Annotated in this window: 50 protein-coding genes and 1 pseudogene; 22 read left to right on the top strand and 29 right to left on the bottom strand. The window is 71.5% G+C overall.

The window, feature by feature from the left end; genetic code table 11:
* Nucleotides 1-172: 172 nt before the first annotated feature.
* A complete protein-coding gene (locus ACFP2V_RS25660; RefSeq protein ID WP_381217100.1) occupies nt 173-1,621 on the bottom strand; it encodes an NAD(P)H-quinone dehydrogenase in 1,449 nt (482 codons plus the stop codon).
* A gap of 97 nt (nt 1,622-1,718) precedes the next feature.
* On the opposite strand from ACFP2V_RS25660, the gene ACFP2V_RS25655 reads away from it, so the two are divergent.
* From ACFP2V_RS25655 to ACFP2V_RS25645, 3 genes are all read left to right on the top strand, one after another.
* Nucleotides 1,719-2,249, top strand: coding sequence for a gamma-glutamylcyclotransferase family protein (locus tag ACFP2V_RS25655; RefSeq protein WP_381217098.1), 531 nt, complete (start codon nt 1,719-1,721; stop codon nt 2,247-2,249).
* Between the two features lie 414 nt (nt 2,250-2,663).
* Nucleotides 2,664-3,488, top strand: a complete 825-nt coding sequence (locus ACFP2V_RS25650; protein ID WP_381217095.1) for a purine-nucleoside phosphorylase — start codon at nt 2,664-2,666, stop codon at nt 3,486-3,488.
* A gap of 290 nt (nt 3,489-3,778) precedes the next feature.
* Nucleotides 3,779-5,431, top strand: coding sequence for a phospho-sugar mutase (locus tag ACFP2V_RS25645; RefSeq protein ID WP_381217092.1), 1,653 nt, complete (start codon nt 3,779-3,781; stop codon nt 5,429-5,431).
* 132 nt (nt 5,432-5,563) lie between these two features.
* Here the strand turns inward: ACFP2V_RS25645 and ACFP2V_RS25640 are convergent, their stop codons facing one another.
* Nucleotides 5,564-6,385: a PH domain-containing protein gene (locus ACFP2V_RS25640; protein ID WP_381217089.1), complete on the bottom strand. Its 822-nt coding sequence runs from the start codon at nt 6,383-6,385 to the stop codon at nt 5,564-5,566.
* Between the two features lie 298 nt (nt 6,386-6,683).
* On the opposite strand from ACFP2V_RS25640, the gene deoC reads away from it, so the two are divergent.
* From deoC to ACFP2V_RS25625, 3 genes are read left to right on the top strand one after another with little or no spacing between them, the layout of a single operon-like run.
* On the top strand, nt 6,684-7,682 hold the full coding sequence (deoC, locus tag ACFP2V_RS25635) for a deoxyribose-phosphate aldolase (protein ID WP_381217086.1): 999 nt from the start codon (nt 6,684-6,686) through the stop codon (nt 7,680-7,682).
* Between the two features lie 5 nt (nt 7,683-7,687).
* Nucleotides 7,688-9,238, top strand: a complete 1,551-nt coding sequence (locus ACFP2V_RS25630; protein ID WP_381217083.1) for an aldehyde dehydrogenase family protein — start codon at nt 7,688-7,690, stop codon at nt 9,236-9,238.
* Nucleotides 9,231-10,202, top strand: a complete 972-nt coding sequence (locus ACFP2V_RS25625; protein WP_381217080.1) for an aldehyde dehydrogenase family protein — start codon at nt 9,231-9,233, stop codon at nt 10,200-10,202. The genes ACFP2V_RS25630 and ACFP2V_RS25625 overlap by 8 nt, the downstream gene beginning before the upstream one ends.
* 135 nt (nt 10,203-10,337) lie before the next feature.
* On the opposite strand, the gene ACFP2V_RS25620 is transcribed toward ACFP2V_RS25625, so the two are convergent.
* Nucleotides 10,338-10,730 (bottom strand): hypothetical protein, encoded by a 393-nt coding sequence (locus ACFP2V_RS25620; protein ID WP_381217077.1) that lies wholly within the window; start codon nt 10,728-10,730, stop codon nt 10,338-10,340.
* 142 nt (nt 10,731-10,872) lie between these two features.
* On the opposite strand from ACFP2V_RS25620, the gene ACFP2V_RS25615 reads away from it, so the two are divergent.
* Nucleotides 10,873-11,550 carry a uridine kinase gene (locus tag ACFP2V_RS25615; protein WP_381217074.1) on the top strand — a complete coding sequence of 226 codons (678 nt, stop codon included), beginning with the start codon at nt 10,873-10,875 and terminating at the stop codon, nt 11,548-11,550.
* A 287-nt stretch (nt 11,551-11,837) separates the two neighbouring features.
* Here ACFP2V_RS25615 and ACFP2V_RS25610 read toward each other — a convergent pair whose 3' ends face one another.
* Nucleotides 11,838-12,590 carry a SigE family RNA polymerase sigma factor gene (locus ACFP2V_RS25610; protein WP_381217071.1) on the bottom strand — a complete coding sequence of 251 codons (753 nt, stop codon included), beginning with the start codon at nt 12,588-12,590 and terminating at the stop codon, nt 11,838-11,840.
* A gap of 275 nt (nt 12,591-12,865) precedes the next feature.
* On the opposite strand from ACFP2V_RS25610, the gene afsQ1 reads away from it, so the two are divergent.
* The 5 genes from afsQ1 (at nt 12,866) to ACFP2V_RS25585 (ending at nt 17,290) form a co-directional block, all read left to right on the top strand.
* Nucleotides 12,866-13,543, top strand: a complete 678-nt coding sequence (afsQ1, locus tag ACFP2V_RS25605) for a two-component system response regulator AfsQ1 (protein WP_381217121.1) — start codon at nt 12,866-12,868, stop codon at nt 13,541-13,543.
* A gap of 298 nt (nt 13,544-13,841) precedes the next feature.
* Nucleotides 13,842-15,602, top strand: a complete 1,761-nt coding sequence (locus ACFP2V_RS25600; RefSeq protein ID WP_381217118.1) for an ATP-binding protein — start codon at nt 13,842-13,844, stop codon at nt 15,600-15,602.
* A gap of 56 nt (nt 15,603-15,658) precedes the next feature.
* Nucleotides 15,659-16,273 carry a hypothetical protein gene (locus ACFP2V_RS25595; RefSeq protein ID WP_381217115.1) on the top strand — a complete coding sequence of 205 codons (615 nt, stop codon included), beginning with the start codon at nt 15,659-15,661 and terminating at the stop codon, nt 16,271-16,273.
* A 130-nt stretch (nt 16,274-16,403) separates the two neighbouring features.
* Complete coding sequence (locus ACFP2V_RS25590) at nt 16,404-16,985, top strand: VanZ family protein (protein WP_381217069.1); 582 nt, start codon at nt 16,404-16,406, stop codon at nt 16,983-16,985.
* Nucleotides 16,986-17,086: 101 nt separating this feature from the next.
* Complete coding sequence (locus ACFP2V_RS25585; protein WP_381217066.1) at nt 17,087-17,290, top strand: PspC domain-containing protein; 204 nt, start codon at nt 17,087-17,089, stop codon at nt 17,288-17,290.
* A 110-nt stretch (nt 17,291-17,400) separates the two neighbouring features.
* Here the strand turns inward: ACFP2V_RS25585 and ACFP2V_RS25580 are convergent, their stop codons facing one another.
* Both ACFP2V_RS25580 and ACFP2V_RS25575 read right to left on the bottom strand, forming a co-directional pair.
* Entirely contained in the window at nt 17,401-17,679 is a 279-nt protein-coding gene (locus ACFP2V_RS25580; RefSeq protein ID WP_381217063.1) for an ATP-binding protein, read from the bottom strand.
* Between the two features lie 139 nt (nt 17,680-17,818).
* On the bottom strand, nt 17,819-18,976 hold the full coding sequence (locus tag ACFP2V_RS25575; protein WP_381217060.1) for an adenosine deaminase: 1,158 nt from the start codon (nt 18,974-18,976) through the stop codon (nt 17,819-17,821).
* Between the two features lie 113 nt (nt 18,977-19,089).
* On the opposite strand from ACFP2V_RS25575, the gene ACFP2V_RS25570 reads away from it, so the two are divergent.
* Nucleotides 19,090-19,851 (top strand): prolyl oligopeptidase family serine peptidase, encoded by a 762-nt coding sequence (locus tag ACFP2V_RS25570; RefSeq protein ID WP_381217058.1) that lies wholly within the window; start codon nt 19,090-19,092, stop codon nt 19,849-19,851.
* Nucleotides 19,852-19,874: 23 nt separating this feature from the next.
* Here the strand turns inward: ACFP2V_RS25570 and ACFP2V_RS25565 are convergent.
* Both ACFP2V_RS25565 and ACFP2V_RS25560 read right to left on the bottom strand, forming a co-directional pair.
* A pseudogene (locus tag ACFP2V_RS25565) lies at nt 19,875-20,072 on the bottom strand (hypothetical protein); the annotation flags it as partial.
* A gap of 73 nt (nt 20,073-20,145) precedes the next feature.
* Nucleotides 20,146-21,099, bottom strand: coding sequence for a LysR family transcriptional regulator (locus ACFP2V_RS25560; RefSeq protein ID WP_381217055.1), 954 nt, complete (start codon nt 21,097-21,099; stop codon nt 20,146-20,148).
* 64 nt (nt 21,100-21,163) lie between these two features.
* Between ACFP2V_RS25560 and ACFP2V_RS25555 the strand changes: the two genes are divergently transcribed.
* Together ACFP2V_RS25555 and ACFP2V_RS25550 are read left to right on the top strand one after the other, a co-directional pair.
* On the top strand, nt 21,164-22,513 hold the full coding sequence (locus ACFP2V_RS25555) for an MFS transporter (RefSeq protein ID WP_381217052.1): 1,350 nt from the start codon (nt 21,164-21,166) through the stop codon (nt 22,511-22,513).
* Nucleotides 22,514-22,692: 179 nt separating this feature from the next.
* Nucleotides 22,693-23,709 carry a sigma-70 family RNA polymerase sigma factor gene (locus tag ACFP2V_RS25550; RefSeq protein ID WP_381217049.1) on the top strand — a complete coding sequence of 339 codons (1,017 nt, stop codon included), beginning with the start codon at nt 22,693-22,695 and terminating at the stop codon, nt 23,707-23,709.
* Here the strand turns inward: ACFP2V_RS25550 and ACFP2V_RS25545 are convergent.
* Nucleotides 23,593-23,982, bottom strand: coding sequence for an STAS domain-containing protein (locus ACFP2V_RS25545; protein ID WP_381217046.1), 390 nt, complete (start codon nt 23,980-23,982; stop codon nt 23,593-23,595). The two genes, ACFP2V_RS25550 and ACFP2V_RS25545, sit on opposite strands and share 117 nt — an antisense overlap.
* A gap of 209 nt (nt 23,983-24,191) precedes the next feature.
* Between ACFP2V_RS25545 and ACFP2V_RS25540 the strand changes: the two genes are divergently transcribed.
* On the top strand, nt 24,192-25,112 hold the full coding sequence (locus ACFP2V_RS25540) for an AEC family transporter (RefSeq protein ID WP_381217042.1): 921 nt from the start codon (nt 24,192-24,194) through the stop codon (nt 25,110-25,112).
* Between the two features lies 1 nt (nt 25,113).
* On the opposite strand, the gene ACFP2V_RS25535 is transcribed toward ACFP2V_RS25540, so the two are convergent.
* The 10 genes from ACFP2V_RS25535 to ACFP2V_RS25490 all read right to left on the bottom strand — a co-directional run bounded on the left by ACFP2V_RS25535 (nt 25,114) and on the right by ACFP2V_RS25490 (nt 36,735).
* The gene (locus ACFP2V_RS25535; protein WP_381217039.1) at nt 25,114-25,707 is read right to left on the bottom strand and encodes a Uma2 family endonuclease; all 594 of its coding nucleotides are present in this window, start codon (nt 25,705-25,707) and stop codon (nt 25,114-25,116) included.
* Nucleotides 25,708-25,829: 122 nt separating this feature from the next.
* Nucleotides 25,830-27,107 (bottom strand): thymidine phosphorylase, encoded by a 1,278-nt coding sequence (locus ACFP2V_RS25530; protein WP_381217112.1) that lies wholly within the window; start codon nt 27,105-27,107, stop codon nt 25,830-25,832.
* A 99-nt stretch (nt 27,108-27,206) separates the two neighbouring features.
* A complete protein-coding gene (locus tag ACFP2V_RS25525; RefSeq protein ID WP_381217036.1) occupies nt 27,207-27,662 on the bottom strand; it encodes a cytidine deaminase in 456 nt (151 codons plus the stop codon).
* The gene (locus tag ACFP2V_RS25520) at nt 27,659-28,933 is read right to left on the bottom strand and encodes an ABC transporter permease (RefSeq protein ID WP_381217033.1); all 1,275 of its coding nucleotides are present in this window, start codon (nt 28,931-28,933) and stop codon (nt 27,659-27,661) included. The genes ACFP2V_RS25525 and ACFP2V_RS25520 overlap by 4 nt, the downstream gene beginning before the upstream one ends.
* Nucleotides 28,930-30,054 (bottom strand): ABC transporter permease, encoded by a 1,125-nt coding sequence (locus ACFP2V_RS25515; protein WP_381217030.1) that lies wholly within the window; start codon nt 30,052-30,054, stop codon nt 28,930-28,932. Before ACFP2V_RS25515 ends, ACFP2V_RS25520 begins: the two co-directional genes overlap by 4 nt.
* Complete coding sequence (locus ACFP2V_RS25510) at nt 30,054-31,664, bottom strand: ABC transporter ATP-binding protein (RefSeq protein WP_381217027.1); 1,611 nt, start codon at nt 31,662-31,664, stop codon at nt 30,054-30,056. Before ACFP2V_RS25510 ends, ACFP2V_RS25515 begins: the two co-directional genes overlap by 1 nt.
* Nucleotides 31,665-31,873: 209 nt before the next feature.
* Nucleotides 31,874-32,920: a BMP family lipoprotein gene (locus ACFP2V_RS25505; protein ID WP_381217024.1), complete on the bottom strand. Its 1,047-nt coding sequence runs from the start codon at nt 32,918-32,920 to the stop codon at nt 31,874-31,876.
* Nucleotides 32,921-33,250: 330 nt separating this feature from the next.
* On the bottom strand, nt 33,251-33,931 hold the full coding sequence (locus ACFP2V_RS25500) for a class I SAM-dependent methyltransferase (protein WP_381217021.1): 681 nt from the start codon (nt 33,929-33,931) through the stop codon (nt 33,251-33,253).
* Nucleotides 33,932-34,093: 162 nt separating this feature from the next.
* Nucleotides 34,094-35,149: a BMP family lipoprotein gene (locus ACFP2V_RS25495; protein WP_381217018.1), complete on the bottom strand. Its 1,056-nt coding sequence runs from the start codon at nt 35,147-35,149 to the stop codon at nt 34,094-34,096.
* 326 nt (nt 35,150-35,475) lie between these two features.
* Nucleotides 35,476-36,735: a M20 family metallopeptidase gene (locus ACFP2V_RS25490; RefSeq protein WP_381217109.1), complete on the bottom strand. Its 1,260-nt coding sequence runs from the start codon at nt 36,733-36,735 to the stop codon at nt 35,476-35,478.
* A gap of 346 nt (nt 36,736-37,081) precedes the next feature.
* Between ACFP2V_RS25490 and ACFP2V_RS25485 the strand changes: the two genes are divergently transcribed.
* Nucleotides 37,082-37,774: a class I SAM-dependent DNA methyltransferase gene (locus ACFP2V_RS25485; RefSeq protein WP_381217015.1), complete on the top strand. Its 693-nt coding sequence runs from the start codon at nt 37,082-37,084 to the stop codon at nt 37,772-37,774.
* Between the two features lie 139 nt (nt 37,775-37,913).
* Here ACFP2V_RS25485 and ACFP2V_RS25480 read toward each other — a convergent pair whose 3' ends face one another.
* Genes ACFP2V_RS25480 through ACFP2V_RS25465 form a run of 4 tightly spaced genes read right to left on the bottom strand, consistent with a single transcriptional unit; the run spans nt 37,914 to nt 42,656 of the window.
* Nucleotides 37,914-38,987 (bottom strand): hypothetical protein, encoded by a 1,074-nt coding sequence (locus ACFP2V_RS25480; RefSeq protein ID WP_381217012.1) that lies wholly within the window; start codon nt 38,985-38,987, stop codon nt 37,914-37,916.
* Nucleotides 38,988-39,035: 48 nt separating this feature from the next.
* Nucleotides 39,036-39,974 carry an N-acetylneuraminate synthase family protein gene (locus ACFP2V_RS25475; protein WP_381217009.1) on the bottom strand — a complete coding sequence of 313 codons (939 nt, stop codon included), beginning with the start codon at nt 39,972-39,974 and terminating at the stop codon, nt 39,036-39,038.
* Between the two features lie 13 nt (nt 39,975-39,987).
* A complete protein-coding gene (locus ACFP2V_RS25470; RefSeq protein WP_381217006.1) occupies nt 39,988-41,295 on the bottom strand; it encodes a cytidylyltransferase domain-containing protein in 1,308 nt (435 codons plus the stop codon).
* A 32-nt stretch (nt 41,296-41,327) separates the two neighbouring features.
* Entirely contained in the window at nt 41,328-42,656 is a 1,329-nt protein-coding gene (locus tag ACFP2V_RS25465; RefSeq protein ID WP_381217003.1) for a DUF6716 putative glycosyltransferase, read from the bottom strand.
* A 198-nt stretch (nt 42,657-42,854) separates the two neighbouring features.
* Here ACFP2V_RS25465 and ACFP2V_RS25460 point away from each other — a divergent pair, with 198 nt between their 5' ends.
* The 3 genes from ACFP2V_RS25460 (at nt 42,855) to ACFP2V_RS25450 (ending at nt 46,389) form a co-directional block, all read left to right on the top strand.
* On the top strand, nt 42,855-43,835 hold the full coding sequence (locus ACFP2V_RS25460; protein ID WP_381217000.1) for a glycosyltransferase family 2 protein: 981 nt from the start codon (nt 42,855-42,857) through the stop codon (nt 43,833-43,835).
* Complete coding sequence (locus tag ACFP2V_RS25455) at nt 43,832-45,169, top strand: alpha-2,8-polysialyltransferase family protein (protein ID WP_381216997.1); 1,338 nt, start codon at nt 43,832-43,834, stop codon at nt 45,167-45,169. The genes ACFP2V_RS25460 and ACFP2V_RS25455 overlap by 4 nt, the downstream gene beginning before the upstream one ends.
* Before the next feature lie 230 nt (nt 45,170-45,399).
* A complete protein-coding gene (locus ACFP2V_RS25450; protein ID WP_381216994.1) occupies nt 45,400-46,389 on the top strand; it encodes a class I SAM-dependent methyltransferase in 990 nt (329 codons plus the stop codon).
* A 101-nt stretch (nt 46,390-46,490) separates the two neighbouring features.
* Here ACFP2V_RS25450 and ACFP2V_RS25445 read toward each other — a convergent pair whose 3' ends face one another.
* On the bottom strand, nt 46,491-48,824 hold the full coding sequence (locus ACFP2V_RS25445; protein ID WP_381216991.1) for a glycosyltransferase: 2,334 nt from the start codon (nt 48,822-48,824) through the stop codon (nt 46,491-46,493).
* The gene (locus tag ACFP2V_RS25440) at nt 48,821-50,188 is read right to left on the bottom strand and encodes a glycosyltransferase family 29 protein (RefSeq protein ID WP_381216988.1); all 1,368 of its coding nucleotides are present in this window, start codon (nt 50,186-50,188) and stop codon (nt 48,821-48,823) included. The genes ACFP2V_RS25445 and ACFP2V_RS25440 overlap by 4 nt, the downstream gene beginning before the upstream one ends.
* A gap of 339 nt (nt 50,189-50,527) precedes the next feature.
* On the opposite strand from ACFP2V_RS25440, the gene ACFP2V_RS25435 reads away from it, so the two are divergent.
* Entirely contained in the window at nt 50,528-51,649 is a 1,122-nt protein-coding gene (locus ACFP2V_RS25435; RefSeq protein ID WP_381216985.1) for an acyltransferase family protein, read from the top strand.
* 7 nt (nt 51,650-51,656) lie between these two features.
* On the opposite strand, the gene ACFP2V_RS25430 is transcribed toward ACFP2V_RS25435, so the two are convergent.
* Complete coding sequence (locus tag ACFP2V_RS25430; RefSeq protein WP_381216977.1) at nt 51,657-52,307, bottom strand: TetR/AcrR family transcriptional regulator C-terminal domain-containing protein; 651 nt, start codon at nt 52,305-52,307, stop codon at nt 51,657-51,659.
* Nucleotides 52,308-52,378: 71 nt separating this feature from the next.
* Here ACFP2V_RS25430 and ACFP2V_RS25425 point away from each other — a divergent pair, with 71 nt between their 5' ends.
* Complete coding sequence (locus tag ACFP2V_RS25425) at nt 52,379-53,815, top strand: FAD-dependent monooxygenase (protein WP_381216974.1); 1,437 nt, start codon at nt 52,379-52,381, stop codon at nt 53,813-53,815.
* Between the two features lie 209 nt (nt 53,816-54,024).
* Here ACFP2V_RS25425 and leuE read toward each other — a convergent pair whose 3' ends face one another.
* From leuE to ACFP2V_RS25410, 3 genes are all read right to left on the bottom strand, one after another.
* Nucleotides 54,025-54,690, bottom strand: a complete 666-nt coding sequence (leuE, locus tag ACFP2V_RS25420) for a leucine efflux protein LeuE (protein ID WP_381216971.1) — start codon at nt 54,688-54,690, stop codon at nt 54,025-54,027.
* A 56-nt stretch (nt 54,691-54,746) separates the two neighbouring features.
* Entirely contained in the window at nt 54,747-55,319 is a 573-nt protein-coding gene (locus ACFP2V_RS25415; RefSeq protein ID WP_381217106.1) for a Uma2 family endonuclease, read from the bottom strand.
* Nucleotides 55,320-55,418: 99 nt separating this feature from the next.
* The coding region (locus ACFP2V_RS25410) for a methylmalonyl-CoA mutase family protein (RefSeq protein WP_381216968.1) at nt 55,419-56,252 on the bottom strand (834 nt) is incomplete at its 5' end.

The following is a 56,252-nucleotide window of genomic DNA, read 5'->3' as shown; positions in this document are numbered from 1 at the left end:
TTTGCGCTGAATAGCGGAAGTTGTTCGTACGCCCGACCGTCAAGTGGTATAAGCGCCAAGTGATGGCCTGGTTGCGCCGCTCATGCCACGTAAGCACTCCGCAACTCCCTGTGACCAACAGGGAGTTGACGGCGAGTCGGTGGGCGCCGGTGGGGAGCCGGGCTCGACTCCGTCAGGCTTCCCCGGTCATCTTCCGCGTGTGCAACTGCCGTGCCACTTCGGCGATCGAACCCGACAGCGAGGGGTACACGGTGAAGGCGTTCGCGATCTGCTCGACCGTCAGGTTGTTGTCGACCGCGAGCGAGATGGGATGGATCAGCTCCGAGGCACGCGGTGCGACCACGACGCCGCCCACCACGATCTCGGTACCCGGCCGGCAGAAGATCTTGACGAATCCGTCGCGGATGCCCTGCATCTTCGCGCGGGGGTTGCGCAGCAGCGGCAGCTTCACGACCCGCGCGTCGATCTTCCCCGCGTCGACGTCGGCCTGGGTGTAGCCGACGGTGGCGATCTCGGGGTCGGTGAACACGTTCGACGAGACGGTCTTCAGGTTCAGCGGAGCGACCGTGTCGCCCAGGAAGTGGTACATGGCGATGCGCCCCTGCATCGCCGCCACCGACGCCAGCGCGAAGACCCCGGTGACGTCACCGGCCGCGTACACGCCGGGGGCGCTGGTGCGGGAGACCCGGTCGGTCCAGATGTGCCCCGAGTCGCGCAGCCTGACCCCGGCCTCCTCGAGCCCCATGCCCGCGGAGTTCGGGACGGCGCCCACCGCCATCAGGCAGTGCGACCCGGTGATGACCCGCCCGTCCGCGAGCGTCACCTCCACCCGGTCCCCGACCCTCTTCACGGACTGGGCGCGCGAGCGCGCCATGACGTTCATGCCGCGGCGGCGGAAGACGTCCTCCAGCACCACGGCGGCGTCCGGGTCCTCGCCCGGCAGCACCCGGTCGCGCGACGACACGAGCGTGACCTTCGAGCCCAGCGCCTGGTACGCACCGGCGAACTCGGCGCCGGTCACACCGGAACCGACCACGATGAGCTCCTCGGGGAGCTCGTTCAGGTCGTACACCTGGGTCCAGTTCAGGATGCGCTCGCCGTCGGGCCGGGCGTCGGGCAGCTCACGCGGGTGGCCGCCGGTGGCGATGAGCACCGCGTCGGCGATCAGCGTCTCCTCGGTCCCGTCGGCGGCCCAAACGACGATCTTGCGCGATCCGTCCAGGGCCTGCATGCCCTCGAGCCGTCCGCGGCCGCGCAGCACCCGGGCGCCGGCCCGCGTCACGGACGCGGTGATGTCGTGCGACTGGGCCAGGGCCAGCCGCTTCACGCGGCGGTTCACCTTGCCCAGGTCCACGCCCACCACCCGGGCGGCCTGCTCGATGTGCGGGGTGTCGTCGGCGACGATGATGCCCAGCTCCTCGTAGGAGGAGTCGAAGGTGGTCATCACCTCGGCCGTGGCGATCAGGGTCTTGGACGGCACGCAGTCGGTGAGGACCGACGCCCCGCCCAGGCCGTCCGAGTCGACGACGGTCACCTCCGCGCCGAGCTGAGCGGCGACCAGCGCCGCTTCGTATCCGCCGGGTCCGCCACCGATGATCACGATCCGAGTCACGTACTCCATTGTCCCGCACCCTCCACCGTGCGACCGCCCCGGGGTCCGGCCGTGGCTCCCCTGTTACCGGAGTGGTCCGCGGTACGGCTGCCGTACGCTCTCCACCATGTCGCTCTACGCCGCGTACGCCGGCAACCTCGACGCGCGGCTGATGTCCCGCCGCGCCCCGCATTCGCCGCTGCGCGCCACCGGCTGGCTGAACGGGTGGCGGCTGACCTTCGGGGGCGAGAACTGGGGTCTGCCCTGGCCGGGCGGACCGGACGGCGGCCTGTCGGCCGAGGACGGGACCGGGACACGAATCGGGGCCGGGATCGGGAACGGGACCGAGAGCGGGACCGGGGCGCTCGCGACGATCGTCGAGGACCACTTCGCACAGGTCTTCGTCGCGCTGTACGACATCGCCCCCATGGACGAGGAGTCCATGGACCGCTGGGAGGGCACGGGCCTGGACATCTACCGGCGCACCCGCGTCCGCGTGCACACCCTGGACGGCGAGGAATCCGCCTGGACCTACGTCCTGAACGCCTACGAGGGCGGCCTGCCCTCGGCCCGCTACCTGGGCCAGGTCGCCGACGCGGCGGAATCCGCGGGCGCGCCCCACGACTACGTGATGGAACTGCGCAAGCGTCCCTGCTGAGCACAGGCGCTCACACGGAGCAGCTTCGCGCACCAGCCCGCAGGAACCCGCCCGTACGAAACCGCCGTACGAGGCCGGGTCGTGTCCCGCGTCGTGGCGCGGGGGATCAGGCGTGACGCGTTCCGGTACGAGGCCCCTGCCGGCCTCCCAAGGGACGGCGGTCCACGAGGCGCCCCGCTGGGACGGGTCGAACGCCCGGTCCGGCGGAGCCGCCGTCCCCGACCCGCGGATTCCGGCGCCCTGACCGGCCGCACCACCCGGCGGGACGCCATCCGAAGCCACCGCAGGAAGCCGCGCGCCGGAGCCGCGCGCCGCAGTCGGTCCGTTCTTCGTCGGAAACGACAGGACAACGATCGCGAGCCCGTGAGCTACAGCATCTACGCGCGTAGGCGAACACCGGCTACTCTCATCCGCGTGAACGCTTCTCTTCTTCCGGACGACATCCAGGGCGACCCCCACGCCGCAGCCGACGCCGCAGCCGCGCGCCTGCGTGAGCTCACGGGCGCCGAGACCCACGACGTCGCCCTCGTGATGGGCTCCGGCTGGGCACCGGCCGTGGACGCCCTCGGTGCCCCCGACGCCGAGTTCCCGGTCACCGAGCTGCCCGGTTTCCCGCCGCCCGCGGTCGAGGGCCACGGAGGCACGATCCGGTCCTACCGCGTCGGCACCAAGCGCGCCCTGGTCTTCCTGGGCCGCACCCACTACTACGAGGGCCGCGGCGTGGCCTCCGTCGCGCACGGCGTCCGCACCGCCGTCGCCGCCGGCGCCAAGACGGTCGTCCTGACCAACGGCTGCGGCGGTCTGCGCGCGGGCATGCGCCCCGGCCAGCCGGTCCTGATCAGCGACCACATCAACCTCACGGCCACCTCCCCCATCGTCGGCGCCAACTTCGTCGACCTCACCGACCTGTACTCCCCGCGTCTGCGGGCCCTGTGCAAGGAGATCGACGCGAGCCTGGAGGAGGGCGTCTACGCCCAGTTCCCCGGCCCGCACTACGAGACCCCGGCGGAGATCCGCATGGCGCGGGTGATCGGGGCGGACCTGGTGGGCATGTCGACGGTGCTCGAGGCCATCGCGGCGCGGGAGGCGGGTGCGGAGGTGCTCGGCATCTCCCTGGTCACCAACCTCGCCGCCGGCATGACCGGTGAGCCCCTCAACCACGAGGAGGTCCTCCAGGCGGGCCGCGACTCGGCCACCCGGATGGGCACCCTCCTGACCCAGGTCCTGGGCCGCCTGTAGGAGAACCCTTCACAGGACCCCTCGAGCAGGACCCCTTCCCGGGACCCCACAGGACCCGACGCCGTGGGCGAATCCGGCGGACCCGGGGCACGAGTCCGCCGACCGTGACACGCTCCGGGACCGTGTCACGGTCGCGGCCGGAGCACCCGGCTCCGGCGGTACGGGCTCGCGGAGCCCGGAACGCCGGGCCGAATCGACCAGCAGCATCAGGACCCGCGCCGGGCCCTCTCCCCGGGACCCCTTCGCGGGGTGGGACGACGCACCGAACCATTCGAGAGGCTGACCGACACGTGCACGACGACCTGACCACTCGCGCCCGTACCTGGCTCGCCGAGGACCCCGACCCCGAGACCCGCGCGGAACTCGCGGCGCTCCTCGACGCCGACGACGTCACCGAACTCGCCGCCCGTTTCAGCGGCACCCTCCAGTTCGGCACCGCGGGCCTCCGCGGCGAGCTGGGCGCCGGCCCGATGCGTATGAACCGCGCCGTCGTCATCCGCGCGGCCGCCGGCCTCGCCGCGTACCTCAAGAGGCAGGGGCAGACCGGCGGCCTCGTCGTGATCGGCTACGACGCCCGCCACAAGTCGGCGGACTTCGCCCGCGACACCGCCGCCGTCATGACGGGCGCCGGGCTCCGGGCCGCCGTCCTGCCCCGGCCCCTGCCCACCCCGGTGCTCGCCTTCGCCATACGGCACCTCGGCGCGGTCGCCGGGGTCGAGGTCACCGCCAGTCACAACCCGCCCCGCGACAACGGCTACAAGGTGTACCTCGGCGACGGCTCCCAGATCGTCCCCCCGGCCGACACGGAGATCGCCTCCGAGATCGCGGCCGTCGGGTCCCTGAACGACGTACCCCGCCCCGACGCCGGCTGGGAGACCCTGGACGACTCCGTCCTGGACGCCTACCTCGCCCGCACGGACGCAATCCTGGCCAAGGGCTCCCCCCGTACCGCCCGCACGGTCTACACGGCGATGCACGGCGTCGGCAAGGACGTCCTGCTCGCCGCCTTCGCGCGGGCCGGTTTCCCCGAGCCGGTCCTGGTCGCCGAGCAGGCCGAACCCGACCCGGACTTCCCCACCGTCGCGTTCCCCAACCCGGAGGAGCCCGGGGCGATGGACCTGGCCTTCGCGACGGCCCGCGAGGCGGAGCCGGACCTGGTCATCGCCAACGACCCGGACGCCGACCGCTGCGCCGCGGCCGTCAAGGACACCGAGGGGGGCGGCGACGGTGACGGAGGCTGGCGCATGCTGCGCGGCGACGAGGTGGGGGCACTGCTCGCCGCCCATCTGGTCCGCCGCGGGGCGACCGGCACGTTCGCCGAGTCGATCGTCTCGTCGGCCCTCCTCGCCCGCATCGCCGAGCAGGCGGGGCTGCCGCACGAGGAGACGCTGACCGGCTTCAAGTGGATCGCCAGGGTCGAGGGCCTGCGCTACGGCTACGAGGAGGCGCTGGGCTACTGCGTCGACCCGGACGGCGTACGCGACAAGGACGGCATCACGGCCGCCCTGCTCCTCGCCGAGCTGGCCTCCGAGCTGAAGGAGGAGGGCCGTACCCTCCTGGACCTCCTCGACGACCTCGCCGTGGCCCACGGCCTGCACGCCACCGACCAGTTGTCCGTCCGCGTCGAGGACCTGTCACTCATCGCGGACGCGATGCGCCGGCTGCGTGAGAACCCCCCGGCCGAACTGGCCGGCCTGCCGGTCACCGAGGCCGAGGACCTGACCCGGGGCACGGACGCCCTGCCGCCCACCGACGGCCTGCGCTACACCCTCCGGGGCGCCCGCGTCATCGTCCGCCCGAGCGGTACGGAGCCCAAGCTGAAGTGCTACCTGGAGGTCGTCGTCCCGGTCACCGCGCGGGGCGATCTTCCCTCGGCCCGCACCGAGGCGGCGGCCCTGCTGGCCGCGATCAAGCGGGACCTGAAGGCGGCAGCCGGCATCTGAGCGACCCGTCCGGGCGACCGGCGCGGGGACCCCGCGCCGGAGGGCACATGGGGAAGCACGCGGGACAGCACGACAGGGGGCTGCCGGATCGGCAGCCCCCTGTCGTACCGCCCTTCAGTGGGCCGGGGTCCCTCAGCGGAGCCCCAGCAGGACCGCCAGCAGCACGGCGCCGGCCAGCGACGGGGCGAGGATCTCGTAGGACCACCGCACGCTCACCTCGCCCTGCGCGCCCGCCTCGCCCCCTCGGCGCTCGCGCAGTTCGCGCAGTTCGTCCATCGACTGGTCGGTCCGCGCCCGTTCGACACCGGTCGGCCGGTCCGGGGTGCCCGGGGCGGAGCCCCCGCTCCGGACCGCGCCCCCGCCCGGGGAGGTCTCGGCCCGCAGCTCCCGCCGCGACGCCCGCTTGCGGGCCCGCAGCGACACGGGCAGGGCCCAGAGCTGGTATTTGGTGCCGTCGTCGGAGAAGACCTCGTTGGTGTAGCCGGAGCGCAGTGAGGCCACCCGTCCCCAGGGCAGCGTGATCGTGCGGAAGGGGTTGCGGACGCGCAGCCGGTCCTCGTTGGCGTACACCGCGGGGACCAGCGTGTAGGCGGCCACCAGGGGCACGAGGAACAGCAGCGCGGCGAGCGCCAGCCATGGGGTGTCGCCCTCGCCGACGAGCACGGCGTCGACACCGAGCCAGCAGGCGAGGCCGAGGATCAGCGCGCCGCCGACGAACCCCGAGGTCGACCGGTAGACCCGGTCGGCGTACTTGGGTTCCGAGGCCGCCCGGCCCACCGTCCCCGCCTGGCCCGCCGGTCCCTCCGACGCCCCTGAAGCCGCCGGGGACTCCGACGCCGCCGAAGGCTCCGACGGTCCGGAGGAGGGGGCGGAACCGGTGGACTGGGCAGGCTCGGTGGACTGGGCAGGCGCGGCGGGCTCCCGGTCGGACGGTTGAGGCTCGGGGGTCGTCATGCCCCCGATTCTGCCCGACGCCCGCACCCGCACGGGCAGGCGGTGGGCGGGGCTGGGCGGGGTCCTGATGCCGCTGGTCGATTCGGCCCGGCGTTCCGGGCTCCGCGAGCCCGTACCGCCGGAGCCGGGTGCTCCGGCCGCGACCGTGACCCGGTCCCGGAGCGTGTCACGGTCGGCGGACTCGTGCCCCGGGTCCGCCGAACCCGCCCACGGCGCCGGGCCGGGCCCCGCCCCTGTTCCTGAACGACCCGGAGGGCTGTACAGCCGCTACGCGCGTAGATATGCTCGGCTGGTGACCATGTCCTCCACTGCACCCTCCTCCCCCCAGCCCTCGCCGGCACCCGAGCGGGTCGGTGTCCCCGCCGCGCTGAGCGACGTGACCGCGTCCGACAGCACGCTGCGCCGCTTCCTGCACGGGCTGCCCGGCGTCGACGCGGTCGGTCTGGAGGCGCGTGCCGCCTCGCTCGGCACCCGCTCGATCAAGACGACCGCGAAGGCCTACGCCATCGACCTCGCCATCTCGATGGTCGACCTGACGACGCTGGAAGGCGCGGACACCCCGGGCAAGGTCCGGGCGCTCGGCGCGAAGGCGGTCCGCCCCGACCCGTCCGACCGTACGGCGCCCGCCACGGCCGCGGTCTGCGTCTACCCCGACATGGTGGCCACGGCCAAGGAGGCCGTCGCCGGCTCCACGGTCAAGGTCGCCTCCGTGGCGACCGCCTTCCCGGCCGGCCGCGCCCCGCTCACCGTCAAGCTGGCCGACGTCCGGGAGGCCGTCGCCGCCGGTGCCGACGAGATCGACATGGTCATCGACCGCGGCGCGTTCCTCGCGGGGAACTACCGGAAGGTGTTCGACGAGATCACCGCCGTGAAGGAGGCCTGCGGGGCGAGCGCCCGGCTGAAGGTCATCTTCGAGACGGGCGAGCTGTCGACGTACGACAACATCCGCCGGGCGAGCTGGCTCGGCATGCTGGCCGGCGCGGACTTCATCAAGACCTCCACCGGCAAGGTGGCGGTGAACGCCACGCCCGCGAACACGCTCCTGATGCTGGAGGCGGTCCGCGACTTCCGTGCGCAGACCGGGATCCAGGTCGGTGTGAAGCCGGCCGGCGGCATCCGCACCACCAAGGACGCGATCAAGTTCCTCGTCCTGGTCAACGAGACCGTCGGCGAGGACTGGCTGGACAACCACTGGTTCCGCTTCGGCGCCTCCTCCCTTCTGAACGACCTGCTGATGCAGCGCCAGAAGCTGGCCACCGGCCGCTACTCCGGCCCCGACTACGTGACGGTGGACTGATCACCATGAGCAAGAAGAACAAGAAGACCAGGCAGGCAGCGGTCGCGTCGGCCGCCGAGGCCGGCGGGACCGTCGCCGCCACCGTGCACGCCGCGCCCGCCGCGCCCGCCGCACCGAAGAAGTCGTCCGCGTTCGCATACGCCCCGGCGCCCGAGTCCCGCGCGGTCGTCGACATCGCCCCGTCCTACGGCCTGTTCATCGACGGCGAGTTCACCGAGGCGGCCGACGGCCGGGTCTTCAAGACCGTCAGCCCCGCCACCGAGGAGGTCCTCTCCGAGGTCGCGCAGGCCGGTGAGGCGGATGTGGACCGTGCGGTGCAGGCGGCCGGGAAGGCCTTCGCGACCTGGTCGGCGCTGCCCGGCGCCGAGCGGGCCAAGTACCTGTTCCGCATCGCCCGGATCATCCAGGAGCGCAGCCGCGAGCTGGCCGTCCTGGAGACGCTGGACAACGGCAAGCCGATCAGGGAGACGCGGGACGCCGACCTGCCCCTGGTCGCCGCGCACTTCTTCTACTACGCGGGCTGGGCCGACAAGCTCGAGCACGCCGGCTACGGGGCGAACCCGCGCCCCCTGGGCGTGGCCGGCCAGGTCATCCCCTGGAACTTCCCCCTGCTCATGCTCGCGTGGAAGATCGCCCCGGCGCTCGCGACCGGCAACACGGTCGTCCTCAAGCCGGCCGAGACCACCCCCCTCTCCGCCCTCTTCTTCGCGGACGTCTGCCGCCAGGCGGGCCTGCCCCGGGGCGTCGTCAACATCCTTCCCGGATACGGCGACGCGGGCGCCGCGCTGGTCGCCCACCCGGACGTGAACAAGGTCGCCTTCACCGGCTCCACGGCGGTCGGCAAGCAGATCGCGCGGACCGTCGCCGGGACCCGCAAGAAGGTCACGCTCGAACTCGGCGGCAAGGGCGCCAACATCGTCTTCGACGACGCCCCGATCGACCAGGCCGTCGAGGGCATCGTGAACGGCATCTTCTTCAACCAGGGCCAGGTCTGCTGCGCGGGCTCCCGCCTGCTGGTCCAGGAGTCGATCCACGACGAGCTGCTCGACTCCCTCAAGCGCAGGCTCTCCACCCTGCGCCTGGGCGACCCCCTGGACAAGAACACCGACATCGGCGCGATCAACTCCGAGGAGCAGCTCGCGCGGATCACCTCGCTCGTCGAACAGGGCGAGGCGGAGGGCGCCGAGCGCTGGTCGCCGGCCTGCGAACTCCCGGAGAGTGGCTACTGGTTCGCGCCGACGCTGTTCACGGGCGTCACCCAGGCGCACACCGTCGCGCGGGACGAGATCTTCGGCCCGGTGCTGTCGGTGCTCACCTTCCGCACCCCGGACGAGGCCGTCGCCAAGGCCAACAACACGCCGTACGGCCTGTCGGCGGGCATCTGGACGGAGAAGGGCTCCCGCATCCTGGCCGTGGCGAACAAGCTCCGCGCGGGTGTCGTCTGGTCCAACACGTTCAACAAGTTCGACCCCACCTCGCCGTTCGGCGGCTACAAGGAGTCGGGATTCGGCCGCGAGGGCGGCCGCCACGGCCTGGAGGCGTACCTCGATGTCTGAGAAGACCGGCACGAACGTGAAGACCGGCACCGCGGGCCCGGCCGACGGCACCGAGCAGCGGCGGCTGAGCGTCTTCAAGACCTACAAGCTGTACGTCGGCGGGAAGTTCCCGCGTTCCGAGAGCGGCCGGGTGTACGAGGTGACCACAGGGACATCAGCCGCTGACACGGCGGGCAGCGGCGACTGGCTGGCGAACGCCCCGCTGTCGTCCCGCAAGGACGCCCGGGACGCGGTGGTCGCCGCCCGCAAGGCGTTCGGCGGCTGGGCCGGGGCGACGGCGTACAACCGCGGTCAGGTCCTCTACCGCGTCGCGGAGATGCTGGAGGGCCGCCGGGAGCAGTTTGCCGCGGAGGTCGCCGACGCGGAGGGCCTGTCGAAGGCGAAGGCCGCGGCGCAGGTGGACGCGGCGGTCGACCGCTGGGTCTGGTACGCGGGCTGGACGGACAAGATCGCCCAGATCGTCGGCGGCGGGAACCCGGTCGCCGGCCCGTTCTTCAACCTGTCCTCCCCCGAGCCGACCGGCGTGGTCGCCGTCCTGGCACCCCAGGAGTCGTCCTTCCTGGGCCTGGTCTCGGTTCTCGCCCCGGTGATCGCGACCGGCAACACCGCGGTCGTCATCGCCTCGGAGAAGGCCCCGCTCCCGGCGCTCTCGCTCGGCGAGGTCCTGGCCACCTCCGACGTGCCCGGCGGTGTGGTCAACATCCTGTCCGGCCGTACGGCGGAGATCGCCGCGCCGCTGGCCGCGCACCAGGACGTCAACGCGATCGACCTCGCGGGCGCCGACGAGGCGCTCGCGAAGGAACTGGAGATCGCCGCGGCCGACAACCTCAAGCGCGTCCTGCGTCCACAGCCTGTGGACGACTGGGCGACGACACCGGGCACCGACCGCATGACGGCGTTCCTGGAGACCAAGACGGTCTGGCACCCGACGGGTTCCCTGGGCGCCTCGGGCTCCGCCTACTGACGGGGGCCGCCGCAGCCCGGAGAGCCGCGTCCTCCGTCCGGAAGGGGCGCGGCTCTCCGCACGTCCGCCTGTCCGCCGGATATTTCACGGAACATCCGACGGATACCTCTCGGGGCGTTCTGCGGATGCCTCGGCTCAGCCGGCCAGCATTCCCGTCGCCTGCCCGGCGACCGGAATGGCGTCGATCGACTCCGCCTGGGCCACCGGGTCGGTCACCGCGCGGGAGTCCACCGGCTTGAAGTCGGCGACCTGGGTGCCGACGCCGTTGTCGAGCGGGTCGACGCCCGTGCCCGCCAGCGGGTTGGGCTTCAGACCGGAGACCGGGCCCGCGACATGGCCGACCGTGCCCGTCAGGGGCTGCACGCCGGTCTGCGGGGCGACGGCGCCGAGCGACGCGGGACGGCCCTGGGGCGCCTGAGAGTCCGCCGCCGCCGCCGTCGCGCTCACCCCCAGGGCCACCCCCGCGGTCGCCAGGGCGGCCAGGGCGCGCCGGGCGGTCGGCTTCCCGGGTACTGCGTGTCGGGCCATCGCTGCTGCCACCTCTCGCCTTCGCCGATCACTCCCGCTGAGTAATCGGATCGACGCGAAGCGTAGTCGAGATGTGGTACGCGCCTCAAAGCGGACCCGCACGGTCGTACGACACCCGTTCGATGCCTCAGACTGGTGTCCCGTGAGTTCCCAGTCGCCCTTCTCCGCGCGTGTCGTGCTGCTCTGCGGCCCCTCCGGCTCCGGCAAGTCCCTCCTCTCGGCCCGCTCCGGCCTGCCCGTGCTGCGGCTCGACGACTTCTACAAGGAGGGCGACGACCCGTCACTTCCCCTTGTTGCGGGCAGTTCCGACATCGACTGGGACCACCCCGGTTCCTGGGACGCGGACGCCGCCGTCACCGCGATCGACCGGCTGTGCCGTACGGGTCGCACTGATGTGCCCGTCTACGACATCGGCCTGAGCGCCCGTACGGGCGCGTCGCACGTGGACTTCGGCGCTGCCCCGCTGTTCATCGCGGAGGGCGTCTTCGCCGCGGAGATCGTCGCGCGCTGCGGCGAGCTGGGCCTCCTGGCCGACGCGCTGTGCCTGAGCCGGGGGCCGGTGAAGACCTTCCGCCGCCGCTTCCTGCGGGACCTCAGGGAAGGCCGCAAGTCCGTGCCGTTCCTGCTGCGCCGCGGCTGGCGGCTGATGCGGCTGGAGCGGTCGATCGTCGCCCGCCAGACCGCGCTCGGCGCGCACGCCTGCGATCGCGACGAGGCGCTGACCCGCCTGGCGACCGCGCGGGGCGGCACCGGTCCGGCCGGAGCCGATACCCGCACGATGGGCACGACGCGTACGACGCGTACGCCCGCACAGTCGTAGCCGGCACCGCGCCGACACAACCCACCGCACCCACAGGAGCGGGGCTGGAAGGGCCCCCCGGCCCTTCCAGCCCCGCTCCCTTGTACTCCCCCCGTTGTCCCCCTCGTTCCCCCTTTTCGCTCCCCCCGCATCCCCTTGCCCCCTCGGGACCCCCGGATCCCTTGTGGCTCCCCACTCCGCGGCGACGTCCCCCGACGTCCCCGCGTCCCCCGTTACTTGCCCCGGCTCCCCTCTGAGATCCCCCGATCCCCTCGGTTCCCCGGTTCCCCCGTACTCCCCCCGTACCTTCAGGCGACCAACTCGCCGAAGGCGTCCTCCTCGTCACGGCCGAAGTTGAGGACCTCGTCGTCGCGCAGCCGGCGCAGCGACCGCCAGATGCTCGACTTCACCGTGCCGACACTGATGCCGAGGATGTCCGCGATCTCCGGGTCCGTACGGCCCTCGTAGTAGCGCAGGACCAGCATGGTGCGCTGGAGCTCGGGCAACCGGGCCAGCGCCTGCCACAGGACCGCGCGCAGCTCGGTGCCGCGCATCGCGTCCGTGTCGCCCACCGTCTCCGGCAGTTCCTCGGTCGGGTATTCGTTCAGCTTGCGGCGACGCCACGCGCTGATGTGCAGGTTGGTCATGGTGCGGCGGAGGTATCCGCCGACCGCGGCCTTGTCACTGATCCGGTCCCACGCCCGGTAGGTCGAGAACAGGGCGCTCTGCAGCAGGTCCTCGGCCTCGAAGCGGTCGCCGGTCAGGTGATAGGCGGTCGCGTACAGGGAGGCGCGTCGCTCCTGGACGTAGGTGGTGAACTCCACCTCCGACAGCGAACGGCGCTCCCCCTGCTCCTCCCCGTACGCGCTTCCCCCGTGTGTTTCCCCCGTGTTCCCCGTGCCCCCCGTGGGCGCGTCGATCACCGTCATGAAGCCGGTGTGACGCCCGGTGCCGCGACCGCACCCCCGTTTGGTCGCGGCACCGGCCTTCTCGCCACCTCGGTGCACGTCGTGCAGACGCGTGACGACTGCGCTGTTGCTGGTGCCGTGCAGCGTGTTCATCTCGCGTCCCCCGTCGTGGACTTCCGGTGTGTTCGTCTTGCCGTGCCGCTTACTGCCCTGCTGTCCTGCTGATGACCAAAAGCTTGCCGGGGCGACTTCATCACCGTGTCCGCCGACTGTCACAGGCCTGTCACAGGAGCCGTCCGTGGCGCGGAGCCGCCGTCGCACACACCTTCTTCACCGGCGTCGGTGCACGTAGCCGCTCTTATCCGGTCCCACCGGGCATCTGCCCCCACGGGTCGAACAGGGAGCCCTCCATGGGCCAGAATGAGGCTGTGCCTTCCCTGTTGCTGATCGAGGACGACGACGCCATCCGCACGGCCCTGGAGCTCTCACTGACGCGCCAGGGTCACCGCGTGGCGACCGCTGCCAGCGGTGAGGACGGTCTGAAGCTGCTGCGCGAGCAGCGGCCGGATCTGATCGTGCTGGACGTGATGCTGCCCGGCATCGACGGATTCGAGGTGTGCCGGCGCATCCGGCGCACCGACCAGTTGCCGATCATTCTGCTGACCGCGCGCAACGACGACATCGACGTCGTGGTCGGCCTGGAGTCCGGCGCCGACGACTACGTGGTCAAACCCGTGCAGGGCAGGGTGCTGGACGCCCGGATCCGGGCGGTACTGCGCCGCGGGGAGCGGGAGTCCAGCGACTCGGCGAGCTTCGGCAGCCTGGTCATCGACCGCTCGGCGATGACCGTGACGAAGAACGGCGAGGACCTGCAGCTGACGCCGACCGAGCTGCGCCTGCTGCTCGAACTGAGCCGGCGTCCGGGCCAGGCGCTGTCCCGGCAGCAGTTGCTGCGGCTGGTGTGGGAGCACGACTACCTGGGCGACTCGCGGCTCGTGGACGCCTGCGTCCAGCGGCTGCGCGCCAAGGTCGAGGACGTACCGTCGTCCCCGACCTTGATCCGTACCGTGCGCGGTGTCGGCTACCGACTGGATCCGCCTCATTGAACCCTCCCCCGGCCGAAGCAGAGGGATTCCTGGCTCAAGCAGCTCATCCGCTCAGCGAGCGAACGAGCCCGACGCTCTCGGCGCCGGCCGGGACGGAACCTGCCCGATCGCACGTCGGCACAGAAGGTGCGCGTGCCGGGCTCTCGCACCGCACGGCGGTCGCCCTGTCCGACCGTGCAGGCGGTTTTTCTCCTTTGGGGCGAAACCCTGTTCCTTGCCCTGCTCCGCAGGAGCCCGATCCCTTCCCCGGCCGCAGCCGGGGGCGTCCCCGGAGGTTTCCGTGACACAGAAGCACCACGTGCCACAGGAGCACCCAAAAGGGTCCCGCGGCTGGTCCGCGGCGCGCAAGGGCATCTGGTCACGGCTGCGCTTCACCAGTCTGCGGCTGCGGCTCGTCGTCGTGTTCGGGCTGGTCGCGCTCACCGCCGCGGTGTCCGCGTCGGGCATCGCGTACTGGCTGAACCGCGAGGCGGTACTCACCCGCACCCAGGACGCGCTCCTGGGCGACTTCGAGCAGGAGATGCAGAACCGGGCGGGTGCGCTGCCCGAGCGGCCGACGCAGGAGGAACTGCAGTACACCGCGGTCCAGATGGCCAACAGCAGCCAGCGGTTCTCGGTGCTGCTGATCGCCGAGGACCCCCAGGACCGTACCGTGTACGGCAGTTCGGGCGGGTTGAGCGGCTTCTCGCTGCAGGACGTGCCGGTCTCGCTGCGCGAGGCGGTGAACGAACGGCAGGAGATCACCTCGACCAACAAATACGCGTACCACCTGTACTGGCAGCGGATCGTCGACGGCAACACCCCCTATCTGGTGGCGGGCACCCGGACGATCGGCGGCGGGCCGACCGGTTTCATGCTCAAGTCACTGGAACCGGAGGCCAAGGACCTCAACTCGCTCGCCTGGTCGCTGGGGATCGCCACCGGGCTCGCACTGATCGGCTCCGCACTGTTGGCGCAGGCCCTGGCGACGACCGTGCTGAAGCCGGTGCAGCGGCTCGGAGTGGCCGCCCGGCGGCTCGGCGAGGGCAAGCTGGACACCCGGCTGCGGGTGTCGGGCACGGACGAACTGGCCGACCTGTCAAGGACGTTCAACAAGGCGGCCGAGGCGCTGGAGAAACGGGTGGACGACATGGCCGCCCGGGACGAGGCGTCCCGCCGGTTCGTCGCGGACATGAGCCATGAGCTGCGCACCCCGCTGACCGCGATCACTGCCGTGACGGAAGTCCTCGAGGAGGAGCTGGAGTTCGAGGGTGGCGGCATCGACCCGATGATCGAGCCCGCCGTACGGATCGTGGTCAGTGAGACGCGGCGGCTGGGCGACCTGGTCGAGAACCTGATGGAGGTCACCCGCTTCGACGCGGGCACCGCCCGTCTCGTCCTCGACGACGTCGACATCGCCGACCAGATCACCGCCTGCATCGACGCCCGTGCCTGGCTGGACGCGGTCGAACTGGACGCGGAGCGCGGCATCCACGCCCGGATCGACCCGCGCCGGCTGGACGTGATCCTCGCCAACCTCATCGGCAACGCGCTCAAACACGGCGGCTCGCCGGTACGGGTGTCGGTGCGGGAGGAGAGCGGGGACGAGGGCGGGGACGGAGACGGCCGCTCGGGCGGCGCGGGCGGCGCCGAGGCAGGAGCGGGCGACGTCACAGACGATGGGGCGGACTCCGGGACCGGCACCGGAGGCGGAGGCGGAGGCACGGTGACCATCGAGGTGCGGGACCAGGGGCCGGGCATCCCCGAGGACGTCCTGCCGCATGTCTTCGACCGCTTCTACAAGGCCAGCGCCTCCCGGCCGCGTTCCGAGGGCAGCGGGCTCGGCCTGTCCATCGCCATGGAGAACGCCCATGCACACGGCGGCGAGATCACCGCGGCCAACGCCCCCGGGGGCGGCGCGGTGTTCACACTGCGGCTGCCGCGCGACATCTCCGCGCTGATGGAGGAAGACACCGAGGGCACAGAGGACGCGCGGGAGCGCACGGGCGGCACCTCCGGGAAGGCCGGCGGCGGCAAGGGCGGCAACCGGCGTGAGAACGCCGAGGGGGACGCCCGATGAACATACGCCCGATGAACATACGACCGATGCACATACGGCCGATGCGCATACGACCGATGCGCGTGGGCCGCTTCCCCGGGCTGCTCGGCGTCACCGCGCTCGGTGTGCTGCTCGCCGGGTGCGGGATCCGGGCCACCGAGGTGCCGACCGACTTCGGTCCGGCGCCCTCCCGGGTGCGCTGCTCGCAGGCCGAGGCGGACGGGGCCTCACCGCCCGCGCAGGGCCTGCCGGCGCAGGTGTTCCTGCTCTGCGGCTCGTCCCTGGTGGCCGTCGACCGGACGGTACAGGTGCCGGACGGGGCGGCGGACTCCGGACAGCGGCGCGCCCAGGTGGCGCAAGGGCTGCTGGACCGGCTCTCGGCGCCGCCGACGCCCGCCGAGAAGGAGGCCGGGTACACCACGAACGTACGGGGCGGGATGACCGTGAGCGGTCCGCGGCCCGGCGACCCTCAGGACGCGCTGCGTCTGAGCGTCCCGCCGGAAAGCCTGACCTCCTACGCGCTCGCACAGATCGTCTGCACGTTCTCCGACTCGACCGCGGCCGAGGGCGACGGCTCGGTGACCCTGGGCGGCCAGGAGGACGAGCGGGCGCGCCGCTACCGGTGCACGGACGAGGTCCGGGCCCGTCCGGGCAGCACGGAGCCACCGTCCACGGCGGTCGCCGACGGGTGAGGCTCCCGTGCGCGTCGGGCACGCTCCCGGGCGCGTACACGGCCTGCGCACGGCACTGTGGCGCATGCCTCACCCGACCGGCGGGGTCCCTCGCGGAACCGATCCCGCCGGGGGCCGCGTCTAGGGGTTCGTGCAGCGTCAAGGCCCCGTCGGCGGCACCGCCGCGTTCCGTGTCCGTGTGACAGGAGGTCTCCTCCTGGCCGCCTATCTCGTGTTCGTCGCCTGGTGCACGCTGCGCCCTCTGAACGTCCCCTGGGTGGTGCCCTCCAACCTGCGCCCCTTTCACGGCATCCGGGCGGACTTCGCGCTGGGCTGGGCAACGGGGGCCCGCCGGATCGCCGAGGGGCTGGCGCTGTTCGCGCCGCTCGGTGTGCTGCTGCCGATGACGGGGGGCAGGCTGACCGTCTCACCGATGGGTTCGCTGATCCGCACCATGACCGCGGCGGCGCTGCTGTCGCTGGGCATCGAGATGCTGCAGACCGGGGTGCCGGGCCGGGTCGTGGACGTCGACGCACTGATGCTGAACACCCTGGGCGCGGCCCTCGCGCATGCCGCCCTGGTGCCGGCGGGCCGCGCCTGGCTGCGCCGCCGGGCCCTGCACCGTGCCGGGGCCGAGGTCCGCCGGGAGGAGCCGGTTCAGGGTCGGACCCCGACGATTGCCAGGGTCGGGGTCGCCCCCTGGAGTGATGCTTTGCCCCCTTCGTCTCCGTAACGTGGAGTGCACAGGAACAACCGCACGGAAGCCGACCGGAACAGCCCCGGACCCCCGGCACCCGTGGGTCACTCGGCAGCACGACCACGAAGGAGTTCACGATGTCCCGCCTCGCCCGCCCCACCGACAACCGCGTGATCGGCGGCGTGTGCGCCGCGCTGGCCCGCCGCTTCGGTACCTCCGCGACCACGATGCGAGTCCTCTTCCTGGCCTCGTGCCTGCTCCCCGGTCCGCAGTTCCTGCTCTACATAGCGCTGTGGATCCTGTTCCCGTCGGAGGACGAGGTCCGAACGAGCGCCTGGTGAGGCCCGCACCCTCCCCGTGAGCACGCCGATGGGGCGCCCCCGGTCCGGGGGCGCCCCATCGGTCGCAGGTCCGCCGGGGGCAGGCCCGGGGCAGGACGCTCCTGCGAACGTCAGCCGACGGGGAGGCCGTTGACGGAGCCCTGCAGCGGCAGGCCGCCGAGCAGACCGGCGACCGGCTGCGTCGGGCCGCCGGCGAACTGCTGTCCGGTCTCCACCGCCTGCCCCGCTTCCGGCAGCACGCCGGAGAGCTTCTCCGCCGGAAGGGTCTGGGTGGCGGTGTCCAGCGCCGGAAGGGCAGCCGGGGCGGCGGTGGCGGCACCCGCACCGGCGGCGGCGAAGGCGGCGCCGAGCGCGGCGACACCGAGGGTCTTGGCAGCAGACTGCTTCATGAAGATGTTTCCTCGACATGGGATACGGGGATGTGAGCGGTCCGGCGACCGTAATCAGACGGAACCACCGGCCGCAAACACCGGAATGCGGATGAATGGTGAAGGCCGCCCGCATTCCCGATGCCCGAAATTCTCCCGCTCATCCCTCCGAGGCGACAGAACCGCTGGTGGAGGCGGTCTGTCGGAACAGCCATTCGGATTTCAGCTCGGCGTAACCGGGCTTGATGACGTCATTGATCATGGCGAGCCTTTCATCGAAAGGAATGAACGCCGATTTCATCGCATTGACGGAGAACCACTGTATGTCGTCGAGCGTGTAGCCGAACGCCTCGACCAGGTGCTCGAATTCCCGGCTCATGCTCGTGTGCGACATGAGCCGGTTGTCGGTGTTCACCGTGGCCCGGAAGTGCAGTCGGCGCAGCAGGCCGATGGGGTGCTCGGCGTACGAGGCCGCCGCCCCGGTCTGGAGGTTGGAGCTGGGGCACAGCTCCAGCGGGATGCGCTTGTCCCGGACGTAGGAGGCGAGCCGGCCGAGCTCGACGGTGCCGTCGTCGCGCACCTGGATGTCGTCGATGATGCGCACCCCGTGCCCGAGCCGGTCGGCACCGCACCACTGGAGGGCCTGCCAGATGGACGGCAGCCCGAAGGCCTCACCGGCATGGATCGTGAAGTGGTTGTTCTCGCGCTTGAGGTACTCGAAGGCGTCGAGGTGCCGGGTAGGAGGGTAACCGGCCTCGGCGCCCGCGATGTCGAAGCCGACGACGCCCAGGTCCCGGTACCGGTTGGCGAGTTCGGCGATCTCCAGGGCGCGGGCCGCGTGCCGCATGGCGGTGAGCAGCGCGCCGACACGGATGCGGTGGCCGTCCTCCCTGGCCCGCCGCTCCCCTTCGCGGAAGCCCTCGTCGACCGCCTCGACGACCTCTTCGAGGGTCAGCCCGCCCTCGAGGTGCTGCTCGGGCGCATAGCGCACCTCGGCGTAGACGACACCGTCCGCGGCCAGGTCCTCGGCGCACTCGGCGGCGACCCGCACCAGGGCGTCCCGGGTCTGCATGACGCCGACGGTGTGCGAGAACGTCTCCAGATAGCGTTCCAGGGAACCGGAGTCGGCGGCCTCCCGGAACCAGAGACCGAGCTTGTCCGGGTCGGTCTCTGGGAGCAGGGAGTATCCGGCCTCGCGGGCCAGGTCGACGACGGTGCCGGGGCGCAGGCCGCCGTCGAGATGGTCGTGCAGCAGAACCTTGGGTGCCCGGCGGATCTGGTCCGCGGCCGGGGTGTTCGCAGTGCTCTGGCTCGTCATCTCCGCACTCTAACTCCTACGCGCGTAGATCACTCGGCGTGCGAATATGCCGATACCCAACGGTGACCGCACGACAGGGTCTCGTACACCGTTGCTTCTGACACTGTTCTGCCATGGCACAGCAAGCGACGCCGGTTCGCGGGGCACGGCTGGGGAGGGCGCTCGGCCCGGAGCCGCGGGCGGTGGGCGGCGTGGTGCTGCTGCTGCCCGGCGGCGATCCGGTCTCCAGCCGCAGGCCGTCCCCCCTGGTGGCGACCGCCTCCGTACACGCGCTGGGGCGCCGTCTCGGCCGCGCGGGCCGGGCCGAGGGACTCGCCGTCCATGTCGTCCACTACCGCTACCGGGGCTGGAACGGCAGTGAAGCGCACCTCGCGCGGGACGCCACCTGGGCCGTCGACGAGACCGTGCGGCGCTACGGGGATGTTCCCGTGTGCCTGGCCGGCCCCGGCATGGGCGGCCGGGCGGCCCTGCACGCGGGCGGCCACGAGGCCGTCGCCTCCGTGCTGGCGCTGGCCCCCTGGCTGCCCGGGGAGGATGCGCCCGCGCCCCCCGAACCGGTGAAGCAGTTGACCGGACGGCAGGTGCTGATCGTGCACGGCACGCACGACACACGCACCGACCCCGAGTTGTCCTTCCGGCTGGCGGCGCGGGCGAAGAAGGCGAACCGGAACGTCTGCCGCTTCGAAGTGCACGCCGACGGGCACGGATTGCGCCAGTACCGGGACGAAGTCCTTGCCCTGTGCGAGGACTTCGTGATGGGGACGCTCTTCGGACGGGCGCTCTCGCGTCCGCTGCGAGACGCCCTGGCGGCACCTCCGCCGCTGGGCCTGCGGATGCCGCTGGCCTCGGGGTTCGGTTCGTCGTTACGTCGATAGGCGACGCCGTACGGCGGCCGGTGTTACGGCGACCGCCGTTCCGGCGACTGACGACGGGGACCGGCAATACGGCGGCCGACGTTCCGGCGACCGGCAATACGGCGGCTGGCATTACGGGGACCGGCGTTCCGGCGGCCGGCGTTCCGGCGGCCGGCGTTCCGGCGGCCGGCGTTCCGGCGGCCGGCGTTCCGGCGGCCGGCGTTCCGGCGGCCGGCGTTCCGGCGGCCGGCGTTCCGGCGTTCCGGCGTTCCGGCGTTCCGGCGTTCCGGCGGCCGTACGCCCGGGGAGGGGCGGTCAGTCCGGGAGCAGGCGGTCGCGGCGCGACAGCAGGAACTTCTTGAAGGCCGTCACCGGCGGGGTGTCCGGCCGCTCGGCCAGCCAGGCGACGCCGATCTCGCGGGCCGCCCGCGGGGAGGTGACGTTCAGTTCGACCACTCCGGGGCGGGGCACGGCCGGCGGGGGCAGCAGGGCGACGCCGAGTCCGGCCGCGACCAGGCCCCGCAGGGTCTCCGCCTCCTCGCCCTCGAAGGCGACCCGGGGCCGGAACCCGGCCTGGGCGCAGAGGGCGTCGGTGATGCGGCGCAGGCCGTAACCGGGTTCCAGGGTCACGAAGGTCTCGTCGGCGGCCTCGGCCAGGCGGATCCGGCGGCGGCCGGCGAGCCGGTGGTCGGCGGGGACGACCAGGCGCAGCTTCTGCTCGTCCAGGCGACGGGCGACGAGGTCGGGGGCGTCCGGGACCGGGGAGGTCAGGCACAGGTCGAGCTCGCCCGCGCGGAGGCCTTCCAGCATGGCGTCACCGTGGTTCTGGACGAGGCTGAAGCGGATGCGCGGATGGTCGGCGCGGAAGGTGTGCAGCAGGCCGGGCACGGTCTCCGCGCCCATGGTGTGCAGGAACCCGAAGGCGACCTTGCCGGTGGCCGGGTCGGCGTCGGCGCGCACTTCGTCGGCGGCCCGTTCGATCTCGGCGAGGGCCCGCTCGACGGAGACGAGGAAGGCGCGGCCGGCGGGGGTGAGGGAGAGCGTACGGCCGTGACGGGCGAACAGGTCGACGCCCAGGTCCTGTTCGAGGCGGACGACGGACCGGGAGAGCGTGGACTGCGGGACCTGCATCTCCTGGGCGGCCCGGGTGACATGCTCCGTGCGGGCGACGCCGACGAAGTGGACGAGGCGCGGTGCGAGCAGCGCGACGATGTCTTCTGTGTCACTGGACGGTGACAGCCGACCCTGCGACCTCTGCTGATGCTGCATAGGAACGATTATGACGATTCCATGCATTGGACGGATGAGTGGAGCCGTCCGTACGGTCGCATGCATGTCTCCCGTCAGTACCAAGGCGTCCACCACCGTGGACGCCCGCGCATCCGTCACCTCCCCGGTCTCTCCCTCCTTTCCTCACCCGACCGTGCCCGGTGCCTCGAACGCCCCGGACGCGCCGGGCGTGCCGGGCGGTGCCGACTCCCGCATGTCCCCGGGCGGCCCCGGTTTCCGCCGGATGAGCTTCGCCCTGTTCCTGGCGGGTGTGGCGACCTTCGCGCTGCTGTATTCCACGCAGGCCCTGCTGCCGCTGATCTCCGGTGACCTCGGGGTGAGCGCGGGCGACGCGAGCTGGACGGTGGCGGCGGCCACCGGCGGTCTGGCGGTGTTCGTACTGCCGATGAGCGCGCTGTCGGAGCGGTACGGACGCCGTACGGTCATGACGGCCTCCCTGGCCGTCGCGGTGACCGTCGGGCTGCTGGTTCCCTTCGCCCCGTCGCTGGGCGCCCTGGTGGCGCTGCGGGCGCTCCAGGGGGCGGCCCTGGCCGGGGTGCCCGCGTCGGCGACCGCGTATCTGGCGGAGGAGGTCCGGCCGAAGGCCCTGGTGACCGCGATCGGACTGTTCGTCGCGGGCAACAGCGTCGGCGGGATGAGCGGCCGGGTCATCACCGGCTGGGTGGCGCAGGAGTGGGGCTGGCGGGTCGCCGTCGGCGTGATCGGGGTGCTCGCGGTGGCGTGCGCGGTGGCGTTCCGGCTGCTGCTGCCGGCCCCGAAGCACTTCCGTCCGGGCTCGCTGCGGCCGCGGATACTGCTCGGCACGGTCCGAAACCATCTCGCGAACCCGCTGCTGCGGCGCCTGTACGCCATCGGCGCCCTGTTCATGACGGTGTTCGGCGGGGTCTACACCGTGATCGGCTACCGGCTGGCCGAGGCGCCCTTCTCGCTCCCCCAGGGCATCGTCGGCTCGATCTTCCTGGTGTACCTGGTCGGCACGGTGGCGGCGTCGGCGGCGGGCCGGCTGGTGGGCCGGCTCGGCCGCCGGGGGGCGCTGTACGCGGCGGGCGGCACCACCGCGGCGGGCCTGCTGCTGTCCCTGGCCGGCTCCCTGCCCCTGATCCTGCTGGGCCTGGTACTGATCACCGGCGGCTTCTTCGCGGGTCACGCGGTCGCGTCCTCGGCGGTCGGACGGACGGCCACCCAGGGCCGCGCCCAGGCGTCGGCGCTGTACCAGTCCGCCTACTACGTCGGCTCCAGCGTGGGCAGCACGGTCGGTGCGCTCGCCTTCCACTCGGGCGGCTGGGCCGGGACGGTGGGGGTCGGGCTGGCGGCGGTGGCCGGCGTCGTGACCATCACGGTGCTGGGCACCCGGGCGGCCCGGGTGGAACGGCGCGGGCTCGCCCCGGCGTGAGGCGGCCCGACGGGGCCGGCGGCCGGGAAGCGGGCGGAAGCTTTCGTTCCGCCCGCTGAACCCGCTTCCCCGACCTGCGCGTTCATCGACTCGGAGGGCCGCTGTCAGTGGGCTGCGGTAGCTTCCGAAGTGCTGGGTGCGATGGCGCACCACAGACAGGCCACAGGGGTGGGTGGACGATGACGAACGGCACGGCGACGACGACCGGTCTCGACGCGAGGCTCGAGGCGCACCGCGTCGAGCTGACCGGGTACTGCTACCGCATGCTCGGCTCCTCCTTCGAGGCGGAGGACGCGGTGCAGGACACGATGGTCCGCGCCTGGCGCAGTTTCGACAGGTTCGAGGGCCGTTCCAGTCTGCGCTCCTGGCTGTACCGCATCGCGACCAATGTCTGCCTGGACATGCTGACGGCGGGCAACAAGCGGGCCCGCCCGATGGATCTGACGGAGTCGACCCCGCTGGCCCGCGCGGCCCTCTCGCTCCGGCCCGACCACATCTGGCTGGAGCCGATGCCGGATTCCCGGGTGCTGCCCGAGACCGCCGACCCGGCGGAGGCGGCGGTCGCCAAGGAGTCCGTGCGGCTCGCCTTCATGGCCGCGCTCCAGCATCTGCCGCCCAAGCAGCGGGCGGTGCTGCTGCTGCGCGAGGTGCTGGCCTGGAAGGCGAGCGAGGTGGCCGAACTGCTCGGCACCTCGGTCGCGTCCGTCAACAGCGCGTTGCAGCGAGCGCGGGCGACGCTCGCGGAGCGGCGGCAGCCGGGGGCCGACGCGTCCGTCTCGGACCCGCTGGACGAGGAGCAGCAGAAGCTCCTGGAGCGCTATGTGGCGGCGTTCGAGGGGTACGACATGTCGGCGCTGACGGCGTTGCTGCACGAGGACGCCATCATGACGATGCCGCCGTTCGACCTGTGGCTGACCGGCCCCGACGACATCACGGGCTTCATGACGACGCTGGGCGCCTCCTGTGCGGGCTCGCGGCTGCTGCCGGTCCAGGTCAACGGCCTGCCCGGGTTCGCCCACTACAAGCCGGACCCGGAGGGCGGCGGCTTCACGCCGTGGGCGGTCCAGGTGCTGGAGATCTCAGACGGCCGGATCACCGGGTTCCACTGCTTCCTCGACACCCGGCGCTGGTTCCCGCTGTGCGGGCTGCCCCTCCACCTCGAAGCCGAGACCGACGAGGTCGAGCAGGGAGCATAGGGCGGGGTCGGGGTCGCGCAGCCGTATCCGGCCCCCGGTCCGGCGGGCCAGGAGCTGGAGGCGCGCCAGCAGGTTCACGGCGGCGAGCCCCGGCGGCCCCAGCCCGCCCACGTCGCAGACGACCACCCCGCCGGCCCCGCCACCGTCGAGGAGTGCCCGCAGCGCGTCGCTCGGCCCGCTCACCCCGTCCGGAGTGACGGGGCCGCGCAGGACGAGTACAGGGGGTGTCATGGCATCCACGAGCGGTAGACCGGGCGCGGGCGCGTAACTCATCGCGGGCCCCGCGGACCCGTGACGCGGCGCGGAGGGCGCGGACGCCCGCGCGGGGGCGGGTGGGAACGGGTGGGCGAGGCCTGCGCCCGGAGGGCGACGCGGAGATCACATTGACCCGGGCACGCCCCTCCCCCGAGGGTTGCCTGTATGCGCCACAGATCTGCCCCGCCCGCCTCCTCCGGTGCTCGCCACCCCGGCGAGGAGCCGTCGTGCAGGGGGTACTGAGCGGGTTCGCGGTGATCGCGGTCGTCATCGGCGTCGGCTATGTGATCGGCCGCCGGGGGTACCTCGGCGGGCAGGCCCGCGACGTGCTGACGAAGCTGGCGTTCCACGTGGCCTCGCCGGCCCTGCTGTTCACCCTCCTCGCCGAGGCCGACCTGTCGCTGGTCTTCTCCGGCCGGCTCCTGGTCACGGCGCTGAGCACGGCCGCGGTGGCCGGCGTCTTCGTGGCGGTGGGTGTCGTACGCCGCTGGGGCGTGGCCCGCACCACCATCGGCGCCCTGTGCTCCAGCTACGTCAACTCCGGCAACCTGGGCATCCCGATCGCGGTGTACGTCCTCGGTGACGCCTCGCTGGTGGCGCCGGTGCTGCTGTTCCAGCTCGTGATGGTCACCCCCGTCGCGCTGACGATCCTCGATCTGGCGACCGCCGGGGAGAAGCAGCCCTTGTGGCGCCGGCTGCTCACACCGCTGCGCAATCCAGTGGCGCTGGGCTCACTGGCGGGGGTGGCGGTGGCGGCGAGCGGCGTCGAGATCCCCGGCCCGGTCATGGACCCGGTGACGCTGATCGGCAACATGGCGGTTCCGGCCGTGCTGCTCGCCTTCGGCATCTCGCTGCGCGGCAGCGCCCTGCCCCTGCGGGGCGGTGAGCGCGGGACGGTGCTGCTGGCCGTGGCGCTGAAGTCGGTGGGCCAGCCGGTGGTCGCCTGGGCGCTGGCGGTGGGGGTGTTCGGGCTGCGCGGCGCACAGCTGCTCGACGTGGTGGTGACGTCGGCGCTGCCTGCCGCGCAGAACCTCTTCACGTACGCGAGCAGCTACCGCGTCGGCGAGACCCTGGCACGGGAGGCGATCCTGGTGTCGACCCTGCTGTCGGTACCGGTGCTCGTGGTGGTGGCGGCGGTGCTGGGGTGACTCAAGCGTCAGGGAACTCGCTGGTGTCAAGCGCGAGACCGAAGGGTTCCGGCAGCTGGATCCGGTCACCGAACTTTCCCGCGTCCAGAACCCGATAGACATTCCTGTGCGGCTCGCCGTACAGCGTGACCGTTGGCCCTCCGGGAGCCCAGCCGTCGATGAGCAGGTAGAGCGGGACACCGGCTTGGGCGTAACCGGCAGCCTTCTTGAGCCGGTCGTTGGCCGCGTTGGTCCTGGAGGTGATCTCGACGATGAGTTCAGCGGCGGCCGCGGGGATGTGGTTGCCCGGCCCTGCCCGCAGAACCTGCTTGGGCGCGACCGCGAGGTCAGGGATGTAGAGGCCGATGCGCGACGGAACCGCCGTTCCCAGGGTCTGGTAGATGCCCCATTCCCTGGGAATGACCTCATACAGACTGCGGTGAACGAGGTCGGCGATGTCGTTGTGGGCATTGGACGGCGGCGGGGCCACGGTGACGATCCCTTCAATGATCTCCACCTTGCAGCCCTCGGGAGCGTCCGTCTCCTCCCAGATCCGGACGAGGCCGTCCCACTCATGACTGCTGGCCATGGAGTGGTCGACGGTGAGTGCGCTCATGGCGGTTTCTCCTATCGGTGCGTCACCGATCCCAGCATGCCGAACGGGACCGGCGGCGGTCCACCGGTCCCGTTCACCCTAAAGGGCCGTATCCAACAGCGGCCTCCGGCCGCGGGCTCCGGTCAGGCGATACGTTCCCGCACCACCGGCGCCGCCGTGAAGGCCGTACCGGGGGCCGCGATGTCGTAGGAGCCGGCCACCGCGTCGAGGGCGTACGCGAAGCGGTCCGGGGTGTCCGTGTGGAGGGTGAGCAGGGGCTGGCCCTCGGTGACGGTGTCGCCGGGCTTGGCGTGCAGTTCGACGCCCGCGCCCGCCTGCACCGGGTCCTCCTTGCGGGCGCGGCCCGCGCCGAGGCGCCAGGCGGCGACGCCGACGTCGTAGGCGTCCAGGCGGGTCAGGACACCGGAGGCGGACGCCGTCACCACGTGCTGTTCCCGCGCCGTGGGCAGGGGGGCGTCCGGGTCGCCGCCCTGGGCCGCGATCATGCGACGCCAGACGTCCATCGCGGAGCCGTCGGCCAGGGCCTTCGCCGGGTCGGCGTCCTTCAGCCCGGCCGCGTCGAGCATCTCGCGGGCCAGGGCGAGGGTGAGCTCGACGACGTCCGCCGGGCCGCCGCCCGCCAGGACCTCCACCGACTCGCGGACCTCCAGCGCGTTGCCCGCCGTCAGACCGAGCGGGGTCGACATGTCGGTGAGCAGGGCGACCGTCCTCACGCCGTGGTCGGTGCCGAGGCCGACCATGGTGGACGCCAGTTCGCGGGCGTCCTCGATCGTCTTCATGAAGGCGCCGCTGCCCACCTTCACGTCCAGGACGAGCGAGCCGGTGCCCTCGGCGATCTTCTTCGACATGATCGAGGAGGCGATCAGCGGGATCGCCTCGACGGTGCCGGTCACGTCGCGCAGGGCGTAGAGCTTCTTGTCGGCGGGGGCGAGGCCGTCGCCGGCTGCGCAGATGACGGCGCCGACGCCGTCCAGGACGGACAGCATCTCCTCGTTGGACAGCAGCGCGCGCCAGCCGGGGATCGACTCCAGCTTGTCGAGGGTGCCGCCGGTGTGGCCGAGGCCCCTGCCGGAGAGCTGCGGGACGACCGCGCCGCAGGCCGCGACCAGCGGGGCGAGCGGCAGGGTGATCTTGTCGCCGACGCCGCCCGTGGAGTGCTTGTCGGCGGTGGGGCGCGACAGCGAGGAGAAGTCCATGCGCTCGCCGGAGGCGATCATCGCGGCGGTCCAGCGGGCGATCTCGCTCCGGTTCATGCCGTTGAGGAGGATCGCCATCGCGAGGGCCGACATCTGCTCGTCGGCGACCTCCCCGCGGGTGTACGCGTCGATGACCCAGTCGATCTGCTCGTCGCTGAGTTCGCCGCGGTCCCGCTTGGTGCGGATGACGGAGATGACGTCCATGGCCATGGCTGGCATTCCTTCCGGAGTGCGAAGGGCGCGGCCCCTCGGGACGCGGCCCCTCCGGTCGGGAGTGAGCCGCGCGGAGGGGCCGCGGTGGAGCTACGGGTGATGAGGTGCTACGGGGTCGCGTGGTGCACGGGGTTCCTTGGCGAGGTGCTCCGGGCCGAAGGCCTGGGGCAGCATCGCCGACAGCGGCAGGACGCCCGCCGGGGTCTCGAGGAGCAGTCCGGGGCCCCCGAACTCGTACAGCAGCTGCCGGCAGCGGCCGCACGGGACGAGGATCGCGCCCGCGCCGTCCACGCAGGTGAAGTGCGTGAGCCGGCCGCCTCCGGTGCGCTGCAGCTCCGAGACCAGTCCGCACTCGGCGCACAGGCCGAGGCCGTAGCTGGCGTTCTCGACGTTGCAGCCGGAGACCGTGCGCCCGTCGTCGACCAGGGCGGCGACACCGACCGGGTAGCCCGAGTAGGGGGCGTACGCGTGGGACATGGCCTCCCGCGCCACGGCGCGCAGCGCCTCCCAGTCGGGGTCCGCCACGGCGGCCGGGGCCGGCGTCATCCGCCCTGTCCCTTCCGGTACGGCAGTCCGTCCGCCTTCGGCATGCGCAGCCGCTGCGCGGACAGGGCGAGGACCACGAGGGTGATGACGTACGGCGTGGCGGCGACGACCTGGTTGGGGACCTCGTTGGTGCCGGCGTACCAGGCGAAGACGAGCGCTCCGACGATCAGGGTGATGACCGCGTGCACGTACTTCTTGCGGATCGCCAGCCAGATCGCGCCGACGAGCAGCAGCAGCGCGCCGAGCAGCAGCAGAGCGTGCACGTTGGTGGAGCCGCCGCGCAGGTTGAGGCTGTCGGTGTAGCCGAAGAGGCCGGCGCCGATGGCGAGGCCGCCCGGCATCCAGTTGCCGAAGATCATCGCGGCGAGGCCGATGTAGCCGCGCCCGCTGACCTGGCCCTCCAGGTAGAAGGGGTTGGCGACGATGGAGAGGAAGGCACCGCCGAGGCCGGCCAGACCGCCGGAGATGATCACGGCGAGGTACTTGTACTTGTAGACGTTGACGCCGAGGGATTCGGCGGCGACGGGGTTCTCACCGCAGGAGCGCAGGCGCAGGCCGAACGCGGTGCGCCAGAGGATCCACCAGGTCGCGGGGATGAGGGCGACGGCGATGAGGGTCAGCCAGGAGACGTTGGTGACCAGGCCGCCGAGCAGGCCCGCGATGTCGGAGACGAAGAACCAGCCCTTGGCGTTGAGGTCCCGCAGCGCGTCGGACAGTCCCGGCACGGTGAAGTGGCCGAGCGGTTCGACCGCCGGGGACTGCTTGGCGGAGCCGCCCTGGTGGCCTTCGAAGGCCAGCGGGGCGAGGTAGCGGGTGGCGCCGAGGGCGAGGATGTTGATGGCCACACCGGAGACGATGTGGTTGACGCGGAAGGTGACGGTGACGACGGCGTGCAGCAGGCCGCCGAGGCAGCCGCCGATGATGCCGGCCAGGACGCCGGTCCAGGGGCCCCACTGGAATCCGGCCCAGGCGCCGAACCAGGTGCCGAGGATCAGCATGCCCTCGAGGCCGATGTTGACGACGCCCGCGCGCTCGGCCCACAGGCCGCCGAGTCCGGCGAGGCCGATGGGGACGGCGAGCTGGAGGGCGGTGGACATCTGGCTGACGTTGGTGATGCCGTCCGCGCCCGTGATGATGCGGACGATCGAGACCAGGGCCAGGGCGCCGGCGATGACCAGCAGCAGCACGGGCCACGACATGCGGCGGCCGGTGGGCGCCGCGGGCTGCAGCGAGGGCTGGTTGACGTCGGTCGCTGTGGTCGGGGCGGTCATCGGCCAGCCACCTCCTTCGTGGTGTTGTTGTCGGCACCGAGGACGTGACCCGCGGCGAGTTCCGCGCCGACCCGGCGCTGCTGGCGGCGCAGGCCCCACTCGCGGACGGCCTCGTAGGAGACGACGACCGAGAGGACGATCAGGCCCTGCATGATGACCGCGATCTCCTTGTCGTAGCCGTGGAAGTCCAGCTCGGGCGAGGCCTTGTCGAGCCAGGCCCACAGCAGGGCGGCGAAGGCGATGCCGACGGGGCTGTTGCGGCCCAGGAGGGCGATACCGATGCCGAGGAAGCCGATACCGGTGGGGAAGTTCAGGTTGTAGGTGTGGGAGTCGCCGAGCAGGATCGGCAGGCCGGCGAGACCGGCGAGACCGCCGGAGAGCAGCATGGCGGTGAGCACCATGCGCTTGGGGTTGACGCCGCTGGCCGCGGCGGCGGTCGTGGAGGCGCCGGAGGCACGCAGGTCGAAGCCGAAGCGGGTGCGGTTGAGGACGACCCAGTAGCCGATGCCGAGCAGCGCGGCGAGGACGATCAGACCGTAGATCTCCCCGGCCTCGCCCAGGTCGATGCCGGGGACCCAGCCGGACTCGTGCATCTCGCCGGTGGTGCTGTTGTTGCCGATCTTGACGCCGAAGACGTCCGGCTTCCACATGTAGACGATGAGGGACGTGGCGATCGCGTTGAGCATGATCGTGGCGACGACCTCGCTGACCCCGCGGGTGACCTTGAGGACACCGGCGATACCGGCCCAGAAGGCGCCGGTGAACACGGCGGTGAGGAGCAGCAGCGGGACCTGCAGGAAGGCCGGCAGGTTCATGTGGGCGCCGACGACGGCGGCCATGATGGCACCGAGCTGGTACTGGCCGTCGACCCCGATGTTGAAGAGGTTCATCCGGAAGCCGATGGCCACCGCGAGGGCCGCGATGTAGTACATCGAGGCCTGGTTGACGATCAGGATCTGGATGTCGGAGAACGTCGCCTGCTCGAACATCAGGGCGAACGGTTCGACGGGGTTCTTGCCCGAGGCGAGCAGCACGATCGCGCTGAGCGCGAAGGCCACGGCGAGCGCGATGACCGGTCCGGCCACTGCGAGGAGCACGCGCTCCTTGTCGAACTTCTTCATCAGCGGGCCTCGTCTTCCGGAGACTCGGGGGCGTCGGCTGCGGTGCCGGGAGTGTCCGCCCCGGCCTTCCGGGCGTCGGCCGGGGTCTCGGGGGTCTCTTCGTGTTCGAGGTGGCCGGTGGCGGCACCGGTCATGGCGGTACCGAGCTCCTCCGGGGTGACGGTGGCGGGGTCGGCGTCCGCGACGAGCCTGCCGTCGTAGATCACCCGGAGGGTGTCGGACAGGCCGATCAGCTCGTCCAGGTCGGCGGAGATCAGCAGGACGGCGAGGCCCTCGCGGCGCGCCTGACGGATGTGGTCCCAGATCGCGGCCTGCGCGCCGACGTCCACACCGCGGGTGGGGTGGGAGGCGATCAGGAAGCGGGGCCGGTGGCTCATCTCACGGCCGACGATCAGCTTCTGCTGGTTGCCGCCGGACAGGGAGGCAGCGGTGACGTCGATGCCGGGGGTGCGCACGTCGTACTCCCGGACGATGCGACGGGTGTCCTCCTGGGCCGCCTTCGGGTCCAGCCAGAAGCCCTTGGCGTTGGGCTTCTCGGTGACGTGGCCGAGGATGCGGTTCTCCCAGAGGGGTGCTTCCAGGAGCAGGCCGTGGCGGTGGCGGTCCTCGGGGATGTACCCGATGCCCTCCTCGCGGCGCTTGCGAGTGGCCCAGCCGGTGATCTCCTCGTCGGCCAGCCGGATGGTGCCGGAGTCGGCGGCCCGCAGGCCGATGAGCGCGTCGACCAGTTCGGTCTGGCCGTTGCCCTCGACACCGGCGATGCCGAGGATCTCACCCGCGTGGATGGTGAAGCTGATGTCGTCGAGCAGGGCCTTGCCGCCGGGGGCCGCCAGGCGCAGCGTGTCGACGGTGATGACCGCGCGGTCGGTGACCGTGGACTCGGCGGTCTCCGGGGTGGGCAGTTCGCTGCCGACCATCATCTCGGCGAGCTGGCGCGAGGTGGTCTCGGCGGGAACGGCCGTGCCGACGGTGGTGCCCCGGCGGATGACGGTGATGTCGTCGGCGACCGAGAGGATCTCGCCCAGCTTGTGGGAGATGAAGATGACCGACAGGCCCTCCGCCTTGAGCTCGCGCAGGTTGTCGAAGAGCGCGTCGACCTCCTGCGGGACGAGGACGGCGGTGGGCTCGTCGAGGATCAGCGTGGTGGCGCCGCGGTAGAGGACCTTGAGGATCTCCACGCGCTGGCGGGCGGCGACACCGAGCTCCTCGACCAGCAGGTCGGGGCGTATGCCGAGGCCATAGCGCTCGGAGAGTTCCTTGATCCTGCGGCGGGCCTTCGCTCCGATGCCGTACAGCTTCTCGCTGCCGAGCACCACGTTCTCGAGGACCGTGAGGTTGTCGGCGAGCATGAAGTGCTGGTGGACCATGCCGATGCCGCGGGCGATGGCGTCGGCCGGCGAGGAGAAGGAGACCGTCTCACCGTGGATCGCGATGGTGCCCTCGTCCGGCTTCTGCATGCCGTAGAGGATCTTCATCAGCGTCGACTTGCCGGCGCCGTTCTCGCCGACGAGGGCGTGCACGGTGCCCTTGCGGACCGTGAGGTGGATGTCGTGGTTGGCCACGACGCCGGGGAAACGCTTCGTGATCCCGGCGAGCTCGACGGCGGTCACCGATTCGTTGACCGCCGCTCCGGCCGGAGGGCTGCTGGACGCGTTGATGGCGCACTCCTGGGGACGGGGGTCGTCTACGCGCGTAGCGCCCCTACGGCATCGAACAGGGTCGCGCACCCGGCTCGACGGGGTGCGGGGAGCCTACTCCCCGCACCCCGTCGAGCGGTCACAACCCCAAGGGTTACAACGCTGTGCAGGTCCTGCCGGGCTCAGCTCGACTGGACCTTGATGTCGCCGCTGATGATCTTCTTCTTGGCCGTCTCGATGACGTCCTGAAGCTTCGCGTTGTTCGCGAACACGGGGTTGGACTGCGCGAGACCGACCTCACCCGACGTCAGGTCGCCCCTGAGGATACCGGTGCGGGGAGCCTTGTCCTCGACCGACTGCGCCAGCTTGTACACCGACTTGGCGACGTCCTTCGTCGCGGAGGTGAGGATCGAGTCCTTGTACTTCGCCAGGGCTTCCTGCGCGTACTGGTCGGAGTCCACACCGATCGCCCAGACCTTGTTGGCGGCCGCGGCCTCGATGGCGCCCTGACCGGACAGACCGGCCGCCGTGTAGATGACGTCGGCCTTCTTCTCGATCTGGCCCTCGGCGGCGGCCTTGCCCTTGTCGGGGCTGGAGAAGCCACCCTCCTCCGCCGTCTGCGTCAGGAACTGGGGGATGACCTTGACGTCCGGGTTGGTGTCCTTGACGCCCTGCTCGAAGCCGGCCCGGAACTTGTGGATCAGCGGGATGTCCACACCGCCGATGAAGCCCACGACGTCGGTCTTGGTGGTCTTGGCCGCGGCGACGCCGGCCAGGTAGGAGGCCTCCTCCTCGGAGAAAACCAGGTCGGCCACGTTGTCCAGCTCGACCGTGGAGTCGTCGACGATGCCGAAGGTGGTGTCCGGGTACTTCTCGGCGGCGCCCTTCAGGGCGGTGGCGTAGGCGTAGCCGACACCGACGACCGGGTCGTAGCCCTGCTTCGCCAGCGAGACCAGGCGCTGCTCCTTGTCCGCGTCGGTCTCACCGTCGGTGGGCTCGACGTCGGCGGTCTTGTACTCGAACTCCTTCTCCGCCTGCTTCAGGCCCGCGTACGCGGCGTCGTTGAAGGACTGGTCGCCCTTGCCGCCGACGTCGTAGGCGATGGCGATGCCCTTGTCCTCCTTGGACTCGGACGAGCCGGAGCTGGAGGTGCCACCGCAGGCGGCGAGCACGAGGGCCAGAGAGGCGGTCGTTGCGCCTGCGACCGTAATCCGGGAAATCCGGCGCATGTGTGGTGCTCCTTCGTACAAGCGCCGGAAGATCGGGGGGACGGCGCTGGCTTCGCCGCAGATTAACGCGCGTAGACCTCCCTGGAAACCCCTTCTGTCCAGCTTGTTATGCGGCCGTGGCCTACTTGGTCCCTACCGCGGGTACATCGTTGCCGATCGCGAATGGATCGTGGCACTGGGTGACATTCGGGCGATGTACGGCGTGAGGTGACAAGCACCGTGACATCCGACACGGTGCCCGCCGGCCGGCGCGGCGTACGCCGGGTATCGGAGCGGGCTGCCGGGTCCGCCGCCGGCGGGGGGCTCAGCTCAGCCGGCGGCGGAGAGGGCTCAGCTCAGCCGGCGCGCGCGCAGCACCAGGTCGTCGGCGTGGTGCGCGCCGGCGCCGCCGTCGGGTGCCACGCGGGGCCGCTGCTCGTCCGCCTCCACCACCCAGCCCTCGTCGAGCAGAGCGGCGACCATCGAGGGCCAGACGTAGTCGGCCGGGTCGAAGCCGCTCTCGTGCTCCTGCCGGGTGTCCATCCCCGCGTGGTGCACGAGCAGCAGCACGCCGCCGGGCGCGACGGCCGCGAGCAGCGCTCGCTCGGCCGCGGCGTCGGGGGTGCGCAGCAGAGCGGGGTACTGCGCGGAGACCAGGTCGAAGGAGGCCGGCGGGAGGGCCGCCTCCGTCAGTGAGGCGTGAACCCAGCGAACGGTGAGGCCGGCGTCCCGCGCGTGCCCGGCCGCCCGTTCCAGTGCCACGCCCGAGACCTCGAGTGCGGTCACGTCCCAGCCGCGGCGCGCGAGCCAGACGGCGTCCGCGCCCTCGCCGCAGCCGACGTCGAGCACCCGCCCGGGTGTGAGCCCGGCGGCCTCGGCCACCAGCGCGCCGTTGGGCCGGCCGCTCCACAGCTGCTGTCGGTCGGTGTACCGGTTGTCCCACTCCGCCCTCACCGCGGGGTCTCCGACGTATCCGTCGGCGGGGAAGGGCGGGTCGGACGCGGGCGGTCCTGCCACGAGGTCGTCGTTCATCGGCCCACCGTCGCCCAGCGCGTCCCGGACACGCCACTCCTGTTGCCGGTCCGGCAAAACGGCGCCCCAGGGCACGCAACACGGGCGGGCACCCACTGGGGTGCCCGCCCGGCTTCGTCACTGCGGTACCGCGGTACCGCTGCGCCCCGCTCCCCTGCCGCCCTACTCCGTCTTGACGGTGATGGAGCCGTCGATGATGCCGTCCTTGGCCTTGGCCACGGCGTCCGTCAGGCCCTCGATCTCGGCCATCTTCGGGTTGCTGTCGGAGAGGCCGACGCCCTCCACCTTGAGGTCGAAGACCTGGGTGCCGGTCAGCGGCTTGCCGTCCTTGACGGACTTGGCCAGCGTGTACACCGAACCGCCGACCTCCTTGGTGGCGGAGGTGAGGATGAAGTCCTTGTAGCCGGCGAGGGCTTCCTGCTGGTACTGGTCGGAGTCGACACCGATCGCCCAGACCTTCGCCTTGGCGGCGGCCTCGATCACGCCCTGGCCCGAGAGACCGGCCGCCTGGTAGATGACGTCGGCCTTCTTCTCGATCTGGCCCTCGGCGGCGGCCTTGCCCTTGTCGGGGCTGGAGAAGCCGCCCTCGTCCGCGGTCTGCGTCAGGTACTGCGGGATGACCTTGACCTTGGGGTCGGTCGCCTTCACGCCCTGCTGGAAGCCGGCCTCGAACTTGCGGATCAGCGGGATGTCGACACCGCCGATGAAGCCGACCGTCTTCGTCTTGGTGGCCTTGGCGGCGGCGACGCCGGCGAGGTAGGACGCCTGCTCCTCGGCGAAGACGAGGGAGGCGACGTTCTTGCCCTCGACCACGGAGTCGACGATGCCGAAGGTGGTGTCCGGGTACTTCTCGGCCACGGCCGTCATCGCCGGGCCGTAGGCGAAACCGACGCCGATGACGGGGTTGTAGCCCTGCTTGGCGAGCGACGAGAGGCGCTGCTCCTTGTCCGCGTCGGTCTCACCGTCGGTGGGCTCGATGTCGGCGGTCTTGTAGCCGAACTCCTTCTCGGCCTTCTGAAGCCCCGCGTAGGCGGCGTCGTTGAAGGACTGGTCGCCCTTGCCGCCGATGTCGTAGGCGATGGCGAGACCGAGGTCGCCCTTCGTGGAGCTCTTTCCGCTGTCCCCGCTCTCGCTGCTGGTGCCGCCGCAGGCCGTGGCGGCGAGTGCGAGCGACGCGACCCCCACCGCGACGCGAGTCAGTCTGGATATCCGACGCATCTGACGCTCCCCATTCTCCAAAGCCCCGCAGCGGGCGCTCGGTTCGGCGACATTAACGCGCGTAGACACTCCTGGGAACGGGGTACAGCGTGGCTGTTATCCATTCGTGCCGATGGCCGGTTACACCCCGGTAAAGCAGAGGGCCGTAGGGGATCGAAAGAGGTGGAAAGGGGCGACCGGAACGGCGCACGGCTGGGCGCGGCGCGCACCACGCCCCCCTTCCCCACCGCCCGGGAGCCAGTGAAGCGACGGGCGGGGACAGAGGGGGCGGAGGGAGCGAATTGGGGCCGGTGGCCGATGAGGCGACCGGCCGGCCCCCCGCCCGCTCAGCGCAGGGCGTCCAGGAGGGCGGCGGCGGTGAACAGTTCGACGCCCACGGTGATGGCGTGCTCGTCGACGTCGAAGTCACCCTGGTGCAGGTCGCGGATGGTGCGCTCGCCGGGGGGACGGACCCCGAGGCGGGCCATGGCACCGGGGACGTGCTCCAGGTACCAGGAGAAGTCCTCGCCGCCGAGGCTCTGTTCGGTGGTATCCACGGACTCCGCCCCGCGCCGGGCGATCATGGCGTCCCGCAGGAGTTCGGTGACGCCGGCCTCGTTGACGACCGGCGGGACTCCGCGCACGTAGGTGATCTCCGACTTGGCGCGGTGCAGGTTGGCCACCTCGTCGATGGCGGCGACCACGGTGTCCGGGGCCAGCCGCCAGGTCTCCAGGTCCAGGCAGCGCACGGTGCCGGAGAGCTCGGCGTGCTGCGGGATGACGTTGGGCGCGTGGCCGGACTCGACCCGGCCCCAGGTGATGGCGAGCCCGCTGCGGCTGTCGACCCGCCGGCCCACCAGGGCGGGCACGTCGGTGACGACCCGGGCGGCGGCGGTGACCAGGTCGGTGGTCAGATGCGGGCGGGCGGTGTGGCCGCCCGGTCCGTCGAGGGCGATCTCGAGACGGTCGCAGGCGGAGGTGATGGGGCCCTCGCGCAGCCCGATCCTCCCGGCGTCGACCCGGGGGTCGCAGTGCACGGCGACGATCCGCCCGACCCCGTCGAGCGCGCCGTCCAGGATGGCGTCGGCGGCCCCACCGGGCAGTACCTCCTCGGCGGGCTGGAAGATCATCCGCACCGGCCGGGGCAGCAGGCCCTGGCGGTCCAGTTCGGCGAGGACGAGCCCGGTGCCCAGCACGACGGTGGTGTGCACGTCGTGGCCGCAGGCGTGCGCCCGGTCGGGCACGGTGGAGCGGTACGGGCACTCGCTCTTCATGTCGGGGATGGGCAGCCCGTCGATGTCGGCGCGCAGGGCGAGCATGCCGGTGCCGGGGGCCGCTCCGGTGCCTGGGACGCTGCCGCCGTCCATCACCCCGATGTCACAGATGACGCCGGTCCCGCCGGAGAGTACGCGCGGCGCGAGGCCGGCCCGCTCCAGCCGCTCCTTGATCGCGGCGGTCGTACGGAACTCCTGGTTGCCCAGCTCGGGGTGCATGTGCAGGTCGCGGCGGAAGGCGACGAGCTCGGCGCGCAGGACCTCGGGGAGCGTACCCGGAAGCACCGCCCCTCCGGCCAGATCGACCTCGGACTCCTCGGACTCCAGTGACATCAGTTGCTTCACCCTTTGAAGGGTAGGACGCCGGGGCCTCCTACCGACCCCTGATCAAGAAAATTCAGCCCGTCAGTGGAAGAAAATCCGGCAGACCCACGCTTAGCCGTACTCCGTGATGGGTAAACTCGCCGCCCTCGTACGCGGATGAGCGTACGCAGGCCGCCGGAACCCACCGCCGCTCACGGCGGCCGCTTCCGGCGCCGCACTCCGCCTCTCCCCGGTGTACCACGCATCGCTCGAGCCACTCGGACCGGCTCGCCTTTCGGACACGGTCCACCGCCACCCACCCGCGCGGGTGAAAGCGTCTTCGGGGATCCCGGTTGCGCCGATAGGGTGCGGGGCCATGCACGCCGAACCGCCGGAGTTCCTCCGGACCACCCGTTCCTCGTACGACGCCATCGCCGACGACTACGCGGACCGGTTCGGAGACGGCCTGGCCGGGCTGCCGCTGGAACGCTCCCTGCTCACGGCTTTCGCCGAGCTCGCCCGCACCCCCGGGCGGGCGGCGGCCGGGGGTGCCCCGCCGCCGGTGGCGGACCTCGGCTGCGGTCCCGGGCACGTGACCGCACTGGTGCACCGGCTCGGGCTGCCGGTCTTCGGCGTCGACCTCTCACCGCGCATGGTGTCCCTGGCCCGCGAGGCGCATCCGGAGCTGCGGTTCCACGTGGGCTCGATGACCGCGCTGGACCTGCCGGCCGGCACGCTGGGCGGCATCGTGGCCCTCGACTCGATCACCCATGTCCCGGACGACCACCTCGCCGACGTCCTCGCCGAATTCCACCGCGTGCTGATGCCGGGCGCTCCCGTCCTGCTGGCTTTCGAGTCGGGCGACGAGGACGGCGGCCTGCACCTGGACGAACGCTTCGGCCGTCCCGTCTCCCTGGACTACCACTGGCGCTCCCCGTCCACGGTCGTCGCCCACCTGACCAAGGCGGGCCTGGAACTCACGGCCCAGGTCCTGCGGGAACCCACCGGCGACGAGAAACGCCCCCACGCCCTCCTCCTGGCCCGCAGGCCGAAGACGGCGCGGGCCTGACGCAGGCGTCCACGTGGGTGGCACGGACCGCATCGATCCGGCAGCCGTCGGTACCTCGACGCAGCTCGCGGACCGGGGGCGGTTTCCACCGGTACGGCCCCGAGTCCGCCGTTCCGGCTCCGGGCACCCCCGACGCCCCTCAAACCGCCGGCGCCGCCGAAACCGCCGCCAGCCGGTGCGCGTCCCGGGCCGTCCCCGTCACGTTGGACAGGAAGCCCTGGGCCCGGGGGGAGGCGTTCTCGGTGAGCCAGGCCGGGTTGATGTCGCAGACCGCGATGCGGACCTCCGTGCCGGACAGAGCCAGGGGGAGGGTGTGGACGACGGTCGACGGGAAGCTGAGGATCGTGCGGCCGATGGGGCCCCGCCGGGCGATGAGTTCGAGGGGGAGTTCGGGGCGGACGATCTCCAGGCCCGTCTCGACCGCGAGCCGGTGGAGTTTCTCGGTGCTCTCGCGGCGGTGGGCGAAGTATCGGGTCGCTCCGTGGGCCTTGGTGAGGGAGCGGACGGCCTCGACGTAGGCGTCGGCGTCCACCACGCCGGTCTCCACCAGGGAGGTGCCCACCATGTCGGCGGTCCTGGTGATCCGGGGCGGGCCGAACCGCTTCCGGGTCCAGGCGAAGGAGTTGGCGCTGACGGTGACTCCGGCCGGTATGTCGTCGACCGGCATCGAGGAGAAGACCTCCACCCGGCTCCGGCCGTTCGGGGTGAGCCTGCGCCGGGCGACGCCGGAGACCGGGGCGAGGATCAGGTCCCGGGGGCCGCGTCGGCCGCCCTTGCGGTGCCAGCGCACCAGGCGTTCGCCGCGCGCGAGCTGGCCGACGAACTCCATGGTCGCCGTGCCGTCGTCGACGACGACGAGGTCGCGGGCCCTGGTGATCGTCAGCATGAGTTGCACGTACCGCGAGAAGGGGTCGCCGAGGACGATCCGGGTGGCGCGGCGCAGTGGGCCGGCCAGGCCGCCTATGGTCTGGAAGGGCGCGCCTGCCCCGCCCCGCGCTTCCTCCCAGCGGACCTCGTGGCCCTCTTCGCGGGCGAGTTCGGACATGCGGCGCAACTGACCGCGTGTCATGGGGTCGAGGGGGGACAGCACCACGAGGGTGAGCCCCACGCCGGGCGCATGCGCGTGCGCCCACTCCAGCACGTTCAGCAGCTGTACCGGGCTCTCGACGAAGGCGAGAGTGTGGGAGCCGGCGGTCCCGGCGCGGGGGCTCATCGACGTACGACCGTTCCCGTCGTCAGGGGATGGTGGGGTGGGGGAGGGTCAGACGGCCAGCGGCTCGCCGGCGGCCGCGGCGATCTCCGCCTCGGCGACGGCACCGGGGACCCGGCGCAGCTTCTTCATCGGGCCCAGCTCGGACTCGTAGACCTTCTTGACGCCGTCACCGAGGGACGCCTCGATGGTGCGGATGTCGCGGACCAGGCGGGTGAGGCCCTGCGGCTCGACGGACGCGGCCTGGTCGGAGCCCCACATGGCGCGGTCGAGGGTGATGTGGCGCTCGACGAAGGCGGCACCGAGGGCGACGGCGGCAAGCGTGGTCTGCAGACCGGTCTCGTGGCCGGAGTAGCCGATCGGAACGTTCGGGAACTCCTGCTGAAGGGTGTCGATCATGCGGAGGTTCAGCTCTTCGGCCTTGGCCGGGTAGGTGGACGTCGCGTGGCAGAGCAGGATGTTCTCGCTGCCGAGCACCTCGACCGCGTGGCGGATCTGCTTCGGGGTGGACATCCCCGTGGAGAGGATGATCGTGCGGCCGGTGGCGCGCAGGGAGCGCAGCAGCTCGTCGTCCGTGAGGGAGGCGGAGGCGACCTTGTGGGCGGGGACGTCGAACTTCTCCAGGAAGGCGACGGCCTCGGTGTCCCACGGGGAGGCGAACCAGTCGATGCCCCGCTTCTTGCAGTAGGCGTCGATCTGGCCGTACTCCTCCTCGCCGAACTCCACGCGGTGGCGGTAGTCGATGTACGTCATCCGGCCCCAAGGGGTGTCGCGCTCGATGTCCCACTGGTCGCGCGGGGTGCAGATCTCGGGGGTGCGCTTCTGGAACTTGACGGCGTCGCAGCCGGCTTCGGCGGCGGCGTCGATCAGCTTGAACGCGTTCTCGATGTCGCCGTTGTGGTTGATGCCGATCTCGCCGGTGACGTACACCGGGCGGCCGGGGCCGGCTTCGCGGGAACCGAGGGTGCGGATGCGGGAGTTGGTGCTCATGACCGGTGCTTCCTTACTTGGGGAGGGAATCGAGAGAGGGGCCGAGGATCCAGCTGGCGATCTCCCGGATCGCGCCGTCGCCACCGGGGACGGTGGTGACCGCGCGTGCGGCGCCGCGTACGACGTCGTGGGCGCTCGCGACCGCCACGGGCCAGCCCACGAGGGCGAAGCACGGGAGGTCATTGACGTCGTTGCCGACGTAGAGCACGCGCTCGGGCGCGATGCCCTGTTCCTCGCACCACTGCTTCAGTGCGAGGTCCTTGCGGTCGATGCCGTGCAGCACGGGGATCTGGAGCTTGCGTGCGCGGGCGGCGACGACCGGGTTCTGTTCCGTGGACAGGACGAGCATCTTCAGTCCGCTCCTGCGCAGGGCGGCGATGCCGAGTCCGTCACCGCGGTGCACGGAGACGAATTCCTGTCCGGCGGCGTCGATCAGCACCCTGTCGTCGGTCTGGGTGCCGTCGAAGTCGAGGACGACCGCGTCGATGTCTTCCGCGGTCGGGAGGGCGCCGATGGGGGTCCCCCCTGCTCGAGCGAAGTCGAGAGCTTGGGGGATTCCCGCGTCGAAGAGCGGGGCGAGGGCGCGGGCGCGGGCGAGGTCGTGCGGGTCGTCGATCTCCAGCACGCGGGCGGGGTCGGTGCGCACGAGTTCGGTGCGGCCGAAGAAGCGGTGCTTGTGCTCGCGGAAACCGGCCGCGTCCATGGCGTAGGCGGCGCCGGTCTCCAGGAGGTCCTGGGGGCGGTCCTGCCGGCGGGGGCGGAAGGACTTGTCGTGGTTGACGCCGAAGCCGCCGCTGCCTCCGCCCTCCTGGGTGCCGGCCGCCCCGTCCGCCGGTTCCCCGTCGGTCGCGTCCCGCCAGACGAAGCCGTGGAAGGGGGCGACGGTCACGGCCGTGTCGGCGCCCTGCTCGGCGACCGCGCCGGCCACCCCGTCGATGTCCTCGCGGATCAGGAAGGGGCTGGTGCACTGCACGAGCAGGACGACGTCCACCTGGGCGCCGTGCAGCGCCTCGTGGGCGTCCATGGCGTGCAGGACGGCGGCCTCGGAGGTGGCGAGGTCGCCCGCGATGGCGGCCGGGCGCATCACGATCTCGGCGCCGGCCTGCCGGGCGGCGGCCGCGATGGCCTGGTCGTCGGTGGAGACCACGACGTCCGTGACCTGGCGCGCGGCGCGGCACTCGCGGACGGCGCGGGCCACCAGGGGCGCGCCGCCGACCGGCGCGAGGTTCTTCGCGGGCACGCCCTTGGAGCCGCCGCGCGCGGGGATCACGGCGAGCACCCGGCGCACCGAGGCGCCCTGGCCCGCTTGCGGGTGGGACATGGGATCAGCTCCTTGAGCAGGAAGGGAGGCGCTCACAACTCGCCCATCCGTCGGATCACCGGGGCCACCCGCTGGACGCCGTGGCGGTAGGCGCCGCGCGCCGCGCGGCGCACGATCTGCCGGACCGGTCCGGGCTCCTTGTCGGCGGCGGGGGCGCCGGGCAGCGGGGTGCCGTCCGGGCCGAGGTGATGGCGGGCGAGCAGGCCGGGCAGATAGCCGGGCGCGGTGACGGTCGTGTAGTACGGGGCCGGCGGCGGCAGGTCGCCGGGGCGTGCGAGCAGCTTGGTGATGCGCTCGCGGGCGGTGTCGAAGGCGGTCTCGTAGGAGGCTCCCCCGGCCGCCACGCCCTGCCGGGACACCCACTCCTCGTCCGGCACCGGCCGGTGGCCGGCGTCGAGCTGGTCCCAGGAGGCGAGGCAGCCGGAGCCGACGAAGTGGTGGTTGCCGAGCGCCTCGCGCACGCCGAGGTCGGTGAGGACCACGGTCGGGATGCGGCGGTGCAGGGATTCCAGGGCGGCCGTGGAGCTCACCGTGACCAGCAGGTCGGTGCGGTCCAGGACCTCGCCCATGTGCCCGTACACCAGGCGGAAGTTGGCCGGCGGGTCGAGCCGCTGGACCAGTTTCTGGTACGGCAGTTCCTCGATGTGCGTGGTGTGCTCGCCCGGCTTGGAGCGCAGCTTGAGCAGCACCTCGCGCTCGGGGTGCCGGCGGGCGTGCTCGACCAGCCGGTTCAGCAGGTAGGTACGGTCCCGGCGGTTCTCCGGTACGGAGGGCTGGGCGGCGAAGACGACCGTGTAGGGGTCGTGTTCGCCGGTGTAGGCGGCCCCGCCGAGGAACGGCAGCGCGACCTCCGTCACCGAGCCGGCGTCGGCGCCCACGCCTTCGTACACGGCGCGGAAACGGTCCGCGTCCTGACGGGAGTTGGCGAGGACGAGGTCGGCTCCGTGGCGCAGTAGCAGGCCGTCGGCGAGCTTCTCGTAGACGACTCCGACGTATCCGGTGACGACGACGGGCCGCTTCGCCCGGTCGGCGGGACCGTCCTCCCAGACGCGCCCGAGCCCGTGCAGCATCGCCTGCACCCCGCCGCCGACCAGGGCGAGGACCAGGAGGTCGTACGACTCCTCGCGCATGGCGTGCAGGAACTGGACCGCGGTCACCTCGTGGAGGGCGTCCGCCTGGACGCCGACCTCTTCGAGCTGACGGGCGGTGGGAGTCGCACGGCCCCGCAGGAGGTAACCGTCCAGGCGGAGGTCCGAATTCTCCGGGGTAATGCGGTTCGCGGTGAGCGCGCCCCATTTCCACCGGGTATCGGAATCCGCGAGGACGGCGACTCGCAGGGTCTTCGTTGCACTTGCTGGCACAACGAAGACGTTAGGAAGCAATTTCCAGGAGCGGCCCAACCCGAATCCAACAAATGGTTAACAGCAGATCGCCGAATGGGGAATCAGCCCACCCGCCACCCGGAAAAATGTTCGCTTCACTGCCTCGCCACGCGTCGTTCACCCTGTATCAAGGTTCAGGTAAAGACGAATGACGGGCCGCCACCTAACGTCGAAGACGTGCTCAAGCTCTCCGTCATCGTGCCGTTCTACAACGTGCGCCGATACGTCCCCGATGCCCTGCGAAGTCTGCGCGCCAACGCGCGCGACGACTTCGAATTCATTCTCGTCGACGACTGTTCGACCGACGGGACCGCGGATCTCCTCGCGCGCGCGGAGCGCGAGCTGCCGGGGGCGGTGCTGGCCAGACACGAACAGAACGGCGGACTCGCGACCGCCCGCAACACCGGCATCGACCGCGCCCGAGGCCAGTACCTGACCTTCCTGGACGGCGACGACTGGCTGGCGCCCGGCTACTACGCCCGGCTGGTCTCCGCGATCGAGGACCTGGACTGCGACTTCGTCCGCACCGACCACGTGCAGTGCACCGCGCGGGCCCGCACCGTGCACCGCGTCCCGCACGGCCGGCGCAACGCGGCGCTCGATCCGCGCGACGCGATCCTCCCCACCCACCGGACCACCTCCGTCGACTACGCCTACGCCTGGGCGGGCATCTACCACCGCAGACTCGTCGAGCGCGGTCTGCTGCACTTCACCGACGGGCTGCGTACCGCCGAGGACCGGCCCTGGATCTGGAAGCTGCACCGCGAGGCGGAATCCTTCGCGGTGACCAGCCTGCTCGGGGTGTTCTACCGGCGCGGGGTCTCCTCGTCGCTGACCCAGATCGGCGACGCCCGGCAGCTCGATTTCATTCGCGCGTTCGACCAGGTGATCGAGGAGACCGGGCGGGACGCGGATGCGGCGACCCTGCTGCCGAAGGCCGTGCGCACGTACTGCGCCATCATCTCCCACCACCTGGGATCCATCGAAAGGTTCGAGCCGCCCGTGGCCCGGAAACTGAAGGACATGGGCACCGCCGCGCTGCGGCGCATGCCGCAGGACGTGCTCGACGACGCACTCGACTCGATGGACACCGAGCGCGCCACCCGGCTGCGCCGGCTGCGCCGCCGTCCGGTGCCGGCCTCGGAGGTCGCCGCGTGACCACGCAGATCTTCATGGCGTCGACCCTCTACGGCGCGGCCACGCTCGCCGCCGCCCTCGACTCGGGCTGCTTCGCACCGGCCGGCCGGCGGATCCTGCTGGTCTCCAACAACGCGACGACGCCCGAGACGACGCCCGCCGTGGACGAGATGCCCGGGTTCGAGCGACTGCGGTCCCGGTTCGACGACGTGGTGTCGTGGAACGAGGCCGTCTTCCCCTTCCATCCCGGCGGCTGGGCGCCGCGTCTGGACGACGTGCCCCTGTGGGAGCGGTATCTGCGCCTCGCCTGGGGCATCGGTGACGACGACGTGGCCCTCGCCGTGGAATCCATCCAGGTCAACCCGGCTCTCGGGGTCGCACAGATCTTCACCGACGCTCCCGTCACCGTCTACGCGGACGGCCTGATGAGCTACGGCCCCACCCGCAACAAGATCGACCCGCTGGTCGGCACCCGGGTGGAGCGGCTGCTCCACCTCGACCTGGTGCCGGGGCTCGAGCCGCTGCTGCTCACCGAGTTCGGGGTGGCGCCGGAGGTGGTGGCGACCCCGGCGTTCACCAAGGTGCTGGCCGAACTGGTCGACACCGGCGCCGAGTTGCCTGACGTGACGGAGCCCGCGCTGCTGCTGGGCCAGTACCTCTCCGCGCTGAACATCCTCTCCGCCGAGGAGGAGGAGGACCTGCATGTGCGGATGCTGAAGGGCGCGGTGGACCTCGGTCACAGCCGGGTGGTGTTCAAGCCGCACCCCACGGCCCCGGCGCGCTTCACCCGCACCCTGGAGGAGGAGGCCGAGCGGCTCGGCGTCGACCTCACGGTGGTGGACACCCCGGTCCTGGCCGAGGTGCTGTACCAGCGGATGCGTCCGGCCCTGGTCGTCGGCTGCTTCTCCACGGCCCTGCTGACCGCGTCCGCCCTGTACGGCCTGCCGGTCGCCCGGGTCGGCACGGACACCCTGCTGGACCGGCTGGCGCCCTATGAGAACAGCAACCGCGTCCCGGTCACCATCGTCGACGCGCTGCTGCCGGCGCCGACGGACACGGCGGCGGTCGCCGAGCGGCACGGGGCCATGGACACCGACGCGCTCGGCGACCTCGTACGGGCCGTCGGGTTCACGATGCAGCCGAAGATCCTGCCGGCCCTGCGGCCCGAGGCCGAGCGCTACCTGTCGACGCGGCTGGACGACGGCACCTGGCGGTATTTCAAGAAGAAGCGGCTGACGTCCCTCGGGCTGCCCGGCGGGGTGCCACCCCAGCTGGGGTTCCTGCCGCGCAACGCCACAGTCCGGCGGGTCGCGCGCAAGGCGCGCAGGCTGCGGCGGGCGATGGCCCGCCGCTGAGCACGCGTACGCGTACCCGAGCACCCGCCCGCACCGCGCCCGGCCGGCCGGCCGGCCGACGGGTCGGCCGGGCACACCGGCCTCCCCTGGGTGAACGGCGGACGGAAACCGAGGAAAGCTCGACCAAAAACCAGCTAACTCCAAGGATTCCATGGCGAAATGACATTTACATCCATAGGATCGCGAAGCTTGCCGCCCTTCTCCGGCGTCCCCCAACCCGTGAGGCATCCATGACGAACCTCGGCCGGCTCTACTCGCTCCTCGACGACGTCCAGTTACCGGACACCATCCCCTACTCCCAGGTCAGCACGTGGGAACTACGGTTCCTCTATCTGCTGGGACGCCATCACCTCACAGGCGAGGACCGGCTGGTCGAACTGGGCTCCGGTGGCGGCGGCTCCACCTACGCCCTCGCGCTCGGGCTGCGCGAGAGCCCCGTCTTCGACGAGCGCCGCGGGCGGCTGCACGCGTACGACTTCTTCCGCGTCGGCAAGGGCACCTTCGCGACGGAGAAGTTCTTCACCTCCGGCCGCAAGCCGGCCGACGACAACTCCTTCCTGAACGACTTCCGCGAACGCCTCGAGCCGTTCCTGCCGTTCCTGGAGATCCACGCCGGGAGCCTCTGGCAGACCTCGGACCCCGAGGACACCAGCCCCATCGAGTTCCTGCACATCGACATCGCCAAGACCCCCCGGGTGTTCCGCTGCGTGACCGAACGGTTCCTGACCCGGCTGCGGCCCGGCTCGGTCGTCCTGCACCAGGACTTCGCCGGCCCTCGGCTGCCGTGGCTGCACCACAGTACGGGCGCGCTGCTGCCGTACATCGAGATCGCCGGGCCGCCGATCCGCTCCACGCTCGCCTTCGAGGTGGTCCGGCCGATCCCCGAGGACGTGCTGAAGTCCATCGCGGAGGACACCTTTTCCGTCGACGAGAAGCTGGCGCTGATATCCGCCGTCCAGGACCGGATCGACCGCGACCACACCGGCGGCATCCCCTTCAAGCCGGTCCTGGAGTTCGCCAAGGCCTACGTCGCCCACTACGCCGGTGAGCACCGGCGGGCCTGGTCGTTGGCCAAGCCGCTGATCTCCGACGAGTACCTCAGCCGTACCCGCTCCGACCACTTCGAGCAGCTGCGCAAGGCGTACGACGAGGACCGGGCGAAGAACGGTGGCGGCGGTTCGCGGCTGTCCCGGCTGGTGAACAAGGCCCTGGGCCGCTGAGTCCGCGGGCTCGGCACGCAGCGCACAGCGCACAGCAGGCGTGAGCCCCCGCGGCCCGTCCCCGGAGCATCCCGGGACCGGCCGCGGGGGCTCACCCCGTTTCACGCGCCGAGGATCACCCGCAGGTCGGCCGCGTTCGCCTCGGTGACCTTCCACAGCGTCTGCTGACGCTCGTGGACGTCGGCCACGGTTGCCGCGTGGGCGTCCAGGATGCCGATCGCCCGCTCGGTGAGCACGGCGCCCAGGTTCCGGTCGTGCACGGAGACACCCCACTCGGGGCGCTCGATGTCGGCCAGGAAGTACGCCATCTTCGGGTGCGAGATCAGGCTGATGATCGGTGTGCCCACACCGAAGGGGATCATCCCGGCGTGCCCGCGCATGCCGATGACCAGGCGGGTCCTGGCGTACAGCTCCCGGATGGCGTCGTTGTCGAAGTCGTACATCGGGATCATCGGCAGCGAGATGCCGTGCTCGCGGCGCAGGTCGAAGGCGATCCGCTCGTCGTCCAGCGAATGCGCCACGCACTGGACCTCGGTGTGCGCGCCGATGCCCCGCACGGCCTTCGCGATCTCCGCGAGGAAGTGCCCGTAGTCGTGCCCGAAGCGCAGGCCGGCCCGGTCGTAGGCGGCGTTCAGCAGGACGGTGTCGTCGCGCTTCGCCGGGTCCTGCCAGCCGGCCACCAGCTGGCGGCTGACCGTGGTGGGACAGGGCTGGAAGCGGACCTTGTCGTGCAGGTGGTCCGGGAGCATGGCCCGTACCTTGGCGATGGAGCCGTGGTTGCGCAGCCCGAAGAACGCGGACTTCTCCACCAGCAGGCGGAGGCTCTCACGGAACCGCCCGGCCCGGTAGGACTGGCCGTCGAAGGCGTTGAAGCCGACCGCGTACACCATGATCGGCACGTCGATGCCGCGCAGGTGCTCGTCGGGCACGTTCCACTGCCAGGCGCTGTTGCCGTTGGGCATGGTGTCCGGGATGAACAGCCCACCGCCCCCGATGACCAGGCCGCGCCGGGCGTTGACCCGTTCCAGGGCCGCCTCGTCGAACAGCCGGTGGGCGTGGACGGAGTGCCAGCGCCGGGAGGTCGTGTCCGAGCCGAAGCCGAGACGCACGGTCTCCGGCAGCAACTTGTCACCGGCGTTGCCCTGGCGGTCCATGTAGAAGGCGACGTGAGCCAGTTGGTCCTCGGCGCTGCCCAGCTCCTGCGGGGGTACGGTCCCCGCGCGCTGTGCCCACAGCCTGCTCGAGCGGTGGGTGGGGTCGACGGAGATGCCGGCGGTGGCGTACCGCAGCGACTCGGCGTCGTCACCGCGCACCCAGGCCATCTGGGCGAGCCGGGCGTAGGCGGTGGCGGCCCGGTTGGGGGCGGCGGCGGCGAGCAGCAGCTGGGCCTTGGCCTCCTCGTGGCGGGAGACGCTCATCAGGGCGTGGCCGAGCACCTCGTGCGGCCATGCCTCGTCGAGCGGGATGCGCACGCTGCTCAGGATGTCGACGGCGTCCTGGTAGTCGCCGGCCGTGATGTGCGCGGCGGCCACCTTGCGGGCGCTCTCGGTGTCGCCGGTGCGCGCGACGTGCGGGGTGCCGAGGTGCACCAGCAGATCGTGGTGGAGGGTGCCGGACCGGGCCAGGTAGGCGGCCTGGAAGTCGGCGTCGGACAGCTCGAACTCGCGCCAGCGGTCCTCCGCCTGGCCGTATCCGGCCTCGCCGCCCTGCCAGGGCTTGTGCCGGCCGGTGAAGTGCAGGATCGCGGTGTCGTCGGGGACCGGCAGGTCGCCGGACAGGCGCCGCTTGACGAAGTTGTAGCGGGCGTCGAGGCGGACGAAGTCGCCGTCCAGGACGGCGTTGAGGATGCCCTGGTCGTGCTTGTCGAGTTCGTAGTCGCCGCTGCGTCCGGTCGCGTCCAGCTTGGCGCAGAACGCGTCGCTGAGGTACTCGCGCTGGATGACCAGCAGCCCGGAGTTGAGCTTGTGCTGCCCGTAGAAGAACTGCGGGACGGCCGCCAGGCCCTCGCGCAGCCGCAGCAGTTCACCGAGGTCGCCGAGGACGACCATGTCGGTGTCGAGCGTGATGATGGTGTCGTACTCGCGCAGCCGGAAGACGTCGAGGATGAAGTACGCCTTGCGGACCAGGTAGTTGTCCTGGTCGCCTTTCTTGTACGAGTCGTAGTGCTCGGTGTTCACCCGGCGCAGCACGATGCGCGGGTGCAGGGCGCGGATCCGGGCGATCGAGCCGGGGCGCAGGTCGTCGTGGAGGACGACGAAGTCCTCGCACACGCCCGGGTTGGACAGCGCGAGGCTGCGCAGCAGGGCGAGGAAGCCGGGCAGGTAGTTCTCGTCGACGTAGGCGGCGAAGGCGACGCGGCGCTTGCCGGTGAGCGCGTCCGACGAGAGCGCCGGTGCCGGGGGAGCCGTGGTCACGGCCCCGGGGGTGATGGTCATCGCAGGGATATCCTCATGTCGGTCACTCGCTGGGCCCGCTGCATGACCCATTCCTTCTCGCTGGTGTACTCGTGCACGGAGGTGATCGGCATCTTCATGGCTTCCGGCACGCGGTAGGCGCCGCTCTCGTAGAAGTCGAAGCCGATCAGGTCGAGGGTGGGGCTGACGTCCAGGAAGTCCAGCAGGAACAGCATGTTGAAGCCGGTGGTCGGGATGCCCGACCAGGCGTCGGAGCCGAGCCTGCCGATGTTGCGCACGGGCCAGCGCAGCGACTCGTCGCCGAGGAACTGCTGGGCGCCGGGCACCAGGCGGTTGCGCAGGGAGTACTTCCAGTCGCCGGAGACGCCGCCGAACACGAGCCGGGTGGTGACCTGCTGGTCCCAGTTGAAGCCGTGCTTGTGGATGGTGGCGTGGATGTCGGTGCGCCCGCCGGTGTGCTTCTCATCGATGCGGTACGAGTTGAAGCGGACCACCAGGTCGTAGGCGTCGATCTCGACGCCCATCGAACTGGTCCCCACTCGGCCGGAGTTGGCGATGAGGCAGATGGACTTGCCGGCGATCAGGTTGCGGAACTCGCCGAGGCTGACCCACTGCACGCCGCCGATGGTGGGGTCGGCGACGGGGCCGCGCATCCGGTTGCGGCGCTGCTCGGCGTAGAGGGCGAGGACCTCGGTGAGCGCGGGCAGGTCGGCGTCGCCGCGCGCGGAGCGCAGCTCCAGGTACTGGCCGAGCAGCTCCTGCCGGTCGGCGACCGGCGCCTGCTCGGCGGCCAGGGCGAGGAGCGCTCCCACCATGCGCGGCTCAGCCTCGGACCAGTCCCCCACGGCGTGCGCGGCCAGGCCTTCGGCCCATACGTCCGTGGCGGGACCGCGGGCGAACTCCTCGGCGCGCGGGCACTGGCGCCGCAGCAGGGCCAGCAGCTCCTGGTCCTTCTCCCCTGCGACACGCAGGCCGGCGATCTTCGCGGTGACGCCGAACCCGTCGCTGTCGGTGAGGCCCAGGTACCGCTCGTAGGCGGGTACGGCCTCGGTCTCGTCGCCGAGGGCCTCCATCAGCCGGGCGCGCAGCCGCCAGCCGGCGCGGGAGTTCTTGCGCTGGGCCAGGACGGTGTCGCTGATGACCAGGGAGAGGTCCAGCTCGTCGTCGTAGCCGCACTCCAGGGCCTTGTTGGCGACGGCGAGCAGGGCGTCCAGCACGTCGTTGGGGATGCCGGCGGCGGGGGCCGACGCGCCCTTGACGACCCGCTTGAGGCGGGCGGCGGCACCGCTCGGCGCGGCCGGCGCTGCGGTGGGGGCGTCACCGGTGGCGACCACGACGAGCAGCTTGCGGAGCTGCTCGGCAAGCTCGATTCGGCGGCGGTCCACACTGCCGACGAGTTTTCCGCTGTGCACCGCGCAGGCGCGCAAGCAGTCTTCCAGCTCCCCTCCGCGCACACGTGCCCGTCTGTTCTGAACCGTCGTCATGGCACTCCTGTTTTGCCGAACCAGCCGCGCGCTCGCTTCGCGACAGCATTGGTTGCGTTTTCTTCCACGCAAGGGGGATGTTCGGAGAATTTAGAAAGCCAAAACGACATTCAGGTGAACTCGTCTCTACTGGCCGGGGAATCGTTGGTCTGGCGTTCGGTTGCCCTCCGCCCATCGGACTAGCGTGCTGGCGTACCCGCGGCCGATTCCGGCCGGAATCATGAAACCCAGGGGTTCTCCTTGACCAGCACGCTCGCCCGTCCGGTGCCCGAAGCGTCCCGGCCGGCGGAAACGGGAAAACCGCGCGGGCGGCCCCGACTGCGCGCCCTGGACGGAATGCGGCTGATGGCCGCGCTGATGGTGGCGGCCTATCACTACGGTGGGCGCGGCGGCGATGTCACCACCGCCTGGGGAAGCTCCCCGAAGGGCCAGTTCCCCACCCTTCACGCATACTTCGCCTACGGCTGTCTCGGCGTCCAGATCTTCTTCGTGATCAGCGGATTCGTCATCTGCATGAGCGGCTGGGGCAGGCCGCTGCGGTCGTTCTTCGCCTCCCGCGCCTCCCGGCTGCTGCCCGCCTACTGGGTGGCGGTCCTGCTCGTGACGGCGGTGTTCGCCCTGCCGGTGGTCGTCTACGACGCGGTCTCACCGAGCGACGCGCTGGTGAACATGACGATGCTCCAGCAGCCGCTCGGCGTGGACCGGGTCCTGGGCGTGTGCTGGACGCTGTGGGCGGAGGTCCGCTTCTACGCGCTGTTCGCCCTGTTCGTGGTGGTGCCCGGGGCGACCCGGCAGCGGGTGATCCTCTTCTGCGCGCTGTGGATCCTGGCGGCGGCGATCGCCGAGGGCGCGAACGAGCCCCTGCTCGACCTCGTCCTGATGCCCCAGTACGCGCCGTTCTTCGTCGGTGGCATCGGCCTGTACCTCGTCCACCGCGACCGCAAGGACGCGTACGCCTGGGGCATCGTCGCCGTGAGCTGGCTGATCGGCCAGCACTACGCGGTCCAGGACCTGTGGCACGCGCCGAGCGCGGACGCCTTCTCCCACCGGACCTCGTTCGGCATCATCCTGATCGTCACGCTCGGCTTCGCCGCGGTCGCCGCCATCGCGCTGGGCCGGCTCGGCTGGGCGAACTGGCGCTGGCTGACCGTCGCGGGCGCCCTCACCTACCCGTTCTACTTGGTCCACGAGCACCTGGGCTGGGTGGTCATTCACGCCCTGCACCGCGGCCTCGGCATCGGCTCGGCGGAGACCTTCGCCCTGACGATCGCCACGATGCTGCTGCTGGCCTGGCTGCTGAACCGGTATGTGGAGGAGACGCTGACGCCGAAGATCCGGGCGGCGCTGTCCAGGGCGCGCTGAGCGTCCTTCAGTCCACGCCGTACCGCGCCGCGATGCCCGCGATCAGCAGCGCCAGCCCTTCCTCGAAATGCCGGCCGTAGTCCTCGAAGATCTCCCTGCCCGCCTCGGCCGCCAGCGGGAAGCCGGCCATGAGGCGGGCGCGTTCGGCGAGGTCGAAGCCCTCGCGGCGCTCTCCCGGCAGCGGTTCGACGCCCTGCTCCTCGGTGACGAAACCGAGCGTGTAGAGGTACGTCGTGTTCAGCGCGCGGGCCGCCTGGGGCAGGGTGAGGCCGGCGGCCGTGAGCAGGCGCAGGTGGTCCTCCATCTGCTCCGCGTGCACGAGACCGGTGAAGCGTGAGCCGCTGAACACCTTCGCGCCGTCGCGATAGCCGAGCAGCGCCGCGCGCAGTCCCCGGTTGGCCTTCAGCAATCGCTCCCGCCAGGTGTCACCGGCGTCGAGCGCGGCACCGGCCGTCATCCGCCGGTACATCTCGGTCGCCATCTCGTCGAGCAGCGCCTGTTTGTCCTTGAAGTGCCAGTACAGGGCGGGCGCCTTGACGTCCAGTTCCCTGGCGATGGCGCGCAGCGTCAGGCCGTCCAGGCCCACCTCGTTCAGCAGCCTCAGCGCCGCGTCGGCGACCCGTTCGCGGTCCAGGGGCGCGCGTCGTTCCGTACTCACACTTGACAACTTAACACTGTTAAGGCCACGCTCGGCAGCGACGACCACTTAACAACGTTAAGGAGCGGATCGTGAGCAGCACTGACGTCCTGATCGTGGGCGCCGGCCCCACCGGTCTCACCCTCGGTATCGACCTGGCCCGGCGCGGGGTTACCGCCCAGGTCGTGGAACGGGAGAACGGGCTGTTCCCCGGCTCGCGCGGCAAAGGGCTCCAGCCGCGCACCATGGAGATCTTCGACGACCTCGGCGTGTACGACGCGATCCGCGCGGCGGGCGGAACCTACCCGGTCGGGATGATCTGGCGGGACGGCGAGCGGGCAGGCGAGCACCGGATGTTCGACCCGGTCGGGACGGACGAGGACTCGCCGTACACCGAGCCCTGCATGATTCCGCAGTGGCGCACGCAGCGGATCCTGCTGGAGCGGCTGGAGGAACTCGGCGGCAAGGTCGCCTTCGGCCGGAAGGTCACCGGCCTGACCCAGGACGAGGAGGGTGTGACGGCACACCTCGCCTCCGGCGACGCGGTGCGCGCCCGGTACGCCGTCGCCGCGGACGGCGGCCGCTCGGCGGTGCGCCGCGCGGTCGGTATCGCCATGACCGGGGAGCAGGTCGACCCGGGCCCCATGCTCGTGGCGGACGTGCGGATCACCGGCCTCGACCGCGACAACTGGCACCTCTTCCCGCCCCGCGACGGCGTCGACGGAGACGGGGCGGGCGGCGACATCCTCGCGATCTGTCCGCTGGCCGGGACGGAGGACTTCCAGCTGATCACCCGGTTCGCGCACGGTACGGAGGTGGACCTTTCCCTCGACGGCATACGGCGGGTCGTCGCCGCCCGCTCCCACCTCGCCCCCGAGGACGTCACCGAGGTCCGCTGGGCCTCGGACTTCCGCCCGCGGGCCGCGCTGGCCGACCGTTTCCGCGTGGGCCGGGTGTTCCTCGCCGGTGACGCGGCGCACGTGCACTCCCCGGCCGGCGGGCAGGGCCTCAACACCAGCGTCCAGGACGCCCACAACCTGGGCTGGAAGCTGGGCGCGGTGCTGCGCGAGGGGGCGGGCGCGTCCCTGCTGGACACCTACGAGGAGGAGCGGCGCCCGATCGCCGCGCAGATGCTCAGCCTGTCCACCGGTGTCCACCGGGGCGAGATCCGGCGTGGGGCGGCCACGCGCCAACTGGGCTTGGGCTACCCGGAGTCGTCCCTCACACACGAGACACGCACGGCTCCCGGTCCGCTGCGGGCGGGCGGCCGGGCCCCCGACGCCACGGTGGACGGTGTACGTCTCTTCGACGCGTTCCGAGGACCGCACTGGACACTGCTGGCGTTGGGGATGCCGGCTCCCGACATCGACGTGCCCGTGCGGACGGTGCGCGGACCGGCGCACGACTCCTACGGGACGGGACTGTTCCTCGTCCGGCCCGACGGGTACGTCGGCTGGGCCGGGGACACGGCGGCGGCCGGGCTCCCGGAGTACCTGACCCGGTTCGGCCCTCGCCGGCCGCCGGCCTGACCCGAACGAGAGGCCCTGAGAGCCCCGGACACAAGGGGAGTCCGATCAGCTCGCGGCGTCTGGTGCGTGCGATCGCAAGGCGCCGGAAGGTCCTCGTAGCGGAGCTCCTGGGGCCTTTTGGCAACGCGGCTGGGGGTCCCCCCTGCTCGAAGAGCTTGGGGGAGTGCGTGCCGGACGCCGCGAGCCGGGCGCCCCTTGTGTTCGGGGCTCTAAGCGCTCGCGAGCGAGAGCTTCGCCGCGAAGCCCAGGAACAGTGCGCCGGCTGCCGAGGTGGCGCCCGCCGACAGGGCACGGCGGCGGCGGAAGGCGGCGGCGAGCTTGGTGCCGCCGAAGATGAGCGCGCTCAGGTAGAGCACGCTGGCGATCTGCGCGAAGACACCGAGGACGACGAAGGACAGCGCCGGGTAGGCGTAGGCCGGGTCGACGAACTGCACGAAGAAGGAGATGAAGAACAGGATCGCCTTGGGGTTGAGCAGGCTGATGACCAGCGCCCTGCGGTACGGCCGCTCCATGGGGGTCGCGTCGGCCGCGACCGCCTCGGGGGCGCGCTCCAGGGCGCTCTGCTCGCGCCGGGTCCGCCACATGCCCCAGGCGGCGCGCAGCATGCCGATCGCGAGCCACGTCAGATAGCCGGCGCCCGCGTACTTCACGATGCCGAACAGCACGGCGTTCGCCTGGAGCAGCGAGGCGACGCCCGCCGCGGACAGCGTCATCAGCACGGCGTCCCCGCACCAGACCCCGGCCGCCGCCTTGTAGCCGACCCGCACTCCGCGCCGGGCGGCGACGGACAGCACGTACAGCGAGTTGGGACCGGGCAGCAGCACGATGAGGATCAGGCCCGCGAGGTAAGTGGGGAGATCGATGACACCGAACATGAAAAAGAGTGTCGCACGGGGGGTGCGACACTCCGATTCGGCTGTCCGGAGTTCGGTCAGTCGTCGCCGTCCAGGAGGGTGTCGACGGACAGGTCGAGGGTGATCCCGACGGACTCCGGGACGGGGACGGACCGGCCTCGCTCGAAGTGCTGGGGGTCGGGGTATTTGCCGTCCTTCGGGTCGGCGTAGAGCAGGACCTCGTCGTGATGGCGGTCCGCGACGAGATAGGCCGGAATGCCCGCCTTGGCGTAGGTCCCGACCTTGATGGCCGCGTCGTTGGACCAGTTGGTGGAGGTCACCTCCAGCACCAGGCGGAAGACGTGCGGCGCGTAGCGGTTCTTCTCCACGAGCGCGTCCCTGTAGTCGTCATCGACCACGGAGAAGTCGGGGACCGCGCAGTCGTCGGGTCCCGTCGGCAGCCACAATCCGATGCCACCGATGTATCTGAGTCCCGCCTGCCTGGCTCCGATCCGCGAGAACTCCTCGATGAGCCAGGTCAGCGACTCCTGGCGCGGACCATCCGGCGGCGGTGTCACGACGATGCTCCCGTTGAGGATCTCTACCCGGTGGCCGGGCAGCTCCTCCCAGAGATGGTCGGCAGCATCGGCAAGCGCCGACTCGTGCAGCATCACAGCCACGGCACCCTCCTTACGGGAACACCCTCCACGAGCGTAATCGGGGATGCGCCGTTTTCATCCCCGATCACCCATTTGAGGTAATGGCCCAGCTCAGAAGGCGTCCGAGGGCACGTAAGTCCCCCACACATCCCGCAGCGCGTTGCACACCTCGCCCACCGTCGCCCGCGCCCGCAGGGCGTCCTTCATCGGGTACAGGACGTTGTCCTCGCCCTCGGCGGCCTTCTTCAGGGCGGCCAGGGCGTTGTCCACCGCCTGCTGGTCGCGCTCCGCGCGGAGCTTCGCCAGGCGTTCGGCCTGCTGGGCCTCGATGGCCGGGTCGACGCGCAGCGGCTCGTACGGCTCCTCGGCGTCGAGCTGGTAGCGGTTGACGCCGACCACGACCCGCTCGCCGGAGTCGGTCTCCTGGGCGATGCGATAGGCGCTGTGCTCGATCTCGCTCTTCTGGAAGCCGTGCTCGATGGCGTCGACCGCGCCGCCGAGGTCCTCGACCCGCTCCATCAGCTCCAGCGCCGCGGCCTCCACCTCGTCGGTCATCTTCTCGATGACGTAGGAGCCCGCGAACGGGTCGACGGTCGCCGTCACGTCCGTCTCGTAGGCGAGGACCTGCTGGGTGCGCAGGGCCAGGCGGGCGCTCTTGTCGGTGGGCAGCGCGATGGCCTCGTCGAAGGAGTTGGTGTGCAGCGACTGCGTGCCGCCGAGGACCGCGGCCAGGCCCTGCACGGCGACGCGGACGAGGTTGACCTCGGGCTGCTGGGCGGTCAGCTGGACCCCGGCCGTCTGCGTGTGGAAGCGCAGCATCAGGGACTTGGGGTTCTTCGCCCCGAACTCCTCCTTCATGACCCGGGCCCAGATCCGGCGGGCCGCGCGGAACTTGGCGACCTCCTCCAGGATCGTCGTCCGGGAGACGAAGAAGAACGACAGGCG

Source organism: Streptomyces incanus, from assembly GCF_042656345.1.
In the GTDB taxonomy this organism is placed as follows: Bacteria; Actinomycetota; Actinomycetes; order Streptomycetales; family Streptomycetaceae; genus Streptomyces; species Streptomyces incanus.
The sequence above is the reverse complement of the archived record's forward strand: the minus strand, read 5'-3'. Positions and strand labels throughout refer to the sequence as shown.

Excerpts from the sequence above, each read along its gene's own strand:
- ACFP2V_RS25660 (WP_381217100.1), bottom strand. The coding sequence starts at position 1,621 with ATGGAGTACGTGACTCGGATCGTGATCATCGGTGGCGGACCCGGCGGA.
- ACFP2V_RS25655 (WP_381217098.1), top strand. The coding sequence starts at position 1,719 with ATGTCGCTCTACGCCGCGTACGCCGGCAACCTCGACGCGCGGCTGATG.
- ACFP2V_RS25640 (WP_381217089.1), bottom strand. The coding sequence starts at position 6,385 with ATGACGACCCCCGAGCCTCAACCGTCCGACCGGGAGCCCGCCGCGCCT.
- deoC (WP_381217086.1), top strand. The coding sequence starts at position 6,684 with ATGTCCTCCACTGCACCCTCCTCCCCCCAGCCCTCGCCGGCACCCGAG.
- ACFP2V_RS25630 (WP_381217083.1), top strand. The coding sequence starts at position 7,688 with ATGAGCAAGAAGAACAAGAAGACCAGGCAGGCAGCGGTCGCGTCGGCC.
- ACFP2V_RS25625 (WP_381217080.1), top strand. The coding sequence starts at position 9,231 with ATGTCTGAGAAGACCGGCACGAACGTGAAGACCGGCACCGCGGGCCCG.
- ACFP2V_RS25620 (WP_381217077.1), bottom strand. The coding sequence starts at position 10,730 with ATGGCCCGACACGCAGTACCCGGGAAGCCGACCGCCCGGCGCGCCCTG.
- ACFP2V_RS25610 (WP_381217071.1), bottom strand. The coding sequence starts at position 12,590 with ATGAACACGCTGCACGGCACCAGCAACAGCGCAGTCGTCACGCGTCTG.
- ACFP2V_RS25595 (WP_381217115.1), top strand. The coding sequence starts at position 15,659 with ATGCGCGTGGGCCGCTTCCCCGGGCTGCTCGGCGTCACCGCGCTCGGT.
- ACFP2V_RS25585 (WP_381217066.1), top strand. The coding sequence starts at position 17,087 with ATGTCCCGCCTCGCCCGCCCCACCGACAACCGCGTGATCGGCGGCGTG.
- ACFP2V_RS25580 (WP_381217063.1), bottom strand. The coding sequence starts at position 17,679 with ATGAAGCAGTCTGCTGCCAAGACCCTCGGTGTCGCCGCGCTCGGCGCC.
- ACFP2V_RS25575 (WP_381217060.1), bottom strand. The coding sequence starts at position 18,976 with ATGACGAGCCAGAGCACTGCGAACACCCCGGCCGCGGACCAGATCCGC.
- ACFP2V_RS25570 (WP_381217058.1), top strand. The coding sequence starts at position 19,090 with ATGGCACAGCAAGCGACGCCGGTTCGCGGGGCACGGCTGGGGAGGGCG.
- ACFP2V_RS25560 (WP_381217055.1), bottom strand. The coding sequence starts at position 21,099 with ATGCAGCATCAGCAGAGGTCGCAGGGTCGGCTGTCACCGTCCAGTGAC.
- ACFP2V_RS25555 (WP_381217052.1), top strand. The coding sequence starts at position 21,164 with ATGTCTCCCGTCAGTACCAAGGCGTCCACCACCGTGGACGCCCGCGCA.
- ACFP2V_RS25550 (WP_381217049.1), top strand. The coding sequence starts at position 22,693 with ATGACGAACGGCACGGCGACGACGACCGGTCTCGACGCGAGGCTCGAG.
- ACFP2V_RS25545 (WP_381217046.1), bottom strand. The coding sequence starts at position 23,982 with ATGAGTTACGCGCCCGCGCCCGGTCTACCGCTCGTGGATGCCATGACA.
- ACFP2V_RS25535 (WP_381217039.1), bottom strand. The coding sequence starts at position 25,707 with ATGAGCGCACTCACCGTCGACCACTCCATGGCCAGCAGTCATGAGTGG.
- ACFP2V_RS25530 (WP_381217112.1), bottom strand. The coding sequence starts at position 27,107 with ATGGACGTCATCTCCGTCATCCGCACCAAGCGGGACCGCGGCGAACTC.
- ACFP2V_RS25525 (WP_381217036.1), bottom strand. The coding sequence starts at position 27,662 with ATGACGCCGGCCCCGGCCGCCGTGGCGGACCCCGACTGGGAGGCGCTG.
- ACFP2V_RS25520 (WP_381217033.1), bottom strand. The coding sequence starts at position 28,933 with ATGACCGCCCCGACCACAGCGACCGACGTCAACCAGCCCTCGCTGCAG.
- ACFP2V_RS25515 (WP_381217030.1), bottom strand. The coding sequence starts at position 30,054 with ATGAAGAAGTTCGACAAGGAGCGCGTGCTCCTCGCAGTGGCCGGACCG.
- ACFP2V_RS25505 (WP_381217024.1), bottom strand. The coding sequence starts at position 32,920 with ATGCGCCGGATTTCCCGGATTACGGTCGCAGGCGCAACGACCGCCTCT.
- ACFP2V_RS25500 (WP_381217021.1), bottom strand. The coding sequence starts at position 33,931 with ATGAACGACGACCTCGTGGCAGGACCGCCCGCGTCCGACCCGCCCTTC.
- ACFP2V_RS25495 (WP_381217018.1), bottom strand. The coding sequence starts at position 35,149 with ATGCGTCGGATATCCAGACTGACTCGCGTCGCGGTGGGGGTCGCGTCG.
- ACFP2V_RS25490 (WP_381217109.1), bottom strand. The coding sequence starts at position 36,735 with ATGTCACTGGAGTCCGAGGAGTCCGAGGTCGATCTGGCCGGAGGGGCG.
- ACFP2V_RS25485 (WP_381217015.1), top strand. The coding sequence starts at position 37,082 with ATGCACGCCGAACCGCCGGAGTTCCTCCGGACCACCCGTTCCTCGTAC.
- ACFP2V_RS25480 (WP_381217012.1), bottom strand. The coding sequence starts at position 38,987 with ATGAGCCCCCGCGCCGGGACCGCCGGCTCCCACACTCTCGCCTTCGTC.
- ACFP2V_RS25475 (WP_381217009.1), bottom strand. The coding sequence starts at position 39,974 with ATGAGCACCAACTCCCGCATCCGCACCCTCGGTTCCCGCGAAGCCGGC.
- ACFP2V_RS25470 (WP_381217006.1), bottom strand. The coding sequence starts at position 41,295 with ATGTCCCACCCGCAAGCGGGCCAGGGCGCCTCGGTGCGCCGGGTGCTC.
- ACFP2V_RS25450 (WP_381216994.1), top strand. The coding sequence starts at position 45,400 with ATGACGAACCTCGGCCGGCTCTACTCGCTCCTCGACGACGTCCAGTTA.
- ACFP2V_RS25445 (WP_381216991.1), bottom strand. The coding sequence starts at position 48,824 with ATGACCATCACCCCCGGGGCCGTGACCACGGCTCCCCCGGCACCGGCG.
- leuE (WP_381216971.1), bottom strand. The coding sequence starts at position 54,690 with ATGTTCGGTGTCATCGATCTCCCCACTTACCTCGCGGGCCTGATCCTC.
- ACFP2V_RS25415 (WP_381217106.1), bottom strand. The coding sequence starts at position 55,319 with ATGCTGCACGAGTCGGCGCTTGCCGATGCTGCCGACCATCTCTGGGAG.